Origin of the sequence: uncultured Flavobacterium sp., assembly GCF_963974175.1 — a bacterium.
Lineage (GTDB): Bacteria > Bacteroidota > Bacteroidia > Flavobacteriales > Flavobacteriaceae > Flavobacterium.
Map to the genome: position 1 here is coordinate 115,344 of NZ_CAXBBR010000002.1, position 57,671 is coordinate 173,014.

The 57,671-nt window shown below is 33.9% G+C and carries 47 protein-coding genes (2 of these 47 cut by a window edge); 16 read left to right on the plus strand and 31 right to left on the minus strand.

Annotated elements, in window-relative coordinates; translation table 11 throughout:
- A protein-coding gene (gene lepA, locus AAC069_RS03430) for a translation elongation factor 4 (protein WP_339919106.1) crosses the window boundary here: on the plus strand, positions 1-1,397 show its 3' portion. The gene continues 400 nt to the left of window position 1, outside the view; only the last 1,397 of its 1,797 coding nucleotides appear in the window; its start codon lies off the left edge, out of view; it ends in the stop codon at positions 1,395-1,397.
- Between the two features lie 111 nt (positions 1,398-1,508).
- Here lepA and AAC069_RS03435 read toward each other — a convergent pair whose 3' ends face one another.
- Positions 1,509-2,441, minus strand: coding sequence for a 1-phosphofructokinase family hexose kinase (locus tag AAC069_RS03435; protein WP_339919107.1), 933 nt, complete (start codon positions 2,439-2,441; stop codon positions 1,509-1,511).
- A 171-nt stretch (positions 2,442-2,612) separates the two neighbouring features.
- Between AAC069_RS03435 and thiL the strand changes: the two genes are divergently transcribed.
- On the plus strand, positions 2,613-3,659 hold the full coding sequence (gene thiL / locus AAC069_RS03440; RefSeq protein WP_091091337.1) for a thiamine-phosphate kinase: 1,047 nt from the start codon (positions 2,613-2,615) through the stop codon (positions 3,657-3,659).
- A 58-nt stretch (positions 3,660-3,717) separates the two neighbouring features.
- On the opposite strand, the gene AAC069_RS03445 is transcribed toward thiL, so the two are convergent.
- The 5 genes from AAC069_RS03445 to AAC069_RS03465 all read right to left on the minus strand — a co-directional run bounded on the left by AAC069_RS03445 (position 3,718) and on the right by AAC069_RS03465 (position 9,790).
- Positions 3,718-4,410, minus strand: coding sequence for a response regulator (locus AAC069_RS03445; RefSeq protein WP_339919108.1), 693 nt, complete (start codon positions 4,408-4,410; stop codon positions 3,718-3,720).
- A gap of 2 nt (positions 4,411-4,412) precedes the next feature.
- Positions 4,413-6,464: an ATP-binding protein gene (locus AAC069_RS03450; protein ID WP_339919109.1), complete on the minus strand. Its 2,052-nt coding sequence runs from the start codon at positions 6,462-6,464 to the stop codon at positions 4,413-4,415.
- Positions 6,465-6,568: 104 nt separating this feature from the next.
- The gene (locus tag AAC069_RS03455; RefSeq protein WP_339919110.1) at positions 6,569-6,904 is read right to left on the minus strand and encodes a 3-oxoacyl-ACP reductase; all 336 of its coding nucleotides are present in this window, start codon (positions 6,902-6,904) and stop codon (positions 6,569-6,571) included.
- A gap of 180 nt (positions 6,905-7,084) precedes the next feature.
- Positions 7,085-7,897, minus strand: coding sequence for a LytTR family DNA-binding domain-containing protein (locus tag AAC069_RS03460; RefSeq protein WP_339919111.1), 813 nt, complete (start codon positions 7,895-7,897; stop codon positions 7,085-7,087).
- A gap of 351 nt (positions 7,898-8,248) precedes the next feature.
- On the minus strand, positions 8,249-9,790 hold the full coding sequence (locus tag AAC069_RS03465; RefSeq protein ID WP_339919112.1) for a glycine--tRNA ligase: 1,542 nt from the start codon (positions 9,788-9,790) through the stop codon (positions 8,249-8,251).
- Between the two features lie 94 nt (positions 9,791-9,884).
- Between AAC069_RS03465 and AAC069_RS03470 the strand changes: the two genes are divergently transcribed.
- Together AAC069_RS03470 and AAC069_RS03475 are read left to right on the plus strand one after the other, a co-directional pair.
- Positions 9,885-10,568: a ComF family protein gene (locus tag AAC069_RS03470; protein ID WP_339919113.1), complete on the plus strand. Its 684-nt coding sequence runs from the start codon at positions 9,885-9,887 to the stop codon at positions 10,566-10,568.
- Between the two features lie 295 nt (positions 10,569-10,863).
- A complete protein-coding gene (locus AAC069_RS03475) occupies positions 10,864-11,472 on the plus strand; it encodes a superoxide dismutase (RefSeq protein WP_339919114.1) in 609 nt (202 codons plus the stop codon).
- A 634-nt stretch (positions 11,473-12,106) separates the two neighbouring features.
- Here AAC069_RS03475 and AAC069_RS03480 read toward each other — a convergent pair.
- The 4 genes from AAC069_RS03480 to AAC069_RS03495 form a co-directional block, all read right to left on the minus strand.
- Positions 12,107-14,005: an amidophosphoribosyltransferase gene (locus AAC069_RS03480; protein WP_339919115.1), complete on the minus strand. Its 1,899-nt coding sequence runs from the start codon at positions 14,003-14,005 to the stop codon at positions 12,107-12,109.
- 101 nt (positions 14,006-14,106) lie between these two features.
- Positions 14,107-15,030, minus strand: a complete 924-nt coding sequence (locus AAC069_RS03485; protein WP_091091085.1) for a PfkB family carbohydrate kinase — start codon at positions 15,028-15,030, stop codon at positions 14,107-14,109.
- Positions 15,031-15,193: 163 nt separating this feature from the next.
- Entirely contained in the window at positions 15,194-15,709 is a 516-nt protein-coding gene (locus AAC069_RS03490; RefSeq protein WP_339919116.1) for an ankyrin repeat domain-containing protein, read from the minus strand.
- A gap of 64 nt (positions 15,710-15,773) precedes the next feature.
- The gene (locus AAC069_RS03495; protein WP_339919117.1) at positions 15,774-17,297 is read right to left on the minus strand and encodes a catalase; all 1,524 of its coding nucleotides are present in this window, start codon (positions 17,295-17,297) and stop codon (positions 15,774-15,776) included.
- Positions 17,298-17,397: 100 nt separating this feature from the next.
- Here AAC069_RS03495 and AAC069_RS03500 point away from each other — a divergent pair, with 100 nt between their 5' ends.
- Entirely contained in the window at positions 17,398-18,336 is a 939-nt protein-coding gene (locus tag AAC069_RS03500; protein ID WP_339919118.1) for a LysR substrate-binding domain-containing protein, read from the plus strand.
- A 3-nt stretch (positions 18,337-18,339) separates the two neighbouring features.
- Here the strand turns inward: AAC069_RS03500 and rnhA are convergent, their stop codons facing one another.
- A complete protein-coding gene (gene rnhA / locus AAC069_RS03505) occupies positions 18,340-18,816 on the minus strand; it encodes a ribonuclease HI (RefSeq protein WP_339919119.1) in 477 nt (158 codons plus the stop codon).
- Positions 18,817-18,852: 36 nt separating this feature from the next.
- Positions 18,853-19,419, minus strand: a complete 567-nt coding sequence (gene purN / locus AAC069_RS03510) for a phosphoribosylglycinamide formyltransferase (protein ID WP_339919120.1) — start codon at positions 19,417-19,419, stop codon at positions 18,853-18,855.
- 176 nt (positions 19,420-19,595) lie between these two features.
- Between purN and AAC069_RS03515 the strand changes: the two genes are divergently transcribed.
- The 6 genes from AAC069_RS03515 to AAC069_RS03540 all read left to right on the plus strand — a co-directional run bounded on the left by AAC069_RS03515 (position 19,596) and on the right by AAC069_RS03540 (position 24,940).
- Entirely contained in the window at positions 19,596-19,832 is a 237-nt protein-coding gene (locus tag AAC069_RS03515; protein WP_007137004.1) for an acyl carrier protein, read from the plus strand.
- A gap of 181 nt (positions 19,833-20,013) precedes the next feature.
- Positions 20,014-21,267 carry a beta-ketoacyl-ACP synthase II gene (fabF, locus tag AAC069_RS03520; protein WP_091091094.1) on the plus strand — a complete coding sequence of 418 codons (1,254 nt, stop codon included), beginning with the start codon at positions 20,014-20,016 and terminating at the stop codon, positions 21,265-21,267.
- Positions 21,268-21,272: 5 nt separating this feature from the next.
- Positions 21,273-22,019, plus strand: a complete 747-nt coding sequence (gene rnc / locus AAC069_RS03525; protein ID WP_339919121.1) for a ribonuclease III — start codon at positions 21,273-21,275, stop codon at positions 22,017-22,019.
- Positions 22,020-22,133: 114 nt separating this feature from the next.
- Entirely contained in the window at positions 22,134-22,622 is a 489-nt protein-coding gene (locus AAC069_RS03530) for an IPExxxVDY family protein (protein WP_339919122.1), read from the plus strand.
- Between the two features lie 5 nt (positions 22,623-22,627).
- Positions 22,628-24,058, plus strand: coding sequence for a pyruvate kinase (pyk, locus tag AAC069_RS03535; RefSeq protein WP_339919123.1), 1,431 nt, complete (start codon positions 22,628-22,630; stop codon positions 24,056-24,058).
- Between the two features lie 108 nt (positions 24,059-24,166).
- A complete protein-coding gene (locus AAC069_RS03540; RefSeq protein WP_339919124.1) occupies positions 24,167-24,940 on the plus strand; it encodes a Bax inhibitor-1/YccA family protein in 774 nt (257 codons plus the stop codon).
- Between the two features lie 54 nt (positions 24,941-24,994).
- Here AAC069_RS03540 and AAC069_RS03545 read toward each other — a convergent pair whose 3' ends face one another.
- Positions 24,995-25,510 (minus strand): PAS domain-containing protein, encoded by a 516-nt coding sequence (locus AAC069_RS03545; protein ID WP_339919125.1) that lies wholly within the window; start codon positions 25,508-25,510, stop codon positions 24,995-24,997.
- A gap of 92 nt (positions 25,511-25,602) precedes the next feature.
- Complete coding sequence (dinB, locus tag AAC069_RS03550) at positions 25,603-26,685, minus strand: DNA polymerase IV (protein ID WP_339919126.1); 1,083 nt, start codon at positions 26,683-26,685, stop codon at positions 25,603-25,605.
- Positions 26,686-26,809: 124 nt separating this feature from the next.
- Between dinB and AAC069_RS03555 the strand changes: the two genes are divergently transcribed.
- Positions 26,810-27,280 (plus strand): CYTH domain-containing protein, encoded by a 471-nt coding sequence (locus AAC069_RS03555; RefSeq protein WP_339919127.1) that lies wholly within the window; start codon positions 26,810-26,812, stop codon positions 27,278-27,280.
- Here the strand turns inward: AAC069_RS03555 and AAC069_RS03560 are convergent, their stop codons facing one another.
- The 12 genes from AAC069_RS03560 to uvrC form a co-directional block, all read right to left on the minus strand.
- The gene (locus tag AAC069_RS03560) at positions 27,281-27,802 is read right to left on the minus strand and encodes a septal ring lytic transglycosylase RlpA family protein (protein WP_339919128.1); all 522 of its coding nucleotides are present in this window, start codon (positions 27,800-27,802) and stop codon (positions 27,281-27,283) included.
- An 85-nt stretch (positions 27,803-27,887) separates the two neighbouring features.
- Positions 27,888-28,310 (minus strand): hypothetical protein, encoded by a 423-nt coding sequence (locus AAC069_RS03565; RefSeq protein ID WP_339919129.1) that lies wholly within the window; start codon positions 28,308-28,310, stop codon positions 27,888-27,890.
- A gap of 94 nt (positions 28,311-28,404) precedes the next feature.
- Positions 28,405-31,647, minus strand: coding sequence for a carboxypeptidase regulatory-like domain-containing protein (locus AAC069_RS03570; protein WP_339919131.1), 3,243 nt, complete (start codon positions 31,645-31,647; stop codon positions 28,405-28,407).
- Between the two features lie 470 nt (positions 31,648-32,117).
- Positions 32,118-34,847 (minus strand): TonB-dependent receptor, encoded by a 2,730-nt coding sequence (locus AAC069_RS03575; RefSeq protein WP_339919132.1) that lies wholly within the window; start codon positions 34,845-34,847, stop codon positions 32,118-32,120.
- Between the two features lie 598 nt (positions 34,848-35,445).
- Positions 35,446-37,098 (minus strand): glucose-6-phosphate isomerase, encoded by a 1,653-nt coding sequence (gene pgi, locus AAC069_RS03580; protein ID WP_339919133.1) that lies wholly within the window; start codon positions 37,096-37,098, stop codon positions 35,446-35,448.
- 212 nt (positions 37,099-37,310) lie between these two features.
- Positions 37,311-38,543, minus strand: a complete 1,233-nt coding sequence (locus AAC069_RS03585) for a peptidoglycan DD-metalloendopeptidase family protein (protein ID WP_339919134.1) — start codon at positions 38,541-38,543, stop codon at positions 37,311-37,313.
- Between the two features lie 26 nt (positions 38,544-38,569).
- A complete protein-coding gene (locus tag AAC069_RS03590; RefSeq protein WP_339919135.1) occupies positions 38,570-39,505 on the minus strand; it encodes a tryptophan 2,3-dioxygenase family protein in 936 nt (311 codons plus the stop codon).
- A complete protein-coding gene (locus AAC069_RS03595) occupies positions 39,505-40,275 on the minus strand; it encodes a DUF3108 domain-containing protein (RefSeq protein WP_339919136.1) in 771 nt (256 codons plus the stop codon). Before AAC069_RS03595 ends, AAC069_RS03590 begins: the two co-directional genes overlap by 1 nt.
- A 290-nt stretch (positions 40,276-40,565) precedes the next feature.
- Entirely contained in the window at positions 40,566-41,726 is a 1,161-nt protein-coding gene (hppD, locus tag AAC069_RS03600; protein WP_339919137.1) for a 4-hydroxyphenylpyruvate dioxygenase, read from the minus strand.
- Positions 41,727-41,941: 215 nt separating this feature from the next.
- Positions 41,942-43,099 (minus strand): homogentisate 1,2-dioxygenase, encoded by a 1,158-nt coding sequence (locus AAC069_RS03605; protein ID WP_339919138.1) that lies wholly within the window; start codon positions 43,097-43,099, stop codon positions 41,942-41,944.
- 184 nt (positions 43,100-43,283) lie between these two features.
- Positions 43,284-45,485: a patatin-like phospholipase family protein gene (locus tag AAC069_RS03610; protein ID WP_339919139.1), complete on the minus strand. Its 2,202-nt coding sequence runs from the start codon at positions 45,483-45,485 to the stop codon at positions 43,284-43,286.
- Positions 45,486-45,543: 58 nt separating this feature from the next.
- On the minus strand, positions 45,544-47,343 hold the full coding sequence (gene uvrC / locus AAC069_RS03615; RefSeq protein WP_339919140.1) for an excinuclease ABC subunit UvrC: 1,800 nt from the start codon (positions 47,341-47,343) through the stop codon (positions 45,544-45,546).
- A gap of 139 nt (positions 47,344-47,482) precedes the next feature.
- Here uvrC and AAC069_RS03620 point away from each other — a divergent pair, with 139 nt between their 5' ends.
- The 4 genes from AAC069_RS03620 to AAC069_RS03635 are packed head-to-tail and all read left to right on the plus strand — an operon-like array spanning position 47,483 to position 50,538.
- Positions 47,483-48,451: a succinylglutamate desuccinylase/aspartoacylase family protein gene (locus AAC069_RS03620; protein WP_339919141.1), complete on the plus strand. Its 969-nt coding sequence runs from the start codon at positions 47,483-47,485 to the stop codon at positions 48,449-48,451.
- Positions 48,452-48,507: 56 nt separating this feature from the next.
- Positions 48,508-49,770 (plus strand): pyridoxal-dependent decarboxylase, encoded by a 1,263-nt coding sequence (locus AAC069_RS03625; protein WP_339919142.1) that lies wholly within the window; start codon positions 48,508-48,510, stop codon positions 49,768-49,770.
- A complete protein-coding gene (locus tag AAC069_RS03630) occupies positions 49,739-50,305 on the plus strand; it encodes a 5-formyltetrahydrofolate cyclo-ligase (RefSeq protein ID WP_339919143.1) in 567 nt (188 codons plus the stop codon). Before AAC069_RS03625 ends, AAC069_RS03630 begins: the two co-directional genes overlap by 32 nt.
- 38 nt (positions 50,306-50,343) lie before the next feature.
- A complete protein-coding gene (locus tag AAC069_RS03635) occupies positions 50,344-50,538 on the plus strand; it encodes a hypothetical protein (RefSeq protein WP_339919144.1) in 195 nt (64 codons plus the stop codon).
- A gap of 57 nt (positions 50,539-50,595) precedes the next feature.
- Here AAC069_RS03635 and AAC069_RS03640 read toward each other — a convergent pair whose 3' ends face one another.
- The 5 genes from AAC069_RS03640 to AAC069_RS03660 form a co-directional block, all read right to left on the minus strand.
- A complete protein-coding gene (locus tag AAC069_RS03640; RefSeq protein WP_339919145.1) occupies positions 50,596-51,195 on the minus strand; it encodes a lipoprotein signal peptidase in 600 nt (199 codons plus the stop codon).
- 117 nt (positions 51,196-51,312) lie between these two features.
- Positions 51,313-51,693 (minus strand): TraR/DksA C4-type zinc finger protein, encoded by a 381-nt coding sequence (locus AAC069_RS03645; protein WP_091091182.1) that lies wholly within the window; start codon positions 51,691-51,693, stop codon positions 51,313-51,315.
- A 3-nt stretch (positions 51,694-51,696) separates the two neighbouring features.
- Positions 51,697-55,158 carry an isoleucine--tRNA ligase gene (gene ileS / locus AAC069_RS03650; RefSeq protein ID WP_339919146.1) on the minus strand — a complete coding sequence of 1,154 codons (3,462 nt, stop codon included), beginning with the start codon at positions 55,156-55,158 and terminating at the stop codon, positions 51,697-51,699.
- A 132-nt stretch (positions 55,159-55,290) separates the two neighbouring features.
- Positions 55,291-56,004, minus strand: a complete 714-nt coding sequence (recO, locus tag AAC069_RS03655; RefSeq protein ID WP_339919147.1) for a DNA repair protein RecO — start codon at positions 56,002-56,004, stop codon at positions 55,291-55,293.
- Between the two features lie 67 nt (positions 56,005-56,071).
- Positions 56,072-57,671, minus strand: the 3' portion of a protein-coding gene (locus tag AAC069_RS03660; RefSeq protein WP_339919148.1) for a T9SS type A sorting domain-containing protein. 689 nt of this gene lie beyond the right edge of the window; 1,600 of the gene's 2,289 nt are visible here — the last part of the coding sequence; its start codon lies off the right edge, out of view; it ends in the stop codon at positions 56,072-56,074.

Below are 57,671 nucleotides of genomic sequence, written 5' to 3' on the forward strand. Positions count from 1 at the left end.
TACCATCTGCTAATCCTGAGGAAGTAAGTGATGATATTATTGATTTATTGGGATGTAAATTAGAAGATATTATTCATGCTTCAGGTAAAACTGGTTTTGGTGTTGAAAATATTTTGGCAGCAATTATCGAAAAAATACCTCCCCCATCAGGAAATATTGATGAACCATTACAAGCTTTGATTTTTGACTCACACTACAATCCATTCCGTGGAATTGAAGTTATTTTCCGTGTTAAAAACGGTCAGATAAAAAAAGGTCAGAAGATTAAATTCATGGCTACTGGAAATGAATATTTTGCAGATGAAATTGGTACTTTGAAGTTAAACCAAGTTCCGAAGCAAGTCATTTCAGCAGGTGATGTTGGATACCTAATTTCAGGAATTAAAGAAGCTAAAGAAGTAAAAGTAGGTGATACGTTGACCGATGCGAAAACACCAACAACAAATATAATCAAGGGTTTTGAAGATGTGAAACCAATGGTTTTTGCAGGAATCTACCCAGTGGATACGGAAGATTATGAGGAGTTGAGAAACTCTATGGAAAAACTACAATTGAACGATGCTTCACTTGTATTTCTACCAGAAAGTTCGGCAGCATTAGGTTTTGGTTTCCGTTGTGGATTCCTTGGAATGCTACACATGGAAATTATTCAAGAGCGTCTGGAAAGAGAGTTTAACATGACGGTTATCACAACTGTACCTAACGTTTCCTACCACGCCTTTACCAAAAAGGAACCAAACACTATTTTGATTGTAAACAACCCTTCAGATTTACCTGAGCCATCTCGTTTAGATCATGTTGAAGAGCCATTTATTAAAGCAACTATCATTACCAAGTCTGATTACGTTGGGAATGTAATGAGTTTGTGTATCGAAAAACGTGGATTGATTACTAATCAAACATATTTGACTACAGAAAGAGTTGAATTGACTTTTGACATGCCTTTGGCTGAGATTGTATTTGACTTTTATGACCGTTTGAAAACCGTTTCTAAAGGTTATGCTTCTTTTGATTATACGCCAATTGGAATGAGAACTTCTAGTTTGGTAAAAGTAGATATTTTATTAAACGCTACTATTGTGGATGCTTTGTCATCCTTGATGCATACCGATAACGCTTACTCGATAGGTAAAAAAATGTGTGAGAAGTTGAAGGAATTGATTCCAAGACAACAATTTGACATTCCGGTACAAGCTGCTATTGGCGTGAAAGTGATCTCTCGCGAAACTATTAAAGCGTTACGTAAAGATGTTACTGCCAAATGTTATGGTGGAGATATTTCTCGTAAACGTAAATTACTTGAAAAACAGAAAAAAGGTAAAAAACGTATGAGACTTGTTGGGAATGTTGAAATTCCTCAAGAAGCTTTTATGGCTGTTTTGAAATTGAATGATTAATTTTTTTTTAGAAAACAATATAGAATAAAAAGGAAACCTGATGATGTAAAAATTATCAGGTTTTTTTATGCTTTTCTAATTTCACTCTCCCTTTTTGGAGGTCAACAAATTTTATTTATCGTTCAACCATTCAAATAACCTTTTAGCATCTTCCAGTTTAAATAGCTGAGTGCCTTCATTCATTGTAGCGGCAGAACCACAGGCAACTCCCCAACGAATTACTTCTTTCAATGGTTTGTTTTGAGCTAGCGCCCAAGTCATTCCGCCCACCATGCTGTCTCCGGCACCTACAGTACTTTTTTTAGCAACATTTGGAGCAGGAACGTAATCATAAGAATCTTTGGTAACTAATACAGCACCTTGAGGCCCCAGAGAAACAACCACAATTTCGGCTCCACCCTTTGCAATGATTTTTTTTGCTGCAGCATTTACTTCTTCCATTTCGAGCTTTTCTACTCCTATCAGTTTGGCTAATTCACCTACATTAGGTTTTATCAAATAAACACCTATTTCTAATGCTTTTTTCAATGCTTCCCCAGATGTATCAACAATCAGTTTTGAATTTGATTTTTTTGATATTTCTGCAATCTCTTGATAAAAATCTACTGGTAAACCTTCCCTTAAACTTCCGCTTACAACGATAAATTTCGAATCCTGACTTTCAACAGTTTTAATAATTTCGTTTCTTTCAGCATCCGTAATTGAGGTTCCTGGAAAATTAAAACGGTATTGCGAATTGGTATTGTCATCAACGGCTACAAAACTTTCCCGAGTCCAGTTTTTAGTTTCAATGGCTTGAAATGAAATCAATTCCTTATTTAGAATCTCTTTTATCATTTCGCCTGAAGGCCCACCAGAAGCAAATACCGCTAACGAAGTTCCTTCTAGACGGGATATTGCTTTAGAGACGTTAATTCCCCCTCCTCCCGCATCATATAGCGGAGCCTGACATCTTATTTTCTGTTCAGGAACTAACCCAGAAAAATGAGCGCTTTTATCTAGGGCTGGATTTACAGTTATGGTAACTATATCAAATGATTTCATTTTGTTTGATTTTACTACTCTAAAGATGCGAAAAAATATTCAAATCTCATATGTTACTATTTAACTACTTCTTTTCAAATGATGAATCCAGAATTAATTAGACAAAACCTTTGTACCTTTGCAAACTCTGGACTGTTTTAGAATCCCGTACAGAAAAACAAACTTAAAAATATGATTGAAGATAAAACCCCACAACGTACTAGTATTGCTCAATTAGGAGAATTCGCATTGATTGATCACCTAACAAAAAACTTTGAAATCATCCAACCTTCGACCTTAAAAGGAATTGGTGATGATGCTGCAGTGCTTGATTTTAAAGACAAAAAAGTCGTTATTTCAACAGACATATTAGTTGAAGGTGTTCATTTTGATTTGGCTTACATGCCTTTGAAACATTTAGGATATAAAGCAGTGACTACAAATATTTCTGATATTTGTGCAATGAATGCAAAGGCTACACAAATTACTGTTTCCATTGCCGTTTCTAATCGTTTCCCTTTAGAAGCATTAGATGAATTATTTGCAGGAATCACACATGCTTCTAATGAATATAAAGTAGATGTAATCGGTGGAGATACTACTTCTTCACAAAAAGGATTAATCATCAGTATAACTGTTATCGGCGAAGCAGATGAAGAGGAGATAGTTTATAGAAATGGTGCAAAACAAACTGATTTATTAGTAGTAACTGGTGACATTGGCGCCGCTTATATGGGGTTACAAGTTTTAGAACGTGAGAAGCAAGTTTTTCAAGTAAATCCAAATTCACAACCTGATTTAGATGCCTATACTTATTTAATAGAGCGCCAACTTAAACCGGAAGCTAGAAAAGACGTTCGCACCTTATTGCATGCCTTGGAAATAAAACCAACATCAATGATTGACATTTCAGATGGATTATCATCAGAAATTATGCATTTATGTAAGCAGTCAAATGTAGGTTGTAATTTGTATGAAGATAAATTACCACTTGATCCACAGTTGATTAATGTTTGTGAGGAATTCGACATCGATTCTACGACGGTAGCGATAAACGGCGGTGAAGATTATGAATTGCTTTTCACCATTGCAATGGAAGATTTTGATAAAATTAAAGGAAATCCTAATTTCTCTATCATTGGTCACATGACGCAGGAAAGTGAAGGAATACATTTGATCACTAGAGCCAATACTAAAATTCCTCTAAAAGCGCGTGGCTGGGATGCCATGACGGAATAAAAAACAAAAACGGCATTTATAAATTTATAAATGCCGTTTTTTTATGCTTGACGAACTGTTAAAACAACAATCCTATATTTCGCGCTTCGCGAACTAAGTCGATATCACTTCCATCAACTACTTTCAATAATTCCTTAAGATTTAACTTTCGCACTTCGATTGCATTTAGAGATATCGGTATGTATTGCGGCATGTCTTTGGCTTTTGTCCCTTTAGACAAATGAAATAAAATCTGCTTATCAAACAAGTCAATTTCAACGCTATGATTTTGCGACTCCAGCATCTTAATAACTGATTGACTGTAATACGTTTCGTTTTTTATCACTTTATCAAAAGCAAATAATAACTCATCAAATGTTAAGTCGTTTTTTATAACTAATCCATTCGGATTTATATTCTTAATAATTGTTTTTATTTTTAAAAACTCAGTGAACATCGTAAGCAAGATGATTTTGCAATTTGGCATAAATTCTAAAATCAATTTCGCCAAATCTTCACCTGAATAAATACCCTTATCCTCATAGGGCGGCATACTAATGTCTAAAAAAGCTATATCAAAAACTACAGATTCTGGGTTAGTAATAACGTTATAGGCTGACTCACAATCCTTGGCTTCCGTTATAAAAAACTCATGATTATTCGGGTTATATCTTGTAATTGCATTTTTATATCCCTGTATAATAAAAGGATGATCATCCACAATTAGTATATTACTTTTTGCAGTTGTTGGAGCAGCTGATTCAAATGTCATTTCTATGTAGGTATTAGTTTTTGTTCTATTGGAATGATAATGGTAATAATTGTACCGTCTCCTTTTTTTGATTTTATATGAAATTCACCGTGGCACTCTTTTGTTCGAGAGAGCATATTTTGAATCCCTATACCCTTCTTTTTTATTTTTGAATTAAATCCGACTCCGTCATCACTAATCACTAGGGATAAATTGCCATCTTTCTTTTTTAATTCAATTTTAATCGTATTTGCATTGGCATACTTATTAATATTTTGAAGCGATTCTTGTATAATACGATACAAATTAATCTTCACGGAGTTCACTAAAAGCTCCCATTTTATAGTGCTGTCAATATTTGAAACTAATTTAGACGGATACGTTTTTCTTTGTTCTTCAAACAGGTTGTCGACGATGGCAACGAAGTTATTGATTAATTCTGATTTTTCCCTATTTAAATCATGTGAAATTTCACGAATATCCTGTTCTATATTCTTTAACTCAGATAAATAACTACTTCTTTGCTGGACAGCCATCTCATCCTGAAATCCATTTAAACCATCTAAATTCATACGGACACCAAACATCCTTCCTAAAACACCATCATGCAGCTCCTGGGCAACCCTTCTTTTCTCTTCAACTCTATTAGTTTCTATAGTATTTTGCTGAGATATCATTAAGTTATAAATATCCTCATTCGCTTTCTGTTGCTGTTGCTTATATAAAAGCACTTTATTTTTAGTCTTCTGAGCTTTAATAATGTATGTAAGCAAACCTAGGATAGTTATAAAGCTAAAAACATATACTAAATTCCTGTTTTGAGTTGTTAAATCTGAATTCTCCCCTCTTATTACATCTGTTTCATATTCAATGCGAGCGAATTTTTCTCCCATACTTCGATCTACTTTTTGTAATTCTTCATTGATATGAATGTACTCCTTATTATAAACTGCCGCATTTTTAGGATCTATAATTGATAATTGTTTCAAAGCAACTAAAACATCTCTAGAGATATCAGTCGAATTTGCTAAAAACAGGGCTTCATTAGAATATTTTAGTGCACGTACAGTATCTTTTTTAGAAGCGAAATATTCTGACAAATGGATTTTATTAACAAATACTCCATTAGTTAATTTTAGACTGTCTTTAAATCTAAGTGATTGGAAAAACATATCTGGAAGCCCGTTGGTTTCATTGAGCTTAAATTTTGCATAGGCTAAGTTATCTAATAATAAAGCATATACATAAGGTTTTTGAGTACTCAAATCTTTTTGATCTAATCCCTTTTGAAAATAACTTTTGGCTAAGTCATACTTTTTATCATTTAAGTATAAAAAACCCATGTTATTATACGAAGTGGCCCTAGATTGAAATTCTGGATATATTATATCATCATCAATTACGGCAAGTGCTTTATTATGATAAATAATCCCATTCTCAAATTCTCCCTGTTCACAATAAGTTATTCCTAAAAGGTTGTAAGCATCATAGTATATACTATTGAATCCTTTTTCTCCTTTAATAATGCGCAATACACTAAAAGCAGCTTTTTCAGTTTCCGAAAAATCTCCAATTCGAAACTGTAAATCCGCTTTATTAATTATTGTTTTGCTACGATTAACTTTATCTTTAAGATCTTCATATGCTTTTTCAGCCTTGTCGTAGTACATGAAGGCACTATCAGAAACCGATTGAGAAACATAAAAATCTCCGAGATAAGTATATGCTTTTGCCTTACTGAGAGAGTCATTTGCAAGTTCTGACTTTTTTAAAACTATATTAACAACTTTACTATATTCTTTCAGTTTGTTAATATTGTAGTACCTATTTGCTACCTTAAATAGGTTTATGCGATTTAAAGAATCATTGTCATTATCGGCTACAATTTCAAACGCTTTTTGTGTATACTCCAATCTTTTATCTCTTGATAAAGACAAATCATTGGCTAAAGTAAAATAGTTAGATAAACTATCTTGCGAAGTTGACATATCGCTGTTTTGCTCATTTTTCTCGGAACAACCAAAAAAAACACACAAAAAAAGCGATCCTAAAAATATATTATATTTATTTTTCAATTATTGATTGAGAATTTTATCAAAAATAGTAAAATAAAACTATTGGCATAAAAAAAAGCTATCAAATAAATGATAGCTTCTATAATTTTGAAAATTTATAACTTTTAGTCCATTTTCATATTTCCGCCTGAAGCGTTTCCGCCAATGATATCCATTTTCATATTTCCACCTGAAGCATTCCCTCCTATGATGTCCATTTTCATGTTTCCTCCTGAAGCATTTCCTCCAATGATATCCATTTTCATATTTCCTCCTGAAGCGTTTCCTCCAATGATGTCCATTTTCATATTTCCTCCTGAAGCGTTTCCGCCAATGATGTCCATTTTCATATTTCCACCTGAAGCGTTTCCGCCGATGATATCATTAGAAGTTGGTGTAGTGAAAGAAGTTAAGATCATTACTAAAGAGAAAAGTCCGATTGTTAAGATAGATTTTTTCATAATTTGGGGATTTTTATGTTATTTTTTTGTTTTTACATTTATATAACGACCTGATTTCTGCGTCATTACAATGTAAAAGTACATAGGAGCTTTCTCTTTTTCTTACAAAAAAAAGGTTAAATGGTAGAATGCTATCGTTTGAGAGCGAATGATAGTCAAATCTTGGTGGATGGTGATTTTTTAAATTTCTAAATAGTTTCCGTTAGAAATTTCAGATATTATAAGGTCTATATTAACCTTATATGACTTAGAAAATGGAATCTTCGCCGTCGTGTTTTTAATATAACACACTGCGTTTCCTGTATGGATCCTAGAAATGTAACGCGAGTTAACTATATAACTATTATGAATCCTTACAAAGGGATAAGACAAGACGCCCTCAAAATGTTTCAATGTTTTGAAGGCAGTGATCATTTCGCCACCATTAAGGTGAATATCTGTAGAATTGTTATCTGCTTGCAAGTAACATATATCTCTGGCATCAATGTACCTGTGATCACCGTACGATTTTATACATAATATGAGAGGCTCCTCAGTAGTTGGAGTTTCATACTGCATCACTACAGCTGGTTTCTCATTAAGAACTTGTGGTTGCGCTAAAGCGACTATACTATCAGCGTTCGATTTATTTAACTTCAAGATTGACTTTATAAAATCGATACCTGCCAAAGGTTTTAAAATATAATCCGTAACGTCATATTGAATTGCTTCGTAGGCCAAGTCCTTTTTAGAAGTGGTAACAATAATTTTAGGAATAACTTTCAAATAACGATGCAATTCATTGATTAGCATCAATGATAAGTTGCTCTTTTTATTTGAAGGATCAATCTCGAGAAAAATTAATTGGGGAATATGCTCTAATATAAGGTTTAAACCTTCTTCATAATTATTTGCCGAAGCTACAAAGTCAAGCTCCGAAAAACTATCAGCCATGGCTTTTGTTTTCAAAACACTTTCTTGATCGTCGTCAATAATAATGTACGAATAGTTCATCTATAGCTCTTCCTAAATTGTTAGGCGTATTATTTGATGCTTAAATTCAGCTTATACTTCAAAAAATAGCAAAATCTATGGTAGTTTTGGGAAACTCATTAAATAAAAAATCAGTTGTTTATCATTATTTAACAAATTAAAAATACATGTTTCAGTGAGTATTGAAGTCCGATGTTAATATGTTGTTAACAAATGTTCATAGATTATGATGAACTGCAAATAAATCCGATTAACTACACTATTGTCATGGCCAGAAAAGACCTCATTTTAAACACTATACGGATTTAACCCCTGAAAAAACAAAAGGCTTTCCAAATTGGAAAGCCTTTTTATATACTATAAAGCAAGTTGTTACATTTTCATCAACCAGTTTTTCATAGACACTTCATTTTCAATAATCGAATTCAAGTCAGAAATTTTAACTCGATCTTGTTTCATCGTATCACGATGACGAATCGTTACTGTTTGATCTTCTATTGTTTGATGATCCACTGTAATACAAAATGGAGTTCCCAGTGCATCTTGTCTTCTGTAACGACGACCTACTGCATCTTTCTCATCATATCCCACATTAAAATCCCATTTTAAGTCTTCAACGATTTTATGAGCTATTTCAGGTAAACCATCTTTTTTAACCAATGGCAACACCACTGCTTTCGTAGGCGCTAGGACTGACGGTAATTTCAACACTGTTCTTGTTGAACCATCTTCTAAAGTTTCTTCTTTCAATGAAGTTGCAAAAACAGCCAAGAACATTCTGTCTAATCCAACAGATGTCTCCACTACATAGGGAACATAATTCTGATTCAGTTCAGCATCAAAATATTGTAATTTTCTACCTGAGAATTTTTCGTGTGCTTTTAAATCAAAATCAGTACGAGAATGAATCCCCTCTAATTCTTTAAATCCAAAAGGAAAATTAAATTCTATATCAGCAGCTGCATTAGCGTAATGAGCTAGTTTTTCATGGTCATGAAAACGATAATTTTCCTTACCTAACCCTAGAGACAAATGCCATTTCAATCGCGCTTCTTTCCAGAATTCATAATGTTTCATTTCATCACCTGGACGAACAAAAAATTGCATTTCCATTTGTTCAAACTCACGCATACGGAAGATAAACTGTCTTGCAACGATTTCGTTTCTAAATGCTTTCCCCGTTTGAGCAATTCCAAAAGGAACTTTCATTCTACCGGATTTTTGAACATTCAAGAAATTAACAAAAATACCTTGAGCAGTTTCTGGACGCAAATACAAATCCATCGCAGTATCAGCTGATGCACCTAATTTTGTTCCAAACATTAGATTAAACTGTCTTACTTCAGTCCAATTACGAGAACCTGTTTCAGGACAAGCAATTTCTAACTCTTCAATTAATGCTTTTACATCTTCTAGATCTTCGTTTCCTAACGAACGTCCTAAACGCTCAAGAATTTCTCTTTCTCTCGTTTTGTATTCAACAACTCTAGTGTTCGTTGACACAAATTCAGCTTCATCAAAAGCGTCGCCAAAACGAACTTTTGCCTTTTCAACCTCTTTAATTGCTTTGATATTAAGCTTTTCAGCATAATCTTCAATTAAAACATCGGCTCTATATCTTCTCTTCGAATCTTTATTATCAATTAACGGGTCATTAAAAGCATCCACGTGGCCAGAAGCTTTCCAGGTTGTCGGATGCATTAATATTGAGGCATCAAGACCTACAATATTATCATTCAACTGAACCATAGCTTTCCACCAATATTCTCGTATGTTCTTTTTTAATTCTACTCCGTTCTGTGCATAATCATAAACTGCACTTAAACCATCGTATATTTCGCTTGACGGAAAAATAAATCCGTACTCTTTTGCATGCGAAATTACATTCTTAAATATGTCTTCTTGTTTTGCCATACTGCAAAAATATAAAAAGTGAACTTAAAAAAAGAAAAATAGCGGAAGTTTGAATCATTCATTTTCATATTTTTATAAATAAATCAGCAATTTAATGTTTAAATATCTTCTAAATCTATTCTTTCCTCCCGTATGCAGTGGATGCAACTCGTTTTTACTGACAAATGAAAAAGTAATATGTACGGTTTGTCGACATCATATTCCATTAACGAACCATCATTTATCACCTGAAAATGAAGCTTTCAAAAAATTCTATGGCCGAATTCCATTGGAATATGCCTCAGCATTTGTCTATTTCCATAAAAAAGGAATCGTACAGGAACTTATTCATAAATTAAAATACAAAGGCCATGAGGAAATAGGAACTATTATAGGAAACTGGTATGCCGAAGAATTGAAAGAAAGCACGATCCTAAAAACGGCAAACGTAATCATCCCAGTTCCTTTACATAAAAAAAAATATAAAGAACGAGGCTACAATCAGGTAACTACTTTTGGATTGGCACTTTCGGAGGAATTCAATATACCCTATAATGACTCCATATTGTTTCGAGCAGTATATTCAAAAACACAATCACAAAAAAGTCTACTAGGAAGAAGCGAAGGAATTGACACTGTTTTTGATGTTAACTTTGGCGAAAAGGATCACAATAAACACTTTCTACTTATTGATGATGTCATCACGACAGGAGCTACCCTAGAAGCCTGCTCCAGAGCTTTGTTGAAAATTCCGGGTGCCAGAATTAGTATTGTATGTATGGCCATGGCACAATCCTGATGTTTTCAATGTAATCTTATGTTTGATCACATTATAAAATATTTTAATTTCCAAAAGAAAGTAAGCTATTGCAAAACATAGGAATTTAATAACCATCATTCAATTAGAATAAACATTATAGAGTATTCTTATTTTAACACGTACTGGCTTTCATGCCGCTAATAGCTAGCTAATCAGCAGGAAAAACAACACTATCAATTAAATAAATGTTATAATAGCTAAATAGAATTTCCAATTCCAAAGTTAAATGTTTAAATTTGGATAAAATTTTTATAAATCATTAAACAAATATATCATGGCTTTTGAATTACCTCAATTACCTTATGCGTATGACGCATTAGAACCTTATATTGATGCACGTACAATGGAAATTCACCATTCGAAGCATCATAACGCCTATACTACCAACCTTAATGCAGCAATCGCAGGCACTGATATGGAAGGCAAGACTATCGAAAATATTTTGATTAACCTAGACATGAAGAATACTGCCGTTCGTAACAATGGTGGAGGATTTTATAATCATAATCTTTATTGGAATGTAATGACTCCAAATGGAGGTGGGCTTCCAAACGGAGATTTACTAACTGCAATTGAAAGTGCTTTTGGATCTTTTGAAGAGTTTAAAGCTAAATTCAGTAAAGCTGGAGCAACACAATTTGGTTCAGGATGGGCTTGGCTTTGTGTTCACAAAGGTGGAAAACTTGATGTTTGTGGAACTCCAAATCAAGACAATCCATTAATGCCTGGAATAGGATGTGGTGGAACTCCAATCTTAGGAATGGATGTTTGGGAGCATGCTTATTATTTGCATTACCAAAACAGAAGACCTGATTATATTGAAGGTTTTTTCAATACAATCAACTGGACAGAAGTATCTAGAAGATTTGCATCAGAGAAATAATAAAGAAGATTAGAATTGGGAGGTACAAATTGTAAAACCCACTATAATTAACTTCAGAAATAAAAAAGTCGAATGAGCTATATAAAGTTCATTCGACTTTTTTTATGTGCTTTTTTTAACCTCTAACTCCGAAACTATTCTCTTCAGTTTACTCCATAAAAAAGGCGGAATTGCTTCCGCCTTCTTTGCCCCAAATCTACCATAAACTTAACCTACTAATTTTATGGTGATATAAATTTAAGACAAAAAAACACTGCTTGCAACTATTTAAGACAAACAACAAATAAAAACGATAAATTACTGAATAATAGATTTTTACCGTATATGTTATAAGAAAAAGCACATCAAATACTGGACATGTTTAACTTGAACTAACAAAAGTGAAATAAATCTTTAAGCTGACGACAGCGCTAAATAAAAAAGCAGTAAATCTCAATATATGAAATTCACTGCTTTTTTTTTTTCATTTTATTCCAATAAAAAAGGTGGAATTGCTTCCACCTTTTTTGCCCCAAATCTACCATAAACTTAACCTACTAATTTTATGGTGAGCCAAAACTAAATCAAATCAAAGATGTTGGCAAATTTTTTAGATGAACAACCAATATAAACGTTTAAATGCATTTCTGGGAAATTAATACGCTCTAGCGTCTTTTCCTTCGTAGAAATTCATAAAAGCTCTATTCACTACTCTATTACCACCTGGTGTAGGATAATCTCCTGTAAAATACCAATCACCTAAATTTTTCGGACAAGCGATATGTAAATCCTCAACTGTTTGAAATATAATTTTTACTTCAGCATTAATCTCCGAAGAGCTCAACATTTCTGCAATTTTATCTGAAACCTCTTGCGGCTGGAAAGGTTCATAAATGGCCGTAACATAATTTACTACCTCATGGTCTTTATAATTTTCCTGCGATTTACATTTTAAATAAACTTCATCAACAATGTGATATAAGTTTCTCTCTTTAAGCAATTCTAAAGCTGCTTTAAAGGCTACTAAACCTTCTAGCTTAGCCATATCGATACCATAACAATCAGGATACCTTATTTGCGGCGCAGACGAAACGACAACAATCCTTTTTGGGTTCAAACGATCCATCATTTTGATAATGCTCATTTTTAATGTTGTCCCTCTTACGATACTATCATCAATAATCACTAAATTATCTGTTGGTTTAATAACTCCATAGGTCACGTCATAAACATGCGCTACTAAATCATCCCTACTACTGTCTTCCGTAATAAATGTTCGTAGTTTTGCATCTTTAATCGCTACTTTCTCAGTACGAATCTTTACTGAAAGTAATTCTTCTAAAGAATCTGCAGTTAATTTATCTGTATTTTCGAGAATGTAATTTTTCTTTCTCTGATTTAAGAAATCTTGAGCTGCTTCTACTAAACCATAAAATGAAGTCTCAGCCGTATTAGGGATATATGAAAAAACAGTGTTATCTGTATCTTGATCTATCGCATTTAAAACTGCAGGCAAAATTAATCTACCTAGATTTTTTCTTTCTTGATATATTTCAGCATCACTTCCTCTAGAGAAATAAATCCTTTCAAATGAACAGGCTTTCTTCACTGTAGGTGTCAAAATTTCCTGCATCGAAACAGTTCCATTTTTTTTGATAATTAGCGCATTTCCAGGTTCAATTTCTTGAACTTTCTCAAAAGGTACATTAAATACTGTTTGAATAACTGGTCTTTCAGAAGCGACAACAACTACTTCATCATCTTGATAAAAATAAGCTGGGCGAATTCCTGCCGGATCCCTAAAAACAAAAGCATCACCATGACCAAGAAGTCCTGCCATAGCATACCCACCATCTAAGTTTTTTGAAGCCCTAGTCAATATTTTAGCGACATCTAGTTTTTCTGCAATAACTGGAGATGCCTCTCTCTTTGACAAGCCATTGTTTTTACACTCTTGGTATAAGTCAGTAACTTCATCATCCAGAAAATGCCCTATTTTCTCCATTACAGTAACCGTATCCGCCATCTCTTTTGGATGTTGACCCAATTCAACTAGACTTTGAAAAAGCTCCTTTACATTAGTCATGTTGAAATTTCCGGCTAATATCAGGTTTCTGTGCATCCAGTTATTCTGACGTAAAAAAGGATGAACACTCTCGATACTATTTTTTCCAAATGTTCCGTAACGAACATGTCCTAAAAACAATTCGCCTATGTACGGAATATTTGCTTTTTGAAGCGCCACATTATCCGCATATTCAGGATGCGCAGCCATTTCTTCGTTTACCCTGTCGTTTATTTGAGCAAAAACATCTTGTATTGGCTGAGCATGATTCGATCGCACTCGGCTAATATATCTTTCTCCTGGCTCAACATCAAGTTTGACACTGGCAAAACCAGCACCATCTTGTCCACGGTTGTGTTGTTTTTCCATTAGAAGGTACATTTTCTGTATTCCGTAGAATGCAGTCCCGTACTTCTCTTTATAAAACTCAAGCGGTTTAAGTAGTCTAACTAAGGCTATCCCACATTCATGTTGTAAAGCATCGCTCATCGTATTGTAGTTTGTTGTGTTGTTATTTCCTAATATAAATTCTTACAAATAGCATGTAAAATTATGAATCAAAAAAGCCCCGTTTCCGAGGCTTTAAGACATTATAATTCTATATCAAATTGTGTTAAAGATTTGAATTGTTTCAATCTTGACACTACTTCCTTCTTATCCAAGTCAATCATTCTTTCTGTTCCAAATTTCTCAACACAAAAAGAAGCTAAATTTGAGCCATAAATAATGGCATTTTTCATGTTTTCGAATGATACGTTTTCACTCTGTGTAATAAATCCTGCAAATCCACCTGCAAAAGTATCTCCTGCACCTGTTGGATCAAAAACTTCTTCTAGTGGCAAAGCTGGTGCAAAGAAAACCTGAAGATCATGAAACAATAATGCACCATGCTCTCCTTTTTTAATTACAACGTATTTAGGTCCCATAGACTGAATTTTGGCCGCAGCCTTAACAAGAGAGTATTCTCCTGAAAGTTGTCTAGCCTCCTCATCATTGATAGTAATTACATCTACGCGTTTCATTACATCAAGCAATTCCGGTAATGCACAATCCATCCAAAAATTCATAGTATCTAAAACTACTAATTTTGGTTTGGTTTCCATTTGGTCTAAAACACTGCTTTGTACTAATGGATGCAAGTTTCCTAGCATTACAACATCAGCATTTTTATAGTTCTCTGGAACTTTAGGCTGGAAATCAGCTAAAACATTCAATTGCGTATCTAAAGTGTCTCTTGAATTTAAATCGTTATGGTAACGACCGCTCCAAAAGAAGGTTTTTCCTCCTTTAACTACTTCAAGACCAGAAATATCAATATTTCTTTCCAATAGTAAATCCAAATATTCTTGCGGAAAATCATCTCCAACTACAGAAACTATAGCCGATTGCAAATTAAAAAAAGAAGCCGAAAGTCCTATATAAGTACCTGCTCCACCTAAAATTTTATCTGTCTTGCCAAAAGGAGTTTCAATTGCGTCGAAAGCAACGGTCCCAACAATCAATAATTTGTTCATTTTATGAGTTTCGAATTAAGGTGCAAAGGTAGTTTATAAGTTACAATATTGCAACGGGTCTCAATTGTAAAGTTTTGCTAATTTAAACAGTTCGCTTTTTAATAAATTATATCTTAAATAAAAAATCTTATTATTTACAATCTACAGTTCTAATCAAAAGTCTTTATTTTAACAAGGAAATAATAGCCTCATTTTCTTGATTCACCGCATAGTCCAAAGCCGTTTTCCCGAAAATATCCTTTTGATGCGTATTGACTTTATATTTCAACAAAATTTCCACACATTTTTCCTGACCAAAAGTGGCTGCAAAAAACAGCGCATTTGCCTTATTATAATTTACTAAATCTTGACTCGCTTTATGTGCCAATAACAATTCTGCTAAGGAACAATATCCCTTGAAACATGCACCCATCAAAGCGGAATTACCGGAAGAATCCTGAATGTCTAAATTTGCTTTTTGCGAAATCAAATACGTTGCAACCTCATAATTATTATTGTAAACAGATAGAATAAGCAAACTATAACCAGAGGAATTTAATAAATTTATATCATTCCCTTCCTGTACAAAGTTTTCAATCGTTTTTACATCATTCGTTCTTGCCGCCTCAAAAACATCTCTGTTTTGCGCATTCAAAAGACCAGAAATCAAAATCAAAAGGGTAAAGATTATTTTTTTCATTTTATTTAAAATTTAAATAGTAAAGGAGCGCTGAAAAACGCTCCTTTATTAAGTTTTCTTACAATTATTGCATCATTAAAGTTTCTATTTCTTTACGATCCATTTTAAGTTCTTTTGCTAAACGCATTCCGTATTCACTGTCCGCTTGATAAAAATGAGCAATCATCTTAGCAACAATCACTTTGTTTTTTACTTGTTTTAAAGCACCTGATAAATTAAAAATTAATGCATCTTGATCTTTTTTAGAAAAAGAACGGTATAAATCTCCCGCTTGAGCAAAATCATTTGGTTTCGAAATTTTTGACTGTGCTGTTGTTACGTTTACAAATTCTGATTTTGAATATTTAAATTTCGCATCATCCTTTACCTCCGGTTTATTTGTTGAGGGCTGATAATTTACATCACCAGTTTGAGGGCGCAATGACATATACCCATTTACATTGTAAGTGGTTACCTCATTTTTAGGCATGTTTACTGGAATTTGTTGAAAATTCCCTCCTAAACGATGGCGTTGTGTATCAGAATATGAGAACAATCTCCCTTGTAATAATTTATCTTCGGAAGGCTCAATTCCCGGAACCAAAATTGCAGGCGAAAAAGCAGCTTGCTCTATTTGTTGAAAATAATTGGAAGGATTTTGATTCAAAGTCATCGTTCCCACTTTAATCAGTTTAGCAATTTTTTCAGGCCAAATTTTAGTAGCATCAACAGCATTAAAATCCAAAGCCAAAAAATCTTCCTTTTTCAACATTTGAACATACAAATCCCATTTCGGAAAATTTCCTTTTTCAATTTCGTTGCGCAAATCCAAAGTGGCATGTTCAATTTGGGTAGATTGAATTGCATTGGCTTCGGCTTGCGATAAATTACGTACTTCTTGTTGTGGAACCCATTTGTATTTTACATACGTTACTTCGCCTTTCGCATTTACCCATTTGTAAGCATGTACTCCATTGCCTTCCATTTGGCGGAAATTTGCAGGGATCCCATAATCAGAAAATAACCAAGTCAACGTGTGTGTTGATTCAGGTACATTGGAAAAAAAATCGAATACTCTATTCGGATCTGATGCGCCATTTGTTATTGGGGATGGTTTAAAGGCATGAACCATGTCTGGAAACTTCATTGCATCGCGAATAAAGAAAACAGGCAAATTGTTCCCTACTAAATCATAGTTCCCTTGTTCTGTATAAAATTTAACAGCAAAACCTCTTGGATCACGGTACGTTTCTGGTGAACCTGCTTGATGCGTTACAGTAGAAAAACGAACCAATAATGGTGTTTTTTTACCCGCCTTATTTAAGAAATCTGCCATTGTAACATCTGAAAAATCAGAGACTGCTACAAATTCTCCAAAAGCACCAGCTCCACGAGCATGAACTACTCTTTCCGGAATACGTTCACGGTCAAAGGCAGCTAGTTTTTCAATTAAATGAATGTCTTCAAGAAGGACTTGTCCGTCTTGCCCTATTGTTTTTGAATTTTGATTGTCTCCTACCGGAGCTCCAGAATTTGTTGTCAAGGTTTGACCAAATGTTAGCTGAGTTATCACTATCGCTAATGACAACACGAGTGCTTTTTGTTTCATAAAAGTATTTTTAATTTATTTATCATTACAAAAATATTGATAAAAAACATATTGACATAACTGAAATTTTATATCTTTGTCATTGACAACATCTATACACATGAACATCCAACAATTAGAATACATAATTGCAGTAGATCGATTGAAAAACTTTACAAAAGCTGCTGAATATTGCAATGTTACCCAAGCAACATTAAGCACAATGGTCAAAAAATTAGAGGAAGAGCTCGAAATAATCATTTTTGATCGAAAAAAAAACCCAACTGAGACTACCGAAATTGGACTTGAAACGGTTGAAAACGCGAAAAAAGTAGTTCTTAACGCCCAACTCTTGAAAGAGAATGCTAAAAAGGTTAATGGAAAAATTGAAGGGAGGATTAGAATTGGAATCATCCCTACAATTGCAAACTCTCTATTGCCAAAAATCATAAAACCTATTTTAGCAAACTATCCTGATTTAAAACTAGAAATCTCAGAATTAACAACTAATTCCATTACAAAACAGTTGAAGGAAGGACAGCTTGATATGGGAATCGTTGCAACGCCTTTACACGAACCCGAAATTGAAGATATCATTTTGTTTTATGAAACTTTAATGGTGTATGGCGATATTGATCCCGTGCAAAATTATATTTTACCAGACGAAATAAGAAATCATAAAATCTGGCTTTTAGAAGAAGGGCATTGCCTGAGAGAGCAATTTATTAAATTATGTTCTTTAAAGAAAAAAGAGAAAATGATTGGAAATTTAAAACTTGAAGCTAGTTCGTTTGATACTTTATTGAATATGATTGACGTGTTTGGCGGATTAACTTTAATTCCGGAATTATACTACAACACCCTTTCTCTCGAAAGGAAAAAACAGGTCAGTTTTTTTAACGCTCCCATTCCAGTGCGTGAAATGAGTATTATTTACCACAGACCGTATGCAAAAATCCGAACAATTGAAGCACTCGCCAAAGTTATTCAAAGTACAATAAACGAAAATTTAATTTCGAATAAATATAAAAAAAGCGAATTAGCTATAACTCAAATATAACGATCATTCACACGTGCTTTCATAAAAAGTGTCTATTGAAAGGTGCTTTTGCATTGAGGCCATAACAGCCAGTTCATCGCAACGTTCATTCTGCGGATGATTATTATGACCTTTTATCCATTTAAAATCAACTTGGTGTTTTCTATAAATAACTAAAAGACGTTTCCATAAATCAGAATTTTTTCGATCTATAAATTTCTTTTTCTCCCAACCAAAAACCCATTTCTTCAATACTGAATCAACCACATATTTCGAGTCAGAAACGACAAGCACCTTTGTATTGGGATTCTTTAATTTTTCCAGACCTACAATTACCGCTAACAACTCCATCCTATTATTAGTCGTCAACCTAAATCCTTCAAAAAACTCTTTTCTATAGGTCTTACCTTCCTTCACACTCTCCATAACTACACCGTAGCCTCCTTTTCCAGGATTTCCTTTGGCAGCTCCATCAGTATATATATGTACGTCGTAATTCATTTATTGTCTCTAAATTTATGCGAGGATGAAAAATATTTATTGTTTTTTTAAAAGATCTCTAATTACTTCTGGAAAATATCGCTGCTCTAGATCATGTATTTTTTCGGCAATCACATCTGCTGTATCCGTTCCCAAAACCACTACTTTCTTTTGAAATATCACCCCTCCTTCATCATAATTTTCATTTACATAATGAATGGTTATGCCCGTTTCCTTTTCTTTATTCTCAACAATTGCTTTATGCACATTCATTCCATACATACCTTTTCCTCCGTATTTAGGCAGTAATGCTGGATGGATATTTATAATTTTATTGGGATAAGAAACGATAATATTTTCAGGGAATTTCAATAAAAATCCCGCAAGAACAATCAAATCGGGTTCAATTAGATTTAATTTTTGTAGTACTTTGCTTTCAATTAGTTCTTCTTTCGAAAAAACCTCTGTTGGTATTTCATTATTTTTTGCTCGTTCAATTACCTTGGCACTTGGATTGTTTGTAAAAACTGCAACCACCGTTCCAGTTTCACTTGAAGCGAAATACTTTATAATATTTTCAGCATTAGTACCCGATCCAGAAGCAAAAACCACTATTTTTTTCATAATCTACCCCATTTTAATTACGCAAAAAAAGGCATAAAAAATGAAAATAAATAGCATTGCGACCTCTTTGTTAAAATTTATTTTATAATTTAGTTGACACATTTATCAACTTATTCGTTGTTTTAAAATAAAGTTTTTTATTTTTGCCAACAAATTAAATTCTAAAATTAAAGATTATGTCAGACATTGCATCAAGAGTAAAAGCGATTATCGTAGACAAATTAGGTGTTGACGAAAACGAAGTTGTAACAGAAGCAAGCTTCACTAATGATTTAGGGGCTGATTCATTAGACACTGTTGAGCTTATTATGGAATTCGAAAAAGAATTTGACATTCAAATTCCAGATGATCAAGCAGAAAACATTGCTACTGTTGGTCAAGCTATTTCTTATATCGAAGAAGCTAAAAAATAATAATTTAAACACCCGCTTACTTCAACGTTTGCGGGTGTTATTATTTTTTTTTAAAATTAAAATCAAGATTGATTTTCAATCAAAAAGATATTTATTGTAATACCCATGGCTCTTTTGTAAGATAAATACAGTGAAGAAAGCATGGGTTTTATTTGTTTAAAGATAACAAAATATACAAGTTATGGTATTAAAGCGAGTTGTTGTGACGGGTTTAGGTGCTCTTACTCCTATTGGAAATAATATTCAAGAATATTGGAATGCTCTTATTAACGGTGTTAGTGGAGCTGCCCCGATAACTTATTTTGATTCTGCTAAATTTAGAACTCATTTTGCATGCGAACTAAAGAACTTTAATGCTGAAGATTTTTTAGACAGAAAAGAAGCCAGAAAAATGGACCGTTATGCACAATATGCAATGGTAGCTTCGGAAGAAGCTGTAACTGACGCTGGATTCGATTTCGAGAAACTAGACAAGGATAGAGCAGGAGTAATTTGGGGATCAGGAATTGGTGGATTGGAAACTTTCCAAATAGAAATGTTGAACTTTGCTGCTGGTGACGGTACGCCAAAATTCAATCCTTTCTTTATTCCAAAAATGATTTCAGATATTGCTTGTGGTCATATTTCAATAAAATATGGTTTCAGAGGCCCTAATTTTGCTACTGTTTCCGCTTGTGCCTCTTCTACAAATGCAATTATTGACGCATTTAATTATATTAGATTAGGTCATGCAGATGTTATGGTAACCGGAGGATCTGAAGCTGCAGTAACAATAGCAGGTATGGGTGGATTTAACGCCATGCATGCATTATCTACAAGAAATGACGACCCAACAACGGCTTCCAGACCAATGGATAAAGACAGAGATGGCTTTGTTTTAGGAGAAGGTGCCGGAGCATTAATTCTTGAAGAGTACGAACATGCAATTGCTCGTGGCGCAACTATTTACTGCGAAATTGGTGGTGGAGGTATGTCAGCTGATGCTTATCATATTACAGCTCCACATCCTGATGGTTTAGGTGCGAAAAATGTAATGTTAAATTGCCTTAGAGATGCAGGATTGAAACCAACAGATGTTGACGGAGTTAACATGCACGGTACTTCTACTCCTCTGGGAGATTTAGCAGAATCTAAAGCAATCACGCATGTTTTTGGTGAACATGCTTACACAATGAATTTAAATTCGACAAAATCAATGACAGGTCACCTTTTAGGTGCTGCCGGAGCTGTAGAAACTATATCCTCAATTCTTTCTATGAAATACGGAATAGTGCCTCCAACAATAAATCATTTTACTGATGATGAAAATATTGATTCTAAACTGAACTTCACTTTTAATGTTGCACAAAAAAGAGAAATGAATGTTGTCATGAGTAATACGTTTGGTTTTGGTGGACACAACGCTTGTGTGTTAGTTAAAAAATTAGACTTCTAATTTAAATGAGTATACTAAAAAAAATATTTACAAAATCCCGTTCTCTAAATTTAGAAGACGGGATTTTTTTTGATTCTATCCAGGCTATTTTAGGTTTCGCCCCTAAAAACTTAGACCACTACAAGAAAGCATTTACACATCGTTCCACCAGTAAGCTTAATTCAGAAGGTCACCCCATTAATTACGAACGATTGGAATTCTTAGGAGACGCCATGTTAAGCTCTGTAATTGCGGCTCATCTATTTAACAAAGCACCACATGGAGATGAAGGCTATCTAACAAAAATGCGTTCTAAAATTGTCAGCAGAGAGCATTTGAATGAATTAGGAAAAGATTTAAATCTAATTCGTTTTATCGAAAGTAAAGTGCCAGTACAACATTTTGGCGAAAACATCCACGGCAATATTTTTGAATCTTTAATAGGTGCCATTTACCTAGACAGAGGTTATATCTATTGTGAAAAATTTATTCAGAAAAGAGTAATCATCCCTTATGTGGATATTTCTCGATTAGAAGGAAAAGTAATCAGTTACAAAAGTCTAGTTATCGAATGGTGTCAAAAAGAGAAAAAAGTATTTCATTATGACATCTATGAAGACAACGGAATAGACGGAACACGTTTCTTTGGTGTAAAATTAAGCATCGATGGAAAAGTAATTGCAAAGGCAAGAGCTACCTCAAAAAAGAAAGCAGAAGAAAAAGCATCTCAACGCACCTATTTTGCATTACAAGAAAAAATGGACAAGAAATAATATTATATTCATCAAAACTACATCGTTTTCGTTCATAAATTAACGAAATCATTACATTTTCTGCTCTTTAACTTCATTAGAAATAGTATATTTACATCATTATTTTTAATGAATATGGCAATTCATAAACTCGATCTTGGCGAATTTGACGAAATAGATTATTATTTAATTGCTATACATACTTCATTGGAAGATTATCGGTTAGCATATTTCATCAATCAAAAACTTGCTATAAATTTAGCAAAAAGTAAAGAGGAAGTGCAAATCAATATAAAAGAAGGGGAAACTAATTTTGCCCGCTTTTATCATTATGATTCTGAGAATGTAGTTTCTTGGAATTTAATTCAAAATAAAAACGAAGTACTCCAAGAAAAAAAGGATGCTAGCCAAAATTTATTTTCAAATACGACACTGGAAATTTCTACAAAAGTGTACTTACTTCCAGAATTTAAAAAAGCAGATTATTTTTTAAAAATCGAAAACACAGAAGACACCATGAACGTGTCTAAAATAAAAACAATATTAAATACCATTGATAGCATATCTGCAGTATACACCGTAGATACAAATCAAATAAAATCAAAAAACAATTTAATTTTTTAATACAAATGATTCCAAACAAAAAAACCAAAATTGTAGCCACATTAGGACCTGCATGTAGTACAAGAGAGATTATTAAGGACATGATAGACGCAGGTGTAAATGTGTTTAGAGTAAACTTTTCTCACGCTGATTATGAAGATGTCAAAGAAAAGATGAAAATCATTAGAGATCTTAATGATGAGTATGGATATACTACAGCAATACTTGGCGACTTACAAGGTCCAAAACTTCGCGTAGGTGTAATGAATGAAGGAGTTGTCGTAAATGACGGTGATTTAATTACGTTTACAACTGCAGAAGATATTCTTGGAACAGCTCAAAAAGTGTTCATGAAATATAAAAACTTTCCAAACGATGTTAATCCGGGAGAAAGAATTTTATTAGATGACGGGAAACTAATTTTTGAAATTGTTGAAACAGACAAAAATACAGAAGTAGTTGCAAGAGTAATACAAGGTGGTGAATTGAAATCTAAAAAAGGAGTTAACCTTCCTAATACAAAAATATCTCTTCCTGCAATGACAGAAAAAGATATTGCCGATGCTATTTTTGCTATTGGACAAAAAGTAGACTGGATTGCACTTTCTTTTGTAAAAACGCCTCAAGATTTAAAAGATTTACAAAATCTGATTGCTGAACATTCTGACTATAAAATTCCGATCGTTGCGAAAATAGAAATGCCGGAAGCATTAGAAAACATAGATAAGATTGTTGCTTATTGTGATGCCTTGATGGTAGCACGTGGTGACCTTGGAGTTGAACTTCCTGCACATGAAGTACCATTAGTGCAAAAAGAATTGATTCGTAAAGCAAAAATGGCAAGAATTCCAGTTATTGTTGCTACTCAAATGATGGAGACAATGATCACTAGTTTAACTCCTACAAGAGCTGAAGTAAATGACGTTGCTAACTCTGTAATGGACGGTGCGGATGCTGTAATGCTTTCTGGTGAAACTGCTACAGGTAATTACCCAGTACAAGTAATTGAGAAAATGACACAGATTATTAAAGCTGTTGAGAATTCTCCGTTAATTCAAGTACCTCAAAACACACCACAAATTAAAACAAAACGTTTTATCACTAAAACAATTTGTCGTCATGCTGCAATTATGGCTGATGCTATTAAAGCAAAAGCAATTTGTACTTTGACAAATAGTGGTTATACTGCATTTCAAATATCTGCATGGAGACCATCAGCACATATTTTAGTATTTACATCAAACAAACGAATCGTTACGCAACTAAGTTTGTTGTGGGGAGTAAAATCATATTACTACGATAAAATCGTAAGTACTGATGATACGGTAACTGATGTTAATGAAATTGCAAGAGAAAAAGGATATGTAACTAAAGGAGATTTCCTGATCAACTTAGCTGCAATGCCTATTAAAGAAAAAGGAATGGTAAATACTATGAGAGTTTCGGAAATAGAGTAATTTAAATACTCCTAAATCAAAAACCGTCTTGTCAGAAATTAAACAAGACGGTTTTTTTGTGCTTAATTTTATTTTAATTTATCTTTGAAAAAATAAATTTTATTTAACATGAATTTCAAATCGAAAAACCCTTTTTTAACTAATAAATCTTTTTCAGTCACAACGGCATCTGGAAAAGAACAGGTACACCACGCCACTGTTATAGAATACGATCAAGAGATGACCTTGTCTGGCACAATCAATAAAACATTACTTTTATTTTTATTACTTATTGCCTCCGCCATGGTGATTTGGTGGATGGCTTTTAATGGCACAAACCCTATCGTACCCGCAATTGGTGGTGCTATAGCAGGATTAATTTTAGTAGTTATTGCCGCTTTCAAACCACAATACTCACCCTATTTAGCTCCTGGATATGCCTTATTTGAAGGTCTATTCATTGGCGGAATTTCTGCTATTTTTGAAGCTAAATATCCCGGGATTGTAATACAAGCTGTTGGAGCCACATTTGTAACATTTGCAGTTTGCTTAGGACTGTACAGATTCAAAATCGTTAAAGTAACTGAACAATTCAAATCAGTTGTTATAGCAGCTACACTAGCCATAGTTACTTACTACCTTATCTCATGGATTGTTTCTATGTTTACCAGCTTTCAGCCAGTTCACCACGGTAATTCGATGATGAGTATTGGTATTAGTGTATTTGTAATTATTATCGCCGCTTTAAACTTGTTTTTAGATTTTGACAGAATTGAAAAAGGAGTACAAGAAAAAATGCCAAAATACATGGAGTGGTTTGGCGCAATGGGCTTGATGATTACTCTTGTATGGTTGTATATTGAGTTTTTGAGATTGCTTTCTAAGCTTTCAAGTAAAGATTAATTCTAGATTTTATAAAACATAAAAAAGCCCTTTTTCAAATAAAAAGGGCTTTTTTTATGCTGCTTTTTCAAAGGCAATAAAATGAGATAACTCCCCTTTTCTATTAAATACTGGAAACCCTTTAATTAGACAAAGATAAGTATCCCCATTCTTTTTATAATTCAAAACTGTTTTCTCGAAAGGCTCTTGCAATTGGATGGCTTTTCTAATTTCATTAGAAGTTAGTGAATTAGTAGCAGACCCGTGAAACATTTTTGGGCTCCTACCCATAACCTCTTCTTCTCTATAACCATTCATTTTAGTAAGGTTATGCGAAGCAAAAACAATCTCTAATTTAGTGTCAGTAACAATAATTACTTCCTCTTTTAGCTTGTTTTTGAAATCCCAATCATTTACTACCCATTTACTACTGCTTGCAATTAGACTTAATTTATTACAATCGACATAAATGCTTTTTACTTCATTTATGGATTCCCTGTGAAAACTCCACGACAAAGTGGGTGTAATCATTATATCAAGACTATCATGATGCTTAGCAAATGCACTATCGTATTGTTTAAAATCTAACATAGCGTTTATTTTTTAACAAATATAATTTTAAATAAAAATATAAAATAATATTTCCCGCGGTTTAACTCTTGTTTAAGCTGATTAAGTGTAGCTTAAAAACTGAATTTTAACTGAACCACTACCGCTTTCCTAACTTCTGTATTTAAATTACTCAAGGATATTCCTAATAGCCGAACCGAATCTTTCATGCGTTCTTGATATAAAAGCTCTTTTACCGTTTCTAAAATCAATCCTTTGTCAGCAATAAAATAAGCCAAAGTTTTACTTCTGGTTTGCTGGGTAAAATCACTGTATTTTATTTTCAAAGTAACCGTTTTGCCAGAAACATTATGTTTTTTAAGCCTTCTCTCTAAAGTATTTGCAATATTCTCCAATTGCTCCATCATAAATATCTCCGATGAAAGATTAATATCAAAAGTATGTTCTGCAGCAACCGATTTTGTAATTCGATCCGATTTCACCTCGCTATTATGAATTCCCCGGACGACATTGTAATAGAAGCCTCCTGATTTTCCAAAATGTTTCTCTAGGAATTCCAATGATTTACTTTTTAACTCAACTCCGGTAAATATTCCCAATTGATACATTTTTTCAGTAGTTACTTTCCCAACTCCATAAAATTTCCGAATAGGTAATCCTTCTATGAATGCAATTACATCCTCTGGATTTACTGTTTTTTGACCATTGGGCTTGTTGTAATCACTAGCGATTTTAGCAACAAATTTGTTGATTGAAATTCCCGCGGACGCGGTTAGCCCTACTTCATTAAAAATACGCAATCTAATTTCTTCTGCAAGGAGGCTAGCACTGGGATTTCCTTTTTTATTTTGAGTAACGTCTAAATACGCTTCGTCCAGTGAAAGTGGCTCCACTAAATCAGTATACTCTCTAAAAATTTTATGAATCTTACTCGAAATCTCTTTATACCTATCAAATCGCGGACTGACAAAAATAATTTCAGGACAATTTTTCTTTGCCACTACTCCACTAATAGCACTTCTCACACCGAATTTTCGAGCCTCATAACTTGCCGCCGCAACAACCCCCCGATTTTCAGAACCACCTACAGCAACAGGCTTCCCTCGTAATGAAGGATTATCCATTTGTTCCACAGAAGCATAGAAAGCGTCCATGTCGATGTGTATAATTTTTCTATTTGGGATACATTCGGGCATGATACAAATTTAAATAGCTTTTCTATGAAAACATTCTATTGGAGTATAAATATTTGATACATTTGAATTCCGGATAGCCCAGACGGTAATGACATCTTTGCACTAAAAACAAATACACTTTTATATGATAGAAATAGAACGAAAATTTTTAGTTACATCAGACACTTATAAAAAAGAAGCTTTTTCTCAAAAACGCATTAAACAGGGTTATTTAAGCTCCGTTCCTGAACGGACTGTTCGTGTTAGGACAAAAGGAGACAAAGCCTTTATAACGATAAAAGGAGTTTCAAACGAGACAGGTATGTCCCGTTTTGAGTGGGAAAAAGAAATTCCCGTAGACGAAGCAAACAAACTATTGTTACTCTGTGAGAAAGGGGTCATTGATAAAACTCGCTTTGAGGTAAAAACAGGAAATCACATCTATGAAATAGACGAATTTTATGGCGAAAACAAAGGACTAGTTGTTGCCGAAATCGAGCTTCACTCTGAAGATGAAACTTTTGAAAAACCAAATTGGCTGGGAAAAGAAGTGACAAATGACAATCGGTATTACAATTCCAATTTAAGCATTAATCCTTTTACAAGCTGGCGCTAATTATTTTTTAAAAACTTCAATCGTAACAATCATAACTCCAACACCTTTATTTTTTGCTATTTCCATAAAAGCTATTTTAGAAAGATCAATTTCTCTAGATCTCACAAAAGGCCCTCTATCAGTAACCTCTACAATAACAGACTGTCCATTTGCTTGATTTGTAACTCTTAATTTAGTTCCAAATGGAAATTTTTTATGAGCTGCAGTATATTTATGCATGTCAAATATTGCTCCACTTGCAGTTCTCCTACCATGAAATTTATCAGCATAATACGAGGCGTGGGCATCTTTTTTGTACATAACCAATTCTCCCATCTTATCTTCTACTGTATCTTTTTTAATTTCTTGCACTTGCGGAAGAACTAGTACCTTCGTCTTTTTGACAGTGTCTTTAGGTACTACTGTAGACTTTTGAATTACAGATTTTTGAGTTGACGATTTTTGATTATTTATAATTTGGCTTTGACTACTCACCAATGCAACAATGGCAAATAAAAAAAGGACTGTTATTGATTTTCTCATTATTAACTTTTTAGTTCGACTCTTTTTAAACAAAAACCATACCTTGATAAAAAAAGCCCTATAAATAGGACTTTTTTTGTTTTTTTTATAACCACATTGACCATGGAATTCTACTCAATATAAGCAATAATCCTAATCCGTAAAAAATAGAAAAAGTCTTAAATTTAGATTCAGATGTTGTCAATTTTTTATGTTTTGACCACCCTATAGTAATTAATGTAATAGCAATTATATTAATTAACGGATGCTCTAAAGAAGTTAATCGCAATGCTTTATCAGACATTTGTCCCAATGAAGCAAAACCAAACGGAGAAACAAAATACAAAATTAATCCAATTAATAATTGAGTATGCGTTCCAATCAATCCGAAAATCGCAATTTTTCTATCCCTAGCAGTAAATTCTTTTTTGGAAAACATCCCCATTAAAGCATTTACAACTGCGACAACTAATAATACAAGAGCGATATAAGCCCATCCAGAATGAAATTCCTTTAAAAATTCGTACATATAATATATTTTTTGAAGTTCAAATATAAACAAAAAAGGCCAAAAAAAACCCTCATTTCTAATTGAAATGAGGGTTTTTTAAAGTTAACAGATATTAGTTAAAAGTATAACGAACTCCTGTTTGTATTTGCCATCTTGATGAATTAAGACCTACATCATCAATTTGGTTAATATTATTTCCAATCTTAGGATCAAAACTAAATGTTGGCGAAGTCGTTCCAGTCAAGAAGCCTTCTTGTTTAAGCAACTGTACTTGGTCATTACTTGTGAAATATCTTTTACCCCAGTCTTTGTTCAAAAGGTTTGTAAAGTTAAAAATATCAGCTGAAAATTCCAATGTATGTTTCTTTTTTCCTGAAGTGATAATGAACTCCTGTGCGAATTTTAAATCTACAATGTGTGATGTTTTTAAACGATCACCATTACGCTCAGCATAAGTACCTTTTCTACTTCTTAAATACTCATTACCTTCAATCAATGCGCTAAGAGCATCCCATTGTGCTTGAGGCGACAATGTATTTGCAGTAGTAGAAACTAAGTTAATTTCACTTTGACTAGCAGGAACGTAAATCAATGCTGAGTTAGAGAACGTATCTTGTAACAAACGACCAGCATCATTATACACATAACTAATTGGAGTTCCTTGAGCTCCTTCATAGAAAAACCCTAATCTACTTTTAGTAAATTTACTCCATTTGAAAGTTGCATTACCATTAGAGATAATTCTTCTACCTTGATCAAAATCTGATCTAGAAAGCGCTAATGAATTTGCACCATTAACCGTTTCAGTATTGTTCCACTGAGAACTATTTTGAGAAGAAGTTGCATCTAGTAAAACTGTTGATTTACCATAAGAGTAAGTTCCAGAAATATTAGCATCAATAAAATCAGATTTGAAATTTTTAGTCAATGTAAAAGAGATATTATGAGCTTTACCTTCATCTGTATTTGAAGCTAAATAAACACCTAAATAAGTAGGGTCTACTCTTGAGTTTCCATTGTAACGTGGTCTACTATCAGCTCCTGAAAGTCTGCTTGAAGCATCTTTGATATTTAAGTTTTCATACTTAACTGCACTAAGGTTATCATTATAAGTGATCTCAGATGTGAAAACAAAACCTAATGGTAATTTTTGATCTACTGCAAAACTTGCTTTAAATACCTGAGGTAATTTAAAATCTTTTGCAAATAAATCTATATTACCACCTTTCCCCCCAGAACCTGGACGTGGATATGATGCAGGAAGTGGTGCAATTTGACTAGCAACACTAGGATTTGGATTAAAAACCGGCGTTTGAGTAGCATTAGTAATAGAAATAGCACCTTGAGTAATACCATTATTATTATAAGTTCCTCCTGGCCATACTAAAGGCAACCTAGAAGTAAACACTCCTAATCCACCTCTAAACTGAGTTGACTTTTTACCGTTCACATCATAATTAAAACCTAAACGTGGCGCAATGTGAGCAGTGCTTGTAATACCTTGACCCACAAGCGCTCCTTTTAAATCTTTACCAGCAGCTACTAATAAACCAATTGTTCTATTATTAAAATCAGGATTTACTAAACCATCTTCCCAAACAGGAACATCTACCCTAACTCCGTATGAAAGTTTGAAATTATCATTTAACCTCATTTCATTTTGAACATAAAATCCAAATTGTTTAGTGCTAAATTCAGCAGCTCCTAAAGATGCATCACCTTCACCACCAATCAAAGAGTAGTTCATCTGAAATCTATTCGGTCTTTTATCTAGCAAGAAATCATCTAAACTATTGTATCTGTATGAACCGAAGTTATTACCAAAAAACACATTACGTGAAGATGAAAATTCATTATGAGTTCCAATAGTTATTGTACTTTTTCCAGCATTAATTTCAAAATTGTCAGAAACTGTCAATACTTTTTGACTTAAAAAATTGGCAGTAGAAAAACCTTCTGCTCCAAAATAAATACTTTGTGAAGAACCATCAAAAATTTGAACAGTTGGGAACGGATCTCCAGCTGCACCTCTGTCATCAACTACCTTTGTATAGGCTACAACTAAATTATTTGAAAATTTATTTCCAAATCTTGAGTTCAATTCTAAAGCAGTTGAATTAGTTGTTGAATTAAACAACTGGCTACCATTAATAAAACTTATTGCCGAAGCAGAAGATCTACTTGGTGAAAAATTCTCTGCTTTTACATAACTATGTTTTAAAGATAGTTTATGTTTGTCACTGATGTTCCAATCGATCTTACCAATCAATTTATCACTTACAAGAGTTCTTACGTTATTTTCAAAAGAACCTGGATCATATCCATAAGTAGCAAGTTTAGCTCTTAATTCTCCTAATCTACTTGCAGAAAGACCTGTGTAATTAGCTATATCGAAAGGCTGAGGAGTTTCATTATCTTGTTTTTCATAGTTAATGAAATAAAATAATTTATCATTTACAATAGATCCACCAGCTCTTATTCCGTACGTTTTTGCGGAGAAATCAGCTAATTTTGTTCTTGGATTTGTACCCGCTAAAGAAGGAGGCGTTTTTGCCGCTAAATCTTGGTTTCTATTTAAATAATAAGCAGAACCTTCAAAATTGTTAGTTCCTGAACGAGTAATCGCGCTAATGGCCCCACCTGCAAAACCAGATAATTTCACATCATAAGGAGCAACACTCACTTGAAATTGTTCAATTGCATCAACTGATATTGGGCTAACTCCAGTTTGCCCACCATTTGTTCCATTTGCAGCTAAACCGAAAACATCGTTACTTACAGCTCCATCAATGTAAATAGCATTGAATCTATTATTTTGACCACCTATTGAAAGAACATCATCACCACGTAATTGAGCTTGTGGAGTTAATCTAGCAAAATCTGCAATATTTCTTGAAAGAGAAGGTAATGATTTAATTTTATCTGAATCAATTACTGTCTGAGCACCTGTTCTTTTTGAATTAAATGTATTGTTTTTAAGCCCCTTAACTACAACTTCATTAAGTTCGCTAGCTTCATCAGCTAAAACTATTTTGAAGTTTTTTGAATCCCCTAATTGAAGAAAAACATTACTATCTTCAAATGCTCTAAATCCTACAAAAGTAACAACTACCTTGTAAGGACCTCCAACTCTCATGTTAGAAATTCTAAAATTACCGTTAGTATCAGTCGTAGCTGTATAACGAGTTCCTGATGATACATGAGTTGCAAGCACCGATGCTCCAGGCAAAGATTCTGACTCACTGTCGTAAACCACCCCATTGATAGAAGAAGTTGTATTACCTTGAGCATAAATACTAGTCCCCGCACCTATAAATGCAACCAGTATTAAAAATAACTTCAATAATTTTTTCATGATTTTTAAATTAAAAATTTTTGGCAAAAATCTAACATTTTTGGCAAACTAATGTTAATTATTTGTTAATAAAAAGACAAGCTCCGGTAAAATTTAACATAATTTTCAAGTTTTACTGCTTTTAAGGCTCTTTTGAAATTAAATTCCACTATTACGTAGTTAAAACGTTAAAAAGCTGCGTTTTTATAGGTTAAACAAAAAATACCTAAAATTCAAAAACTTATAAATCCTAATACAATAAAAAAAGCCTAGATTTAAATTTAAATCAAGGCTGCAAAAGCTCCGCTTTCCCTCAAAGGGTCGGCGCAATTGTCGTCTTCAAAATTTAGACAACAAAAAAAAGCAGGTGATTACTCACCTGCTTTTTTATTTATTTGAAATGAATTGACTTACAACATAATATATTAAAAAGTCACTATTCAAACCGTTCTGAATTAATTGCCGATTAATTCTGTTTTTTTTATATACTACTAGAAGTTATAACGAAGACTAAAATTCCAAGTTCTTCCGTATCCGAAGAAAACTTGATTTCCAGTTGCTACACCATCATACACCATATTATTTGATGCATAAGTACCTTTTGCAGGATTTCTAGAATCAATATTATCAGTAGTGAAAATATTTGTTCTAGACTCAGATATATAAACTTCGTCTAAAACGTTATTTACATTTAATCTAAAGCTAACAGAGCTCCTTTTATCTTTTCCTACTAACATTTTATAAGAAAAACCAGCATCCATTAATCCATAAGATGGCAATTCTAATGATCCATTATTAACTTCAGTTGAAAAATTAGTAGGATCAATTGAAGCATATAATTTTTGAGCTAATCTATAGTTTGCATCAAAACTAACTCTTTCAAATACTTCATATTTAGCACCAATACTAGCAGTGTTCTGGGCAGCATCACCAACTTTTACTTGATCTAAGTACAAAGTGGTTGAAGTTCCACCATCTATTGGTTGGTTATTAGCATCAAATCTGTTGCTATTAACATTTCCTTCATATATCCAGTTACCAATTGACAACATCGCATTTACACTTAATCTTGGTAATGGCTTAGCATTCAACTCTAATTCTACACCTGAGTGAATCTCAGTAATACCATTAAAATCATAGTATCCACCTACGTTAGCAATATCACGGTCAGAACTTCTTTGGTATCTATCTTTCCAAGAAGTATAGTACACGTTAAGATTAGCAGTAAAGAATCTTGAACGGTAACCGTATCCCGCTTCTAAACCTAAAACTTTTTCATTTACCAAGTTTGACGCAACAACTGATTGGTTATTAGGATAAACAGCGTTGAAGAAAGGTTGTTTTGAATAAAAACCAGAATTAACAAACACATTACTTGTTTCGCTAATATTATAATTTACACCACCTTTAACGTTACCTCCTAAGATATTTTCAAAATCAGTTTTGTACAAAGGATCAGTTTCCAAGTAAGTAAAAGTATCCTCTCTTTTAAATCCTTGTTGAGAAACTGCCCCTTGAAAGAATGCAGATAAATTCTCATTAGAATACTCTAATTGCGTAAATGCACCTAACCAGTTTACATAACCATTATTGTTATATTCAATTTTCTCTTGACCTTTAATATTTGTAAATGGGTTCAAGTCAGGAGAAGCATCATAGGTTTGATATAAAACTCTGTTTCTATTATTGATATCTCTATCATCTTTATATCCGTCAGCTCCTAGCCTATCATTAATATTTCTAAAATGATAACCAGTATATGTTCTTACATCAATACCAAAATCAAGTATTAATTTATCAGATAATTTTTTATTCAAATCAATAACAGCTCCATACCAGTCATGAGAGTTAATTGAAGCTCTTCTTGTAAAACCGTTACGTCTATCTGTTAAATATTGACCATCAGCACCTGCTGTTAAAGGCGCTCCAATAGTATTAGGCTGACCTGTATTGTATTTTACAAATTCATCAAATGGAACTAAACCATTAGCTGTTTTATAAGAGAAAGGAGTTTTTCCTATACTTCCAGTTCCTCCACCACGTCCCCAAGAACCGTAGAAAACAGATGATAATGTTGTATTGTCATTGATTTTGAAATCCCAATTTAACGAAGCAACCGGCTTGCTATAAAAGTTTCTAGCCCAAGAAAATTCTTCACCATTTTTAACACCCCAGTCAGAGTTATATTTAATATTTGGCTCTCCGTTAGAACCGTATTTAATATATTCTGATAATGGATTAGCAAAACTTCTTTGGTGGTGCCATTGAGGAGCTCCAGTGAAAGTGAATTGAAGATCATGTTTGTCGTTTGGTTTGTAACCAAATGCAATAAAATAATTTTTCCCTTCAAATTTAGTTCCGTCAACATATCCATCTCCAGTAGTCGAACTTAACAAAACAGATGCTGAAAAACCATTATCCATTAAACCAGTAGAGTAAGAACCTTGTACTTTCAAATAATCAGCATTACCAACAGAAGTAGAAACTGATCCACCTTCTTTCATTTCAGAAGTTCTAGTGATTACATTTATTGTACCCCCAACAGATGAAATAGCTAATTTAGAAGAACCTAAACCTCTTTGTACTTGCATTGCTGAAGTCACATCAGAAAGTCCAGCCCAGTTACTCCAATATACAGCTCCATTTTCCATATCGTTTACTGGCACACCGTTTATCATTACGGCTATATTTCTTTGGTCAAATCCACGAATATTAATTCGGGCATCTCCAAAACCTCCACCTTGTTTTGTAACATATACTGAAGGAGTGTTTGCTAAAATTTCTGGAAATTCCTGAGAACCCAACCTTTCTTGAATTTCTGACGCTTTGATCGTAGAAACTGCGACAGGAGTTTTTCTATCTTTTGCAATATCAAGAATACTACTTGTAACTACAATTTCATCTAATTCATTAGAATTTGAAGTTAAAACGATAGTTCCTAAATTTTTTGTAGTTCCTTCTACAACAGAAAACTTAACTGTCTTAGGTTCGAAACCTATAAAAGAAATAACTAATTCTCCAGAACTAACAGTTGTGTTAATCGAGAATTTACCATCAAAATCTGCAGAAACGCCAGTTTTAGTTCCTTTGATTGCAACATTTGCACCAGGTAATGAGCCTTGTCCGTCAGTAATAGTTCCAGTAACTTTCCCTTGAGAAAAAGCCGTTGCAACCATTAAAAACAGTAATCCAGAGAGTAACCAATTTTTCATTGTCTTCATTTTTTGTTTTTTATTAATTGCTGCAAAATTATAACAATTTTAACTAAAAGAGTTAAGACAATGTTAACAAATCCCGATATCGCACCCAATATAATTTATTAAATTAATATTTTTTCCTTAAAAAAAAACTATTTAATATTTTTTATTGTGTTTACCTGTTAATATATCAACATAAATGCAAAAAAAATGAAAATATCCGAAAAGTGACGAATACATGATTTCTCAGTAAAATCAAAACTTCCTACTGTAGTCAAAAAGCTCTCTTTTGCAAAAAAAGACGAAGAACAAACACTGTTGTAAAATCCTAAATTAATACTTCTTAGAAACTATATAACAAACTAAAACTCGATGTACTCTCGTAGCCAAAATTGAGTTTATTAGATTTATCAATTCCAATATATAATCGCAAGTTCTTGCACATTGGTTTGAGGAAGTCGTGTTTTTGACATTTTAGAATTATAATTAATCAACACCTTCGCGGCGATATCAATAGAAATAAAAAGCCCTTGTTTTTAATAAACAAGGGCTTTACATCATATCGTTTTAGTAATGAATTCTAAGCAATCTAATCTCGAATCTTTACTTTAGCATCTCAATTCTATTTATTCTTTAAATAATAATTCAAAAGAAAGGCAGTCGAACTGTCATGATTTTTTATTTCTTTAGAATTAAGTTCATCCAGAATAGAGTTGGCCAATTGTTTTCCCAGCTCAACACCCCATTGATCAAAACTAAATATATTCCAAATAACTCCTTGTACAAAAATCTTATGTTCGTATAGTGCAATCAAAGACCCTAATGACTTTGGAGTTAGTTTTTCTATTAAAATCGTATTCGTAGGCTTATTACCTGCAAAAACTTTAAAGGGCAATAAAAACTTCGCTCTCTCAGCATCAAGTCCTTGCTTGTCAAATTCAGCCTGTACTTTTTCTGCTGTTTTACCATGCATCAAAGCTTCCGTTTGTGCAAAATAGTTCGACATCAATTTATCATGATGCTCTTCGTCGCCATATAATGGTTTTACGAAACCAATAAAATCAGAAGGAATTAACTTCGTTCCTTGATGAATTAATTGAAAAAAAGCATGCTGTGCGTTAGTCCCCGGCTCACCCCAAATAATAGTCCCAGTCTCATAGTTAACGGGATTTCCGTCTCTACCTACACTTTTACCATTACTTTCCATTGTTCCCTGTTGTAAATAAGGAGCTAATTTTTGAAGGTATTGTGTATATGGAATCAAAGCTTCGCTTTCAGCTCCAAAGAAATTATTATACCAGATGCTTAGTAAGGCAAGAACAACCGGCATATTTTGATCAAAATCTGCAGTTTTAAAATGGTCGTCCATTTCATTTGCGCCACTTAACAATTCATCAAAATTATCAAAACCTACCGCCAAACTGATGGTTAACCCAACGGCGCTCCACAATGAAAACCGACCACCAACCCAGTCCCACATAGGGAATACATTGTCTGGATTAATTCCGAATTCGGTTACTTTTTGAATATTAGTAGAGACAGCCACAAAATGCTTGGCTATATCCTCTTGCTTTGTTCCGAACTCCTTAGATAAAAACCACTCTTTGATAGTTTCAGAGTTTGTTAACGTTTCTTGTGTGGTAAATGTTTTAGAAACAACCACAAAAAGAGTCGTTTCCGGATTCAGTTTTTTTATAATTTCATTTACATGATCTCCATCTATATTTGAAACAAAATGAACATTCAGCTGATTTTTATAAAACTGTAACGCTTCAACAACCATAGCCGGACCTAAATCAGAACCACCAATACCAATATTTACAATATCCGTAAAAGGTTTTCCAGTATATCCCGTTCGTTCTCCTGCTATTATTTCATTCGAAAAAGATTTTATCTTACTTTTTACATCATAAATTTCAGGAACGACATTTTGACCGTTTACATTTATAACCGCTGATTCTTTTGCTCTTAAAGCAGTATGGAGTACCGCTCTATTTTCTGTTTGATTAATGATCTCTCCGTCAAAATAATTTGAAATAGCCTTTTTTAAACCTACTTCATTTGCTAATTCCAATAACAGGTCAATAGTTTCTTGGTTGATTATATTCTTTGAATAATCTATTAAAAAATCATTCCATTTCAGGTTAAACTTTGCTGTCCTGGTAGCATCCACTTGAAACATCTCTTGCATAGTAGCATTTTGCATTTCATCAAAGTGCTTTTGCAGTTTTTTCCAAGATTCCGTGTGCGTGGGGTTTATTGTGTTTAAGGCCATTTTTATTTTAATTCAAGTATTAGTTCTATTGTGGCAAAAATACTGAAATTAGTTTTAATTGATTAACCCTTTTAATTTATATAACAATTTTACAGAAATCAAAAAGATATTAATGTCATAAAAGAAGAAGGGAGCTCAATTATTTACAGTAAATAATTGAGCTCCCTAATAAATTAACCCTCTGTGCTTTTCATCAAAAGAAATAGACTAAATTATAAATTTCCAATACTGTCTAATTCAAACTTCAATGGCTCAATAGTCTTTAAAAAACGAGATTTATTTGCGCTATTCATTGGTTCTCCTCCTGGCAAGTTTAATTTTAGAGCATCCACCTGTTTTCCGTTTTTCCAGAAACGATAACAAACATGAGGCCCTGTCGCTAAACCTGTACTTCCAACTCTACCAATAACATCTCCTTGATTTACATGTTGTCCACGTCTAACCAAAATTTTTGACATGTGTAAATATTGAGTAGAATAAGTTCCATTGTGTTTCACCTTTACATAATTACCATTTCCTGCAGTATATCCTGTTCTTTCAACTGTTCCTGAGGCAGTGGTCGTAATTGGCGTGCCTGTTGGCGCAGCATAATCAGTTCCTTTATGTGCTTTCCATCTGTGTTGTACGGGATGGTATCTGTTCATTGAAAATCGCGAGGTCAATCTGCTGAACTTAATAGGTGTTTTAAGAAAGAAATTTTTTAACGTTTTTCCATCCTCATCATAATAGCCTACTTTTCCCGAAGAAGGGTTTTGAACATAAGGGAAAGCATATATGATTTTGCCTTTGTATTCAAAAAAAGAAGCTTCTAGATTTTCTACTCCATCATAGATTGAATCATTTATAAATCTTTCCGTAAAAGTAAGAGCAAACCGGTCTCCTTTCTTTAATTTAAAAAAGTCAATCGACCATGAATATATTTTTGTTATTCTACTTGCTAAAGCAGCCTCTACTCCGGCATTTCCTAAAGTTTCAGATAACGATCCTTTTAAAACACCGCCTATAGTCCGTCTTCTTATGGTTATAGGTCTTGTTTTTTTATAAGCTACGACTGTAGTATCCCTAAAATCAAATACGTAATAACTCAAAGCATCTGGTTGATATACAAAAACCTGTAACTTATTTGTTTTGTCTTTTGACCTAAGCATCGTGTAAGCTCTGTTAGGCTTAATGTAACGAACATTAAAAGTATCCCTCACGCTGTTTACAATCTCAAACATTTTTCGGTCGCCGATGTTCTGTTTGCTTATAATTGTACCAAAAGTATCTCCTCTTTTGATGGTATCGTGAATGACATTAAATTCAGAATAATTAAACCCAAAATCAGAGTCCTCTGGTATTGGTTTAACTATTTTAACTTTACTCTCTAGTTCTTGATTATTATTAGATTTATTGCAGGATAGTATTGCTGTTAATACTATAAAAATTATTACTACTTGCTTCAAACCGTATTTTATTTTTTTAATTCAACTTAAATTTCTACACCCCAGTTCGCTAATTCGTCAGCGCTCCATAACTCCGGAAAAAATATCCTTCGCTGGTATTTTGGGTGCATGTATTTTTTCCAATCACTTCCTCCGGTCGCCTCTCCAGTCCCTTTTCCGCTTTGGTCAATGTATTTAATGGCAACATTTAAATGCTGCATCACCCAAGTAATATTCACGGTATGGTCAAAATGACGCATCGCTTTTACCAACTCAGGATTCTTCTGATCATCTTCTGGAAGCTGTTTGAATTTTTGCCAGATATTAATGGAGTTATACTCCTCCATATGGTCCAAGAATGTTTTTTTGTATTTTCTTTCAAATTCTTCTAACAAGTATGACTTCTTACCGGTCGCATAGTCTTTACCCGCCGCTTGCCAATATAAATGTTCAAAGGCATGTTCGTAAGGTGTATTTCTATCGATAGAACCTCTATAACGATGATCAATAAGATTAATCAAGTCAGTAGAAGAAAATTCAATTAATCGATACTGTGCGCTTTGAAAACCACTTGCTGGAGTCAGCGTGTTTCTAAACTTCATATATTGCTCCACTTCCATCCCGTTTTCCATAATACTGAAAGAGGTGGTAAGCATATCAAAATAACGGCTGATTCTCATTAATCTTTCAGCAAAAAAATCAGTTTTTATGTTTTGAGCATAGGATATTTGATTCATCTCCCAAAGAATCATCTTAAATATCAATTCGTTCACCTGATGATACATGATAAAAACCATTTCATCTGGAAGCGTTGTCCTTTGTGTTTGTATATTTAATAAGGCATCGGTCTGTATGTAGTCCCAATATGTAATTGGTTTGGACCAAAGTAAGCCTTCTAAGTGCGTTTCTGTTTTTTGGTTTATGGATGCATACTTTTGATCAATTTCGTTTAAAATAGCTTCTGCATTCTCACTAATGTTCATTATCTTTTTATTTTAAATGGATTGTTTAGTCCTTTAAATGCATCCAAGTCCGCTTTTATCGAACCCACGGCTAAGTCCGCTTTTATTCGAATAGGCAATCTATTATCATCGTCTGAAATCCAGACCGTTAGACTCTCCTGTTCTTTAAAAACACGACCTGATTGAACCATAGGTTTAAAGATCATGGATGACACAACGCCAAATTTAGTTGTAATATCTTCACGACCTGCAAACTTTAACTTAAATTTTGTGGTTTCATCATCAATAAACATATTAATGACAATAGACTCCCCTGGATTGATTTTATCAATATTAGGGTAATTTCTTAAATAGTAGAACGCGGATAAAATGTCTTGAGTGTTTTTTGGGGTAACAAAAGTTTTTTCATTTCTGTTTTTATAATCTTTTACCAAAACAGTATTAGCTGATTGATTAAAAAATCCTTCTTGACTTTTAATATATCCTCCTTCATTAATCTTCCTTACATACTGAAGTGGATTACCGGATTCCTTATCGATATAGCTTTCATACAAGTCGTCCACTTTGAAAAAAAAGCGAGACATCCCTGTCGTGAATCCTTTACCAATAACATGGAAAGTTTTCTTATTATCTATCACTGCGTCCTTGACCTCGAGCGTTGCATATCCTGCATTTACAAAACCATAATGGATTCGAAATTTAAACCATTCACCCACATCGTAAGCATCTTCTTTAGGAGAATCGAAACTTACGGTTAATATCAATAATAAGAATAGTATAAATTTTTTCATAACGTACTTTGTCTGTTTATTGACTGCAGTTGCAAATTTTGTTCCAAATATATCAAAACAAAAAAACTCAGTCAAATAATGACTGAGTTTTTATGCTATTAACTAACCAAAAAACTATAAATTATGAAATTTATATCAATACGGAAGGAAACCACCCCTTCCATTTTGCGAGTGCAAAGGTAAGTAACAAAACTACATTTTTTATCAAAAAATAAAGTTTAACATATCATTCACAAAATCACATGTTGTTGGTCGGTTATTTTTTCACATAATGTAAAAAAAAGAGCTTTTTATAGCGTTCCTCGCAATGCTTGCTCTCTCTCTATAGACTCAAACAACGCCTTGAAATTACCTGCTCCAAAGCCTTTGGCTCCCATTCTTTGAATAATTTCGAAAAATAAAGTCGGTCTGTCTTGCACTGGTTTTGTGAAAATTTGCAATAAATATCCTTCTTCATCTGCATCTACCATAATAGCAAGCTTCTCGATTTCATTTAAATCTTCTTTCATCATTTTCATGTGATCTCCCAATCGTTCCGGAATCGCTTGATAATAAGTATGAGGAGGGGCAGACAAAAATTCAACACCTCTAGCTTTTAACTGACTTACTGTTTTAATGATATCATCGGTTGCGATGGCTATATGTTGTATTCCAGGTCCACCATAAAAATCAAGGTATTCCTCGATTTGTGATTTCTTCTTCCCTTCTGCAGGTTCGTTTATAGGGAATTTAATTCTACCATTTCCGTTTGACATTACTTTACTCATCAAAGCCGAATACTCTGTATTGATTTGTTTGTCATCAAAAGAAAGGAAATTTACAAATCCCATCACGTCTTCGTAGAACTTAACCCAAGTATTCATTTCATTCCAACCTACATTCCCTACCATATGGTCAATGTATTTTAATCCGGTTGGTTCTGGATTGTAATCTGATTTCCATTCTTTATACCCTGGCAAGAAAACACCATTGTAGTTTTTACGTTCTACAAAAATATGAACGGTTTCTCCGTAGGTATAAATCCCAGAACGGACTACTTCACCATGCTCATCTTTTTCAACTGTAGGCTCCATAAAAGAACGAGCACCACGTTTCATTGTTTCTTCGTAAGCACTAGTTGCATCCTCTACCCAAAGAGCTGCCACTTTTACTCCGTCTCCATGTTTTCTTAAATGCTCATGTATAGGAGAACCTTGCGTTAAGGGCGTAGTCAATACGATTCGTATCTTATCTTGTTTCAACACATAAGAGGTTCTGTCTCTCACTCCAGTTTCTAATCCGGCATACGCCAAAGATTGATAACCGAAGGCTGTTTTATAATAATGAGCTGATTGTTTAGCATTTCCTACATAGAATTCTACGTAATCGGTTCCTAATAAAGGAAGGAAATCTTGTGCTCCTTCAAATATTTTTTCTAGTCCGTATTCTACTGATTTTACTTCTTTTGCCATTGTGTTTATTTTTTATGTGAAATCTAATTTTGGAACGCGGATAACGTGAATAAAACTGATTTTCACGGATTTTTTCTAATTTAAAATTTGTTTATTATTTGTACTTAACCCTAGCCCTGATGGTAGCGGCATCCTTTATGTTTTTTCTTGAAAAACATAAAGATATAGCGGACAGCAGGAAATAGCTCCTCCCTTCGACTCCACTCAGGAATTTGTTATTCTACCCAAGATTTATAGTATTGACCGTCGTCAAGCCCCATTGCTTCTTCCGTAACCATAAGAGTTCTAAAAGTATCAACCATTACCGCTAACTCTTCCGTAGCCGTATGACCAATGCTTCTTTCCATTGCTCCAGGTGCAGGGCCGTGAGGAATTCCTTTTGGATGTAATGTAATATGACCTTGTTCAATATTATTTCTACTCATAAAATCACCGTCAACATAATACAATACCTCATCACTATCGACATTGCTGTGATTGTAAGGAGCGGGAATTGCTTTTGGATGATAATCGTACAACCTTGGTACAAATGAACAGATCACAAAAGTGGATGTTTCAAATGTTTGGTGTACCGGTGGTGGCTGATGAACGCGTCCTGTTATAGGTTCGAAATTATGAATACTGAATCCGTATGGAAAATTGTATCCATCCCAACCCACTACGTCAAAAGGGTGCGTTGCATAAACTACCTCATGCATCGTTCCTTCTTTTTTGATTTTGATAAGGAAGTCTCCTTTTTCATCGTGAGTTTCCAATTCGCTTGGCAAAATAAAATCGCGTTCACAGAATGGAGAATGCTCTAAATGCTGACCCGATTCATTTTTATAGCGTTTTGGCGTATAAATTGGCGCGAAAGACTCGACATACAACAAGCGATTGACTGATGTTTCAAAATCAATTTGATAGATAATCCCTCTTGGAATAATCAGGTAATCTCCATACTCAAATGGGATATTCCCCATCATGGTGCGTAATTTTCCTTTCCCTTTGTGAATGAAAATCATTTCATCGGCGTCGGCATTTTTATAAAAATACTCCCGCAATGATTTCTTAGGTGCTGCTAACCCAATCGTACAATCTTTATTAACAAGTAACGCTTTGCGGCTGTCGAGAAAATCATCTTCGGCTTTCAGATCAAATCCTTTTAACAACAAGGATTTAATATTTTTACCAATAGCAATTTTTGGCTCTACAGAATAAGACTTAATGATTTCTTTTACCTGTGTAGGTCGGTGGACGTGGTACAGCAATGCAGAATTTCCGTGGAAACCCTCTGTTCCAAAGAGTTGTTCGTAATAAAAACCTCCATCAGGTTTTTCAAATTGTGTGTGTCTTTTTTGAGGGAAAGTCCCCAATTTATGATATAATGGCATGATTAATTTATTTATAAGTTTAACAGTTTAAAGTAGAGATTACTTTATAACGCACTAAGTTAAATCAAAAAATAGTTGCTCACTCAGGATTTCTCTTGATGAGGAATTGAAGATAATCCAATAAACCTAGCCATTTTGTTTTCATTATAACAAATATCGGAATTTTTATTGATATAGATTAAATTTAAAATAAAAATCCAATAGTAAACCACGTATATCCTTTTTTGGTTTCTGGAGACCAGGTGTGTTTAATTTCTATTGGACCGATAACGGTTTCTAAACCATACCCTACAGCATAACCTGAATATTTAGGTAGCGACACCCAGTCAATGGATTCAAACATTCTATCGCCCAAGTTTGCGAAATTTGCAGCAAAATTCAAATGGTTTTTTTTATAGAACTCATAATCAACAGTTGCTGTCGACTTAATATAACTATTGGCAGCTATACTTAAAAAATCATAGCCATAAAAATGCCTGAAATTATTGATTTGATTGTAGCCATATCCTCCCAAAACAAAATTAAAAAAAGTAACACTGTCATTTCCAAAAGAAAACCCAGCTTCAGTTTGAACTTTAAGAGTAGTGTTTTTTAAAATTGTTGTTGCAAATCCAAAATCAGTTTTGGCAATCGAAAACTGATTAAAAGTACCTGTATAATCAGATGAAACTAAAAAAGATTGTATATCTCCAGAAAAATACCATCCTTTTTTAGGGAAAAACTTGTTATCAAATGAATCATAATTTAAATACCCAAAAAGACTTAAGTAATTACTCTTATCAATTATAGGATTACTATTAGCCAATGTTCCTGAATTAATTTTTAGGAACTTATACTCTAGTCCTCCTCCAATAAGAAATTTTTGAACAAATAAAGATTGGAAATAAACCTGATTTGTCACATCCGAAAAATCGACATTAATCGAATTCACACCCAATGTTTCAAAATCTAAAGTACTTATTTCTCTGGTTATATTTTTATTAAATTGATTAAAATAGGACTTGAATCCAAAGCTTAGATTGTAGCCGTTTTCAATATAATAGCCGAAATTATAGCGGAAGTTGTCTCCAAGTGCAATATCCAGCGATGCAACATCATTTTTAAACAATGTTTTTTTACGTGTTAAGTTTACCAAAACAGCACTCTTGAACAATCCGTCATAATGCAAGCCAAATTTTAAATAGGATTTCGTTTTATTCTCTTTTAAAGTAAGGTTCAAGTCATCATCCTGATGGCTTGGTTCCAGTGTATAGTTAATAGCTCTGAAATTTTCTGTCGCATTAATATTATTCATCCCTGCCTCTAACTGCTTATACGTAATTTTAGCACCAGGTTTAAATCGTAATTTACCAATCACATATTCTTTAGTATAATTATCTAACTCGTCACAATTTATATCTACAATTTGCAAACTATCTGTTGGGACTACTAATTTGGATTTTCGATATTTATTTGAATCCCCAACTAATGCTTCTATTTTTTCATACACTGCAAATGTAGCTTCCTCCCCTTTTATAATAATTTCTTTTCCTTTATCAAATGAGATAACCCCATAATCTTTAATATCCGGTTTAATGTAAATATCCGTTTTCGAGATACTTTCCTTCATCTTTTCTATCGAATGAAGATTTGTAATTTGAACCAAAATTCTAGTGGCGTCTTTTAGCGAATTTCTATCTCTTAAATCATCTTGCACGTCTACACCGATGATTATATCCGCACCAAGTTTTCTTACTTCATCGACAGGGTAATTATTAGTGACTCCTCCGTCTACCAATAGTTTACCATCTATTTCTACTGGAGAAAATAAGGATGGAAATGCGGAACTGGCAATCATCGCCTGCGCCAGACTCCCTTTATTTAACAAAACTTCTTTACCTGTTTCTATATCAGTAGCGATACATAAAAAAGGAATCGGCAATTTATTAAAATCCCTTACATGTCTTACGTGTCTTGTGATTCTACTTAATAAATTAAAATTATACATTCCTTTTGAAAGTGCTTCCGGTATTCCAATTTTGAAATTATTGAATGGCAGCACCAGCGCATACAATTCGTCATTCTTTTTTTCATAAAAGTTTTTGGAAGACCTTGGAATAAAATCATTTATCAATTCATCAAAATTTGTAGCTTGAAATATCGAATCAATCTGTGATGCGGTATATCCCGAGGCATAAAGTCCCCCAACAACTGACCCCATACTTGTTCCTCCAATATAGTCGATTTTTAAACCTGCCTCCTCAAGCACTTTTAAAACCCCTATATGCGCAAAACCTTTGGCACCACCACCGCTTAAAACCAAGCCTACTTTTGGTCTGTTCTCCTCTTGTGAAAACAAGGTCAAACAACTCATGAAAAGAAAAAGTAAAAGGTGCTGTTTTTTCATAAAAAGCATGTGGTTTTTAGTAGTGTTCTTGTTTGTATAACTAATATTTCACTTAAAATCATTCAGTTACCATCTTGTAAAAGTCGACAATTTTTTTGGCTTTTGAAGCACCTATAACGTCAGAAATTTCTTTTTCGGTTGCTAATTTTAATCTTTTAACACTTTTAAAATGTTGAATTAACGCTAACATGGTTTTTTCGCCAATACCAGGAATCGATTCTATAGAAGAATTTAGCGCCGCTTTACTCCTTTGGTCTCTATGATGTGTAATTCCAAATCGATGCGCTTCATTTCGCAATTGCTGAATCACTTTCAAAGTTTCTGATTTTTTATCTAAATATAAAGGGACTGAATCCCCAGGATAAAATAACTCTTCGAGCCTCTTGGCTATACCGATTATCGCTATTTTTCCTCGCAATCCTAAATCATCTATACTTTTTAGCGCTGCTGATAGCTGTCCTTTTCCTCCATCAATAATTATCAACTGTGGTAAAGGCTGATCTTCATCCAATAGCCTTTTATAACGTCGATACACTACTTCGGTCATTGACGCAAAATCATCCGGCCCTTCAACCGTTTTTATATTAAAATGACGATAATCTTTCTTACTAGCTTTACCATCTTTAAAAACGACACAAGCAGCAACCGGGTTTGTCCCTTGAATATTAGAATTATCAAAACATTCAATATGCCTTGGTTCAAATGACAATCGCAGATCTTTTTTCATTTGCGCCATAATTCTATTGGTATGCCTATCAGGATCTACAATTTGTAATTGTTTCAGCTGTTCAATTCTATAAAACTTCGCATTTCGAACAGAAAGATCCAGAATTTGTTTTTTATCCCCTAATTGCGGGACCGTTACTTTTAAATTCTCTCCCAAATCAACTGGAAACGGCACAATAACTTCTCGAGATAATAATTGAAAACGCTCCCTGAGTTCTATTATTGCCAATTCTAATAATTCAGCATCTGTTTCCTCCAGCTTCTTCTTGATTTCCATGGTATGAGATCGAATAATCGAGCCGTGTGAAATTTGTAAGAAATTCACATAAGCAGCACTTTCGTCAGAAACAATCGAGAACACGTCAATATTCGTAATTTTTGGATTTACGATAGTAGAGCGCGATTGATAATTCTCAAGCACTTCGATCTTTTCTTTTATCTTTTGCGCTTCTTCAAAATGCATGTCCTGGGCTAATTCCATCATGACTCTTTTAAAGTCTTTCATGCTTTCTTTGAAATTTCCTTTCAGTATTTCTCGAATGGCATCCACCTGCTGTTGATAATTTTCTAAAGACTCATACCCCTCGCAAGGCCCTTTACAATTCCCGATATGGTATTCGAGACAAACCTTAAACCTCCCACTATCTATGTTCGATTTACTTAAATCATAATTACATGTTCGCAGTGGATAAAGCTCTTTTATTAGCTCTAAGATTGTATTTACCGTTTTAAAACTAGTGTAAGGACCGAAATATTCCGAACCGTCCTTTACCATTCTCCTAGTGGCAAAAATTCTAGCAAAAGGTTCTTTTTTTATGCACAACCAAGGATAGCTTTTGTCATCACGTAACAAAACATTATATCGTGGTTGCAACGTTTTTATAAGATTGTTTTCTAACAGCAGCGCATCTGTTTCAGTAGGCACCACAATATGCTTTATGGTAACAATCTTTTTTACCAAAACATTCGTTTTGGCAGTATCATGAATTTTATTGAAATAGGAAGAAACTCTTTTTTTTAAATTATTTGCTTTCCCTACATACAAGATTTTTCCGTCCTTATCATAATATTGATATACGCCGGGACCATCAGGTAAGGTTTGTATTTGAAGCGCTAGAGTTGGGTTTTGCATTATAATGTTATTTCACAAAGATACATCTTGATTCAGCGAGATGCATATCCATTCTTATTACTTTGGAGTTATTTATCTATTTAAGTCCAAATTTACGAATTACAAATAATAATCTCTAATTTTGGTTTTTTAAAACATCATGAAAAACATCAAATCCATAGTAATTTTAGGAGAATCCATTTTGCCAGGCGAAAGCAAAACAATTGATATGGAAATTGCTAAACTACATAACACGGCAGAACTAAAAATTCCAATAATAGTTCGACGTTCTAAAATCGATGGTCCAGTGGTCCTTTTTTCAGCGGGAATCCATGGTGACGAAATCAATGGCGTTGAGATTGTGCGTCAACTGATCACTAAGAAAATTAATAAACCAAAAAAAGGAACCATCATTTGTATTCCCATAATCAACATGTTTGGCTTTCTTAACAAAAGCAGAAAATTTCCTGATGGCAGAGACTTGAATCGCGTTTTTCCAGGAAGCAAAAGTGGCTCTCTTGCCAGCCGTTTCGCATACCACATGCTTACTGAAATCATGCCATTAGTTGATTATGCAGTTGATTTTCATGCAGGAGGCGCTAGCAGATTCAATGCCCCTCAAATTCGACTCGCCCCAAACAATCCGGAATTAAAAACTTTGGCCGATGTCTTTAACGCTCCGTTTACTTTATATTCTAAAAACATTGCAGGTTCTTTCAGAAATTCAAGTCATAAATTGAATGCACAAATGTTGCTTTTTGAAGGCGGAAAGTCCCTTGACATTGACGAGTCTGTTTCAGATGCAGGAGTGCAAGGCGTAAAACGGATCTTAAGACATCTTGATATGTTAGATCCAAAAATTAGCGTTGAGGAACCAGAATCTGAAACCATTTATATTGAAAAATCGGGTTGGATACGAGCACAATGTTCGGGTATGTTACACGATAATGGCTGTATAGGACGGTATGTACAAAAAGGCACTCTTCTCGCTATCATTACAGATCCTTTTGGAGAGTTTGAACGAAAGGTAAACGCACCTAATGATGGTTATATCATCAATGCAAACCTATCTCCTATTGTTTATCAAGGTGATGCGGTCTACCACATTAGCAAGACTTTGAAAACCTAACAATTATCATATTTTTACTCATCATTGCACAGTAGTTTTGAATAAAAATTACAAGCATGCAATTCTGGAAAAAATTATCACAAATAGAGAGACAAGAACGCATTCAAAAAGCGTTAAATGAAAATGTAAATTTCGCAAAGGATACCTCGTTGGGATATCCAGCATCTAAATTAGACGGAAAAGTATTCTATAGCGATGCTCCTTTCCTGAAAGACGCCCCTACATTACAAACTTATGTTGCTAACCCCAACCATATCGGCTGTCATACACTTGGTACTTCAGAGAAAGCATTCAAAGGAACCCAAGAAATGGAACGGGAAGTATTAAATGTTCTTGCTATCGATATTTTTAAAGCGCAACCCGATTCTTTTGACGGATATATTGCTCCAGGCGGAACAGAAGCTAACATCCAAGCAATCTGGATTTATCGCAATTATTTCATGTACAAACAGAATGCAAAACTTTCTGAAATTGCCATTATCGCCTCAGAAGACACGCATTATTCCATTCCTAAAGCGGCTAACTTATTAATGTTAGACTGGCTAAACATTCCAGTCGATTTTGACACACGTCTTATCGATGTTTTTGCATTAGAAAACATCATTATCAATGCGAAAGAAAGAGGGAAGAAATATTTTATTGTCGTTTCAAATATGGGAACCACGATGTTTGGCGCAGTTGACAACCCAGACGACTATACCCAAATTCTAGAAAAACATCAGTTAAAATACAAACTGCATATTGATGCTGCCTATGGCGGTTTCGTATATCCTTTCAGCAACAAAGACAGCGTCATCAATTTCGACAATCCAAAAATCAGCTCCATTACTATTGACGCGCATAAAATGCTTCAGGCACCTTATGGAACAGGAGTTTTTATTTGTAAAAAAGGGTTGATTGAGAATGTACTAACCAAAGAAGCCGAATATGTAGAAGGAATGGATCTAACCCTTTGCGGAAGTAGATCTGGAGCCAATGCAGTAGCGGTATGGATGATATTATTTACCTATGGTCACTTTGGATGGTGCGAAAAAATTAGAGTTTTACAAATGAGAACCGAATGGCTGTGTGAAAAACTAGACGAACTACAGGTTTCTTATTTTAGAGAACCGTTTATGAATATCGTGACTATTCCGGCCCAATTCATCACAAAAACATTGGAAGAGAAATACGATTTAGTCCCTCAAAAGCATGGCGGTGATAATCAATGGTATAAAATTGTGATTATGGATCATGTTGAAGTAGATCATTTGAGTACTTTTATAGCAGATTTAAAAGAGACCATCCATGCAAAAAAAGGAATTACGCTCGAAGTATAAAGCCCTAAGAAGCCAACTTTCTGAAAACGATATAGAAACCATGAGTATGGCTATTGCCAATCAGTTGCTTGCACTGCCTATTTGGGAAAAGACGTATTTCCATATTTTTCTACCCATTACAGAGCAAAAAGAAGTAGATACAGAATTAATCCTACATTTACTTTCTGGAAAAGACAAAGAAATTCTCATTTCAAAAGCCGATTTTGAAACTCGAAAGATGACCCATTTTCTTTTGACTGACAATACCAAAATCAAGAAAAACGAGTACAACATTCCAGAACCCGTTGACGGAATCGAAGTTCCTTCAAATAAAATTGAGGTTGTTTTTATACCCTTATTGGCTTACGACAAACAAGGCCATCGTGTGGGCTATGGCAAAGGTTTTTATGACCGCTTCTTAAGGGAATGCACCCCAGAAACCATAAAGATTGGGCTTTCATTTTTTGAAGCTGAAGATTCAATTAAAGACATCCATGATGATGACATCAGGATGAATTATTGTATCAATCCAAAAAATAACTATAAGTTCGAATAATAACACCTAATTTCGCAGTCTAAAAAATATTTTAACTTATGAAAGTTACTAAAACTTCAAAATTTGTTATGACCGTTATGGTTATTCTGTTTACTATATCATTGTCAAGTTGTAGCTTCAGAACCACAACACACAAGTCAAATTATAAAGCAAAAAGAATTCCACCTGGGCAAGCCAAAAAGATTAATGGCAGTAAAAGCGCAAAATATTATGCTCCAGGGCATAATAAATAATAAAAAAAGACCAACTCAGTATTTGAATTGGTCTTTTTTTTATCTGAGTTTTTAAGTCTAACTCTTATGAAACGCTTTTTTATTGAAAAATATTAATATCCCTACACCTGTAGAAATGGCCATATCAGCTACATTGAAAATGGCATTGAAAAAAGTAAAATCTTTACCACCCCAAAGAGGCAACCAGCTAGGCAGGGTTCCATGCCAAAACGGAAAATAAAACATATCTACTACTTTACCATGAAAATAAGTACCATAGGGCTGATCTGAAAATAACGTGGCTAATTGAGAGTGGCTATCGTCAAAAATCACACCGTAAAAAACAGAGTCAATTATGTTCCCGAAAGCTCCTGCAAGTATTAGTACGATCGCTACTATCAAATAATTTGAACTGTGTTTCTTCTCAACTGAGTCCCACAACCAATACCCAATTCCACCAACAGCAACTAGTCTAAATAGTGTTAGAATTAATTTACCGTAGGTTCCTGGAATTTCAGTACCCCATGCCATTCCTTCATTTTCGATGAATAGAATCTTGAACCATCTAAAAACTTCCACTTCTTCTCCTAATACAAAACTAGTTTTGACATATATTTTCGAAACTTGATCAACGATTAATATAATGAAGATAAGTAGATACGCTTTTCGTAATGACATTTTATAAATTTTAAGTGGCGCAAAAGTAGTTAAATTCTAAAAAATAAATTCCAAATCCCAATAATTTTATAAGTTATTATTGGAATTTGGAATTTTACTATTGAAATTTTAAATTTCTTATCGTTGCAAGTTTTTAGCTTCTATACTCATGGTTGCATGAGGAACAATTTTTAATCGATCTTTGCTGATTAGCTTACCTGTAACTCTACATACACCGTATGTTTTATTCTCTACACGGAATAATGCATTTTTTAAATCACGGATAAACTTCTCCTGACGGATCGCTAACTGTGAGTTTGCCTCTTTAGACATAGATTCACTACCTTCCTCAAATGCTTTGAATGTAGGTGATGTATCATCAGTTCCATTATTCAAATCATTCATGTAAGCACTCTTAATCAAATCTAAATCAAACTGTGCTTTGTGAATTTTATTTAGAATTATCTCTTTGAACTCTGCCAAATCAGCGTCAGAGTATCTTGTTGGTGCCTCTACCATAATCTAATTATTTGTAATTAATATTTTCGTTTGTACGTCGTCAAATTCTATTTCAATTCCATCACTGATACTATCTTCAAAAACCAATTCTTCTGTTAGTGTTTCTGATTTAATATAGTCCACATTCGGTTTTACCGCCTCTTCCAAAATGTCATTTTTTTGCAAATGCACTTTTATTTTATCCGTCACTTCAAATCCCGAATCCTTTCTGATGTTCTGAATTCTGTTCACTAACTCTCTTGCAATTCCTTCTTTTTTCAATTCCGGAGAAATAACAATGTCAAGCGCAACCGTTATTCCATTAGAGTTAGCAACCAACCATCCTTCAATATCTTGGGACGAAATTTCCACATCTTCTATTGTTAAAGTTATGCTTTTTCCAGCAATAACAAGCTCTAAGGTTCCATTGCTCTCCAATTGATTGATTTTTTCAGCAGAAAAACCCTGTATCTCTTTGGAAATCAACCCCATGTCTTTTCCGAAACGAGGCCCTAGCGTCTTGAAATTTGGCTTAATTTGCTTCACTAAAACTCCAGAGGCATCATCTAAAAATAAGATTTCTTTAACATTTACCTCCGCTTTTATAAGGTCAGAAACTGCTTCAATTTCATGCCTTTGCTTCTCGTCAAGTACCGGAATCATTACCTTTTGTAAAGGTTGACGCACCTTAATCATTTCCTTTTTACGGAGTGATAAAACTAATGACGAGATAGTTTGTGCTTTCTGCATTTTACTCTCTAACAATTTATTAACAAAGTTTTCAACGTGTTTTGGAAACTCTGCCAAATGTACACTGTCAAATTTTTCTGACTGTGTTGCTAAAGTTAAGTCTCTGTAAAGCTTGTCCATAAAGAAAGGCGCAATAGGAGCTCCTAATTTACTTATCGTTAATAAACAGGTATATAATGTTTGGTAAGCCGCAATTTTATCCTGTGCATACTCGCCTTTCCAAAAACGTCTTCTGCATAAACGAACATACCAGTTACTTAGATTTTCTTGTACGAAATCAGAAATGGCACGAGCTGCTTTTGTAGGCTCATAATCAGCATAGAAACCATCTACATCTTTTATCAATGTATTCAATTCTGAAATAATCCATTGATCAATTTCAGGTCGCTCATTTAATGGAATTTCAGCTTCCTCATATTTAAATCCGTCGATGTTAGCATACAAACTAAAGAACGAATACGTATTGTATAAGGTTCCAAAGAATTTTCTGCGAACCTCAGCAATTCCCTCAAGGTCAAATTTCAAATTGTCCCAAGGATTTGCATTCGATATCATATACCATCTTGTGGCATCCGGACCGTATTCAGCTAATGTTTCAAAAGGATCTGCTGCATTTCCTAAACGTTTAGACATTTTTTGTCCATTTTTGTCTAAGACTAATCCATTTGAAACTACATTTTTATAGGCTACTTTATCAAAAACCAAAGTCGCAATCGCGTGTAAAGTATAAAACCATCCACGGGTTTGATCCACGCCTTCAGCAATGAAATCAGCCGGAAAATCTTTATTCTCGTCAATTTTATCTTTGTTTTCAAAAGGATAATGCCATTGTGCATATGGCATAGATCCACTATCAAACCAAACGTCAATCAAATCAGCTTCACGCGTCATTGGTTTCCCAGAAGCAGAAATTAAGGTGATTTCATCGACTACATTTTTATGTAAATCAATTAAATCATAGTTTTCTTCGTCCATATTTCCTATTTCGAATCCTTTGAAAGGGTTCTCTTTTTGGAATCCGGCCTGAATTGACTTTTCTATTTCGTTGTATAACTCCTCTACTGAACCTATTAGAATTTCTTCTTGTTTGTCTTCTGTTCTCCAGATTGGCAATGGGATTCCCCAGAACCTTGAACGAGATAAATTCCAGTCATTGGCATTTTTTATCCAGTTTCCAAAACGACCTTCTCCTGTCGATTTTGGTTTCCAGTTAATCGTTTCGTTCAGGTCAAACATTCTGTCTCTCACCTCAGTGATTTTTATAAACCAAGAGTCAAGCGGATAGTATAAAATTGGTTTGTCCGTTCTCCAACAATGTGGGTAACTGTGGACATATTTCTCTACTTTGAATGCTTTATTTTCTTCTTTTAAACGAATTGCAAGTTCTACATCAATAGAACGATCTGGCGCTTCACCATCTTCATAATATTCGTTTTTTACATATTTACCAGCATATTCGCCCATATGTGAAGTGAATTTTCCTTGTAAATCTACTAATGGAACCGGAGTACCACTTTCATCCAAAACCAATAATGGCGGAACTTCTGGTGTTGCTTCTTTCGCTACTTTTGCATCATCTGCACCAAAAGTTGGTGCTGTATGTACAATTCCTGTTCCGTCCTCGATTGTAACAAAATCTCCTGAAATTACTCTAAAAGCATTTTCTGGGTTTTGATAAGGCAATGCGAATGGCAACAATTGCTCGTAACGAATCCCAACTAAATCAGCCCCTTTGCATTCTGCAAGGATCTGGTATGGAATTTTTTTATCTCCTTCTTTATAATTTTCAAAATCAGTAAGGTCTTTACTTTCATAAAATCCTTTCCCGAATTGTTTTCCAACTAAATTCTTAGCCAAAACGACATTCGTTAATGAAAACGTATATTGATTGAAGGTTTTGACTAAAACATACTCAATTTTTGGACCTACAGTCAAAGCTGTATTTGACGGCAAAGTCCATGGCGTTGTTGTCCAAGCCAAGAAATAAACCTCATCAAGATCTAAAACTGATAATTTATAATGTTGTAGATTTTTTGAACTGATATAATCATAAAACTTCGAACATAATAGTTCTCTTGACGACTCCAAAACTTTGAATTGCGCTACAACCGTTGTGTCAGTTACATCTCTATAACTTCCTGGCTGATTCACTTCGTGCGAACTCAATCCTGTTCCTGCTTTTGGAGAATAAGGTTGAATGGTGTAGCCTTTGTACATCAAATCTTTATTATAGATTTGTTTAAGCAACCACCAAACCGTTTCCATATATTTAGGTTTATAAGTCACATATGGATCTTCCATATCTACCCAATAGCCCATTTTTTCAGTCAAATCATTCCATACATCAGTATAACGCATTACGGTTTTTTTACAAGCCTCGTTATATTCTTCGATGGAAATAGACTTTCCTATATCTTCTTTTGTAATACCTAATTCTTTCTCGGTACCTAATTCCACAGGTAATCCGTGAGTATCCCAACCTGCTTTACGCTTAACTTGGAATCCTTTTTGTGTTTTATATCTGCAAAAAATATCTTTGATGGCGCGTGCCATTACATGGTGAATTCCCGGTAATCCATTTGCCGAAGGCGGACCTTCAAAAAATACGTAAGGAGTATTCCCTTCACGTGTAGTTACACTTTTCTCAAAGATGTTTTCTTTTTTCCAAAAATCTAGTACTTCTGATGCTACAGTTGGTAAGTCAAGTCCTTTGTATTCAGTAAATTTTGTGCTCATTTTATCCTTTTCTTTAATCGATGTGCGAAAGTAAGGAATTTTGAATAAAACAAAGAAAAGTAAAGCATAAATAGCTGAATGTAATAGTACAATTCGGCAAACCATCCATTAAACTATTCAATTTGTAGGTTTTTATGAAAAAACCTCTTTTAGAACCTCTACTGATTTTGGTTTTTTGAAGCCATCAAGATGCATCATATAATAATCAATAAGGATTTTCAAAACCAGCTGTCTTTCAATAACGTGGAATACTTTTTGGTCATTATCAAATCGTAAAGTGATGAGTTTTTTAAACAAATTTGTTTCATGCGCGGTCAAGGAGCTAATGGCATGAAAGGGAGTAAAAACACCATTTGTCATTTCAAAAAAAGGCATATCCATATCAGAAATATCGGGGTAAAAACCTAAGTACTTTGTAGTTTCCAGCATTAAAATCAAATGAAAATTAGCTATTTCATCGTGGTTATCAAGCCAAAGCAATGCAGCTTCTAGAAAGTCAAAAAGCGATTCGTTTTTTTCTTCTTCGTGGATCGAATGATGCAAAACTTCAGAAATAAACATCACAATCGTGCTCTTGTAAATATCGGAGTGTATTGTTTGAAAGGGTGTACTTATTTTTATTTCTTTAAAATTCTCCAAAGTGCCTTTGTTCTTATGTACTGCTTCTATTTCGAGAATAGACAACGGTTGGAAATAGGCTATTTTTTGGTTTGATTTTCGTCCAGAAAACGCATCACGAACGAAGTAAGACTTTAATCCATGCGATTGAGTAAAGCATTTTACAATCAAGCTTTTTTCCTGGAATTTTATCGATGAAAGAACTATCGCTTTTGTTTTGACTTGCATTTTTTAGGTATTGGATTTTAGGTTTTAGGTGTTGGTTTTGAAGACACTAACACCTAGCACCTGAAACCTATCTGATTATCATCACTTTTTTAACTTTGGTTTCCACTCCGTCTTGCGCCGATATGAAAATCATATACACCCCCGAAGCCACCTTGTATTTCCCAAAAGCGGTTGTGTCCCATTCTATTGTACCTCCTTCTGAAATAACTTCATACACTAAATTACCCGCAATATCAGTGATTTTCACATTCGCTTTATTGATTAATCCAGCGATTTTTACCGTTCCGTCATATTCAGGCCGCACTGGGTTTGGGTAAACATAAGCATTACTTAAGTCTTCACTTGCTGCTGTTGCAATGCCTTTAAATGAAATCAGCCCTTTGGCTGTCGCGATAAAAACTTCGCCAGTTGTACTATTTATATCAATGTCATTAATAACATTACTTGGCAAAGGTGAATTGTTTATCGTAAAATGATATTTCGTCTCTTGACCGTTCGCCGATACCATAAACAAACCAGAATCTGCAGTACCTATCCATTTATTGTTTGCCCCATCGACTGAAATATCTGTGATAAATTGCTCATAAAGTAATTCTTGAGCAAGGTTGTCATCTAATATAATTATAGGATTAGCCGTTAGTTGATCCGCGGTTTGAAAACTCCCCACGTTAGACAATACTCGTAAACCCTTTATCGTCCCTATCCACAGTTGATTTCGATTATCTATAGCCAAAGCCCTAACATCTGAAGCTGGCAAATTTCCTTTGTCAGTACCCATCGTAATTTTTTTGAACGTATTATTACTTTCGTTAAAACCAACGACACCATCTCTATTTGTCGCCATCCATTTAGTCCCGTTCTTATCAATAACCATTCTACCAAAACTATTGTCTTCACTGGCGTCTAATATATTGTCTGTCGAAAAACTCTGCCAGTCCCCACTAGTTTTCAATACTTTTAATCCATTTTTTACCCGGCTGTTTGTAACCCAAAAAGCTCCGTTTTTATCAAATGCGGCTCCGTTTATTCGAACATCAAAATAATTAGGACCAACAAAACTTAACGATTCTAAACCGCTATTGGTTTGATTATATAAAAAGCTAGGCTTGTCCGCTTCTATTTTTAATAATCCCGAAAAGAACGAACTGGCATATACTTCATCCTCTTTATTTGGATTCACCGTTATTCTACAAATTGATTTCGTTCCTAAAACTGATTTATAAGGAATATTTAACCATCCGGACTGACTGTATTTACTAATACCATAGCTATCTAAGTCATATGGGTTATAAGCAAAATCATAGTCACCATAAACTGCCCACAAGGAACTTGATGTTGTTTGAAAGGCAAAAATATTATTTCTTGAAGGCCCCATAGGGGTTGTGTTTTCAAAAACAGAAACGGTGGCGATTGTTGTGGTTAGCAAACCATTTTCTTTTGTTCCAATGTAAATCACATCATTAATACTTGTGGCACAACTAAAAACAGGAATATAATCTGGTATTTGATTGTTATTTATTTGGCGTACTAAAATCAATTGTTTGCTATATACGTAAACATTGGCAGCGGTAGTTAAGATTAAATAAGTTCCATTAGCCCGTATGTCCAGTGCAGGCTGAGATAGTGTGGTAAAGCCCACAAACGAATTTGTATTTGCATTGTATTTA

Coding starts and splice junctions, on each gene's coding strand:
- recO (WP_339919147.1), bottom strand. CDS start 56,004: ATGCAAGTCAAAACAAAAGCGATAGTTCTTTCATCGATAAAATTCCAG.
- AAC069_RS03570 (WP_339919131.1), bottom strand. CDS start 31,647: ATGAAAAAATTATTGAAGTTATTTTTAATACTGGTTGCATTTATAGGT.
- AAC069_RS03475 (WP_339919114.1), top strand. CDS start 10,864: ATGGCTTTTGAATTACCTCAATTACCTTATGCGTATGACGCATTAGAA.
- AAC069_RS03625 (WP_339919142.1), top strand. CDS start 48,508: ATGCAATTCTGGAAAAAATTATCACAAATAGAGAGACAAGAACGCATT.
- AAC069_RS03635 (WP_339919144.1), top strand. CDS start 50,344: ATGAAAGTTACTAAAACTTCAAAATTTGTTATGACCGTTATGGTTATT.
- AAC069_RS03545 (WP_339919125.1), bottom strand. CDS start 25,510: ATGTTAGATTTTAAACAATACGATAGTGCATTTGCTAAGCATCATGAT.
- AAC069_RS03555 (WP_339919127.1), top strand. CDS start 26,810: ATGATAGAAATAGAACGAAAATTTTTAGTTACATCAGACACTTATAAA.
- AAC069_RS03575 (WP_339919132.1), bottom strand. CDS start 34,847: ATGAAGACAATGAAAAATTGGTTACTCTCTGGATTACTGTTTTTAATG.
- AAC069_RS03470 (WP_339919113.1), top strand. CDS start 9,885: ATGTTTAAATATCTTCTAAATCTATTCTTTCCTCCCGTATGCAGTGGA.
- pgi (WP_339919133.1), bottom strand. CDS start 37,098: ATGGCCTTAAACACAATAAACCCCACGCACACGGAATCTTGGAAAAAA.
- AAC069_RS03540 (WP_339919124.1), top strand. CDS start 24,167: ATGAATTTCAAATCGAAAAACCCTTTTTTAACTAATAAATCTTTTTCA.
- AAC069_RS03610 (WP_339919139.1), bottom strand. CDS start 45,485: ATGAAAAAACAGCACCTTTTACTTTTTCTTTTCATGAGTTGTTTGACC.
- AAC069_RS03530 (WP_339919122.1), top strand. CDS start 22,134: ATGGCAATTCATAAACTCGATCTTGGCGAATTTGACGAAATAGATTAT.
- dinB (WP_339919126.1), bottom strand. CDS start 26,685: ATGCCCGAATGTATCCCAAATAGAAAAATTATACACATCGACATGGAC.
- ileS (WP_339919146.1), bottom strand. CDS start 55,158: ATGAGCACAAAATTTACTGAATACAAAGGACTTGACTTACCAACTGTA.
- purN (WP_339919120.1), bottom strand. CDS start 19,419: ATGAAAAAAATAGTGGTTTTTGCTTCTGGATCGGGTACTAATGCTGAA.
- AAC069_RS03620 (WP_339919141.1), top strand. CDS start 47,483: ATGAAAAACATCAAATCCATAGTAATTTTAGGAGAATCCATTTTGCCA.
- hppD (WP_339919137.1), bottom strand. CDS start 41,726: ATGGCAAAAGAAGTAAAATCAGTAGAATACGGACTAGAAAAAATATTT.
- AAC069_RS03605 (WP_339919138.1), bottom strand. CDS start 43,099: ATGCCATTATATCATAAATTGGGGACTTTCCCTCAAAAAAGACACACA.
- rnhA (WP_339919119.1), bottom strand. CDS start 18,816: ATGAATTACGACGTACATATATATACTGATGGAGCTGCCAAAGGAAAT.
- AAC069_RS03590 (WP_339919135.1), bottom strand. CDS start 39,505: ATGAACATTAGTGAGAATGCAGAAGCTATTTTAAACGAAATTGATCAA.
- AAC069_RS03495 (WP_339919117.1), bottom strand. CDS start 17,297: ATGAAACAAAAAGCACTCGTGTTGTCATTAGCGATAGTGATAACTCAG.
- AAC069_RS03630 (WP_339919143.1), top strand. CDS start 49,739: ATGCAAAAAAAGGAATTACGCTCGAAGTATAAAGCCCTAAGAAGCCAA.
- uvrC (WP_339919140.1), bottom strand. CDS start 47,343: ATGCAAAACCCAACTCTAGCGCTTCAAATACAAACCTTACCTGATGGT.
- AAC069_RS03565 (WP_339919129.1), bottom strand. CDS start 28,310: ATGTACGAATTTTTAAAGGAATTTCATTCTGGATGGGCTTATATCGCT.
- AAC069_RS03595 (WP_339919136.1), bottom strand. CDS start 40,275: ATGAAAAAATTTATACTATTCTTATTATTGATATTAACCGTAAGTTTC.
- AAC069_RS03560 (WP_339919128.1), bottom strand. CDS start 27,802: ATGAGAAAATCAATAACAGTCCTTTTTTTATTTGCCATTGTTGCATTG.
- AAC069_RS03465 (WP_339919112.1), bottom strand. CDS start 9,790: ATGGCAAAACAAGAAGACATATTTAAGAATGTAATTTCGCATGCAAAA.
- AAC069_RS03480 (WP_339919115.1), bottom strand. CDS start 14,005: ATGAGCGATGCTTTACAACATGAATGTGGGATAGCCTTAGTTAGACTA.
- AAC069_RS03460 (WP_339919111.1), bottom strand. CDS start 7,897: ATGAACTATTCGTACATTATTATTGACGACGATCAAGAAAGTGTTTTG.
- fabF (WP_091091094.1), top strand. CDS start 20,014: ATGGTATTAAAGCGAGTTGTTGTGACGGGTTTAGGTGCTCTTACTCCT.
- AAC069_RS03435 (WP_339919107.1), bottom strand. CDS start 2,441: ATGAAATCATTTGATATAGTTACCATAACTGTAAATCCAGCCCTAGAT.
- AAC069_RS03445 (WP_339919108.1), bottom strand. CDS start 4,410: ATGACATTTGAATCAGCTGCTCCAACAACTGCAAAAAGTAATATACTA.
- AAC069_RS03640 (WP_339919145.1), bottom strand. CDS start 51,195: ATGTCATTACGAAAAGCGTATCTACTTATCTTCATTATATTAATCGTT.
- AAC069_RS03645 (WP_091091182.1), bottom strand. CDS start 51,693: ATGGTAGAGGCACCAACAAGATACTCTGACGCTGATTTGGCAGAGTTC.
- rnc (WP_339919121.1), top strand. CDS start 21,273: ATGAGTATACTAAAAAAAATATTTACAAAATCCCGTTCTCTAAATTTA.
- AAC069_RS03485 (WP_091091085.1), bottom strand. CDS start 15,030: ATGAACAAATTATTGATTGTTGGGACCGTTGCTTTCGACGCAATTGAA.
- AAC069_RS03515 (WP_007137004.1), top strand. CDS start 19,596: ATGTCAGACATTGCATCAAGAGTAAAAGCGATTATCGTAGACAAATTA.
- AAC069_RS03455 (WP_339919110.1), bottom strand. CDS start 6,904: ATGAAAAAATCTATCTTAACAATCGGACTTTTCTCTTTAGTAATGATC.
- AAC069_RS03500 (WP_339919118.1), top strand. CDS start 17,398: ATGAACATCCAACAATTAGAATACATAATTGCAGTAGATCGATTGAAA.
- AAC069_RS03490 (WP_339919116.1), bottom strand. CDS start 15,709: ATGAAAAAAATAATCTTTACCCTTTTGATTTTGATTTCTGGTCTTTTG.
- thiL (WP_091091337.1), top strand. CDS start 2,613: ATGATTGAAGATAAAACCCCACAACGTACTAGTATTGCTCAATTAGGA.
- pyk (WP_339919123.1), top strand. CDS start 22,628: ATGATTCCAAACAAAAAAACCAAAATTGTAGCCACATTAGGACCTGCA.